This is a genomic window from bacterium (assembly GCA_035307765.1).
Classification (GTDB): domain Bacteria; phylum Sysuimicrobiota; class Sysuimicrobiia; order Sysuimicrobiales; family Segetimicrobiaceae; genus Segetimicrobium.
The window spans coordinates 115,343-173,013 of sequence record DATGHU010000006.1 but is presented as its reverse complement, the minus strand read 5'-3'; the positions used below and the strand labels follow the sequence as shown (position 1 = coordinate 173,013).

Here is a 57,671-nt window from a genome sequence, read left to right as displayed (position 1 = left end):
GACGTGGTCGAGATCGCGGAACAGTGCGCCCGCAAAGGGGTGCGGGCGCTGGTGGTGATCTCCGCCGGCTTCGCCGAACTCGGCGCGGAGGGGCGGGCGCGACAGGAAGAGCTCCTCCGCATCTGCCGGGCGTCCGGGATGCGCCTGATCGGCCCGAATTGCATGGGCATCACGAACACGGATCCCGCCGTGCGCCTAAACGCCACCTTCGCTCCCCACACCCCGCCGGCCGGGCGGGTGGGATTCTCATCCCAGAGCGGTGCCTTGGGGCTCGCGATCATCGACTACGCGAACTCTCTGGGGCTCGGGGTCTCGACCTTCGTCTCGGTCGGCAATAAAGCCGATATCTCCGGAAACGATCTGATCAACTATTGGGAGACGGACCCGCAGACCGATCTCATCCTGCTCTACCTGGAATCGTTCGGGAATCCGAGGAAGTTCTCGCGAATCGCCCGCCGGGTCGGGAGGGCCAAACCGATCGTCGTCGTCAAGAGCGGCCGCTCGCCGGCCGGCAGCCGGGCGACCTCCTCCCACACCGGGGCCCTGCTGGCCGCCTCCGACGTCACGGTGGACGCGCTGTTTCGTCAGGCCGGCGTGATCCGCACGGATACCCTTGAGGAATTGTTCGACGTGGCCTCGCTCCTCGCCCACCAGCCGCCGCCGAAAGGACGCCGGGTCGGCATCATCACCAACGGCGGCGGCCCGGGGATCCTCTGCGCGGATGCGTGCGAAGCGGAGGGGATGGAGATCCCCCTCCTCACCGACGGGACCCAGGCCCGCCTGCGCGCGGCGCTCGCCACGCAGGCCGCGGTTGGCAATCCGGTCGACATGATCGCCTCCGCGACCGCGGAACAGTACCGTCAGGCGATCCAGATCGCGGCAGAGGACCCGAATGTCGACGCGCTCATCGTCATCTTCGTCCCGCCTCTCGTGACGCGATCCGAGGACGTCGCCCGCGCGATCGTCGAGGGGGCCCGGGCTGTGGGCGGCGGCAAGCCCATCCTCACGGTCTTCATGTCGACGCGAGGGGTGCCCGAGGCCCTGAGGGCGGCAGACGTCCGGATCCCATCCTACGCGTTTCCCGAATCCGCGGCGATCGCCCTCGCCCGTGTGGCCCGACACGGCGAGTGGAGAACGCGGCCGCCGGAACCTCCACCCCGCTTCGAAGGGTTGAAGCGGACCGAAGCGTTCGCCATCGTGACCCGGGCGCTCGGCCGGGACGATCGATGGCTGACCCCCGAGGAGACACACGCCCTCCTCTCCTGCTACGGACTACCCGCGGCCGCCCAACGGGCGGTGCTGACGCCGGACGAGGTGGGTCGGGCGGCGGAGGACCTGGGGGGGGAGGTCGCCCTGAAGGCGATCCACCCCAACATCCTGCACAAGACCGATGCCGGAGCGGTCCAGTTGCATCTGCGCGGGGCGGAGGCGGCCCGGGCGGCGGCCAAGGAAATGGCGGACCGCCTCGCGGCCAGCGGGACCCCGCCGGCGGGATTCCTGGTCCAGGCGATGGCGCCCAAGGGCGTCGAGATGATCGTGGGGGTCGTGCACGACCCCCAGTTTGGCCCCATCGTCGCCTGCGGCGCCGGCGGCATCCTCGTGGAACTGCTCCGCGATGTCTCCATTCGGCTCACCCCCTTATCGGCGCCGGATGCGTCGGAGATGATCCGCGACCTGAGGACATACCCGCTGCTGACCGGCTTTCGCGGCCAGCCCAAGGCCAAGATCGCCGCGCTGGAGGACGCGCTGCTGCGGGTCGGCGTGATGGTCGAGGACCTTCCTCAGATCGCCGAACTCGACTGCAATCCCATCATCGTCCACCCGCTCGGCGCCGTCGTGGTCGACGCCCGGATACGCGTCGCGCCCGTTGAGCCGCCGTCGGTGCTGGCAAGACGTTGGGTGGAGGGATCATCCGTGCTCCCGCCGGGGGGGCCCCGGACGGATCAGCATGGATGAGCCCCACCGGCGATCCACGCCGGTGGGCGCGCGAAGGTGACGGCGCGCCCCGTCATCGAGCGTTCCGCGCGGAGGGAAGGAAACCCCATCGCGCCGAAAGTGGACACGGGCGGCGGCCAACATCACGCGGCAGCGGAGGCCGACGGCCGCCCGGCGATCGGCACGATCTCGACCGGAGGTGATCCATGGAGCGGAAGGCGATCTTTCCCCCCGGGCGGCCGGGTCCCAATCCCCCATTCTCTCCCGGGATTCGACTGGGCAACCTGCTCTTCACGGCGGGCCAAGTGGGGGCCGATGTGAACGGGAAGGTCCCCGCGGACATCGACGGGCAGACCCGCAACACGTTCGAGAACCTCAAAGCGGTTCTCGCCGCCGGTGGCTCGGGGCTCGACAAGGTGCTCAAGGCGACCGTCTACCTGACGGACATCAACGACTTCGCGGCGATGAACGCCGTGTACCGCTCGTACTTTACAGGAGACCTTCCCGCCCGCACCACCGTCGCGGTGGCCGCGCTGGCCAGGCCCGAACTGCACATCGAGATCGAGATGGTTGCGTACGTACCCGCCTGAGGCGGGACGGATCGGTCACGGGGAGGATCCGGAAGATGACCCGCCCGTGTCGGGGGCCCGTCCCTTTTCCATCAGTTGATATGAAATGCCGCCCGTGGTCTCTGCGATGGTCCACATGCTCAGGGTGTCGGCGCTACGCCGAGGCTCCGGCAAGGTCGTCCGCACGCCCAAGGGGCTGAGAGCGGCCAGCGCCGCGTGAAGCTTGTCCACCTCGACGGCGATGTGCTCGATGCGCGCCCGGGTGCCGGTCCCCAGCCGCTGGCGCCGGAGCTCTGGATCCCCGATCTCAAGCACTTCGATGGCAATGTCACCGCATGCGTAGAAGACGCCCCGAATCTTCCCGACGGGATTCTCTATCCTCCGGAGGACGGGAAGCCCGAAGATTTCCCCGAGCCAGTGGTGCGCTTCGGCGAGGCTCTCCACCACGACGCCGATGTGATCGATCTTTCGAAATTCCGCGCGATTGTCGTTTGGCATCATGGGGCTATCTTCTGTGGAGCCTCTCGATCGCCCTGCCCTTCCGGGATCTGCGGATGCTCGGTGGCAAATTCGAGGCCTGCGTTCTGGAGCGTGTGGCCGTGGCGTCCGACTCACCCTCGGGCACGCGCGGCCGGCGCCGTGAGCACGTTAGGCAAATTGAGGCATCACATGTTTTGCCAGGAGGTCGATCTGCCGGGGATCATCCGTCACCGGACCGAGCACGAGGTACTTGAGGCCGGCGGCCGCGAGATCGGCGATCCGGCCATTGATGTGGTCGAGGCTCCCGATCATGTAGCACTCCTGCAAATGCTCGTAGGACCGGTGTGTCCCCATGACCCGGAGAAACGCCCCCCGCGACTCCGCAAGCGCGCGGGCGTGATCGTTCGTCTCCACCAGGTGAATAAAGTTGCAGTGCCCGAACGTGATCCCCGCCGGGTCTTTTCCCGACGCTCGGGCGTGGGCTTGGATCTGCGTCCAATCGCGCTTCACCCACTCCTGAGTTCCGGAGCAGCGGGAGAACCAGTTGCCGTATTTCACGATTCGCGCGAGAACCGTCTTGGAAATGAACGGCACGTCGTGCTCGTGCGGGTCGGGGACTCGGGAACCTCCCGAAACCCAGATCTCGGGAAGCGCCGCCGGCCGGGGATCAATAGTCACGTCCTGAAACCGGTAGTACCGTCCCTGGAAACTGGCTTGGGGCTGGCTCAGGAGCAGGGTCACGGCCTCCAGGATCTCGTCCGTGCGGCGGCCCCGCTCCTCGATCCGAGACCCGGTGACTTCGAATTCTTGGGCGTGCCAGCCAGGGCCGATGCCGAAGACAAACCGCCCCCCGGACAGGTGGCAGAGGGTGGAGATCTCCTTGGCGAGGACGACGGGATGACGGATCGGGAGCACCAGAATGCCTGTCGCCAGTCGCACGTTCCGCGTCAGCGCTGCGGCGAAAGCCAGGGCGTTCAGGGGTTCGAGCCAGGCAACCCCATAGAGTCCCGGGGCGGCGAGGAGGTGATCAATGACCCAGATGTCCAGACCGTGCTCCTCGCACTTCGCGATGCTCTGCGTCAGGCGCCGAACGTGCTCAGGACGTGCATCCGCCCACGCGTACGTCGGAAGCCACATACCGAATCTGAGCCCGGGCATCTCCGTTTCCCTCCTTCAATCATGCGCCTCGAGCGTCCGTGGGTGTCGACGGTGCCTATTTTTTGAAGTATCGGAATTCCAACGTGACGCACCCCCGGGGCGTGCGGTACGGGCCGTGGCGCATCGCCGGGGGTCTGCACGCATACATGCCGGCCGCAAAGGTTTGGGCCTTGCCGAGGTCGATGAGCTCCCCCTCCAGAATCCACACCTCTTCCCAGAAGTCGTGCGCGAGAGTTCCCTTCGTCTCGACGCCGGGTTCAAACTTGAGCAGCCGAGTCACCTCTCCGGTGTCTCGGTCCTCGCTGAGAATCTTCTGGGTAATCCCGGGTCCCCCCGCCCCCGCGGTGGCCGATTCGGTCACCGGGAGCCAGGGTATGTGATCAGGCCTCACAAATTCCTGTTCGGCTTTCGGCATCATCGCCCTCCGTTCTGGGTATCTTCCTGGCCGGGCATGCGATAGTCCTCGGTGTGAATACCGGCGCCCGCACGCGGTATCCTGCTCGAACTGCGAGACGTCGAACACCGAACCCTACGGGCGCGACCCGGATGCCCCGCTCTTCCCCGGCAGGTGTCCTCCGTCCCGGCGGAACACGTTGAGATCGGCAGGTTCTCGCGAAAGCACATCCGCCCCCGGACAGGCAGGGCGGATGCGTTCTGGCTATACTGAGAGCGCAGGCCCGCGGTCGGCGAGACTTCCGTGATGAGCACCCGAGGAGGTCACCGTGAGCGTCAAGCTCGGTATGTTCACGATGCCATTCCATCACCCGAGTCGAGATTATGGCACCATTCTTGAGGAAGATCGCGAGGCCATAATCTGGGCCGACACACTTGATTTCGCGGAGGTCTTCGTCGGCGAGCATTTCACCTCGTGGAGCGAGCGGATCAGCTCGCCTCTGATGTTCCTGTCGACCTTGATCGACCGCACGCAGAAAATTTGCTTCGGCACGGGTGTCATCAATCTTCCGCAGACACATCCCCTCGTCGCCGCCGCACAGACCGCCATGTTCGATCACCTTTGCCGCGGGCGTTTCATCATGGGCATCGGTTCGGGGGGCTTGGGGAGCGACATGGAAGTGTTTGACCTCCCTCAGGCCGAAGCGCGCTCCCAGATGTTGCTCGAATCGATCGACATGGTGCAGAAGTTGTGGACCCAGGATCCCCCCTATGAAATCCCCGGGCGGTTCTGGCATCTCTCGCTCAAGGACAACATCTGGCCGGAATACAAAGTTGGATGGGGCCCGCGGCCGTACCAAGTTCCACACCCGCCGATCGCGCTGTCGCTCGTGACGCCCAACTCCCCCAGCGCCAAAATCGCCGGGGAGCGCGGGTGGATCCCGATCTCCGGCAACTTTTTCAATCAGCGGTATCTTCGAGGCCATTGGGAGCGATACGCAGAGGGCTGCGAGCAGGCGGGACGGCGCCCCGATCCGAGTGTCTGGCGGGTGGCTCGGTGCGTCCTCGTCACCGAGACGAACGCGCAGGCTGAGGACTATCTTGCCGACTCAACCAACGCACTGTCATACTACTACAGCTTCTTCAAGTACACTCTCAGTACCGTACGCAAGGCGCTGTTCATGATCAAGCCGACTCCCGATATGCCGGACGAAGAAGCGACAGTCGATGTGATCAAACACGCTCAAGTCATGGCGGGGACCCCCGACCGCGTGCTCGATCAATTGGTTGCGCTCCGCGATGACATCGGCCACTTCGGCACACTGCTGATCACCGGGCACGATTGGGATCAACCGATGCTTTGGCGGCGGTCGATGGAGCTTTTGGCAAAGGAAGTCATGCCGCGGTTCCAGGGACACGCGGATGCAACCCCACGGGCTTGACGCTGAGACGAGGGCTGCGCACAGATCTGGGCGAAATGATAGACCACCTCGAAAGGAGGCACGTCGTCCCCGGAACTGAGGCACGGCATCAGCGCACCGCGGGCAACGCACCCTGAGCCATGGAAATGGAAGACGTGCAGGCACGACCTCGCGATTGACCGTTTGCCAAACGTACCTGTCACGAGAGCCCGGAGTCCATGAAATCCCGGAGAATCCGGCAGGCCCGCGCCCAGGCGCCGGCCGTTGTTGGTCCGAGAGCTGTTTGAGCGCATGAATCGGCAGACGCGCGCGTCGGGAATCGAGGGTTGATCGAGAACCAATACAGGGAGGGATGGCGATGGTGAGCACGTGGCAGCAGGTCCAGGGAGAAGTGCGGCGAAGGCAGGCGCTGGCCGCCGTGGCGGCATCGCCGGAGAGTGTTCGGCACTTGGCCGGAGTGCACTTCGCCAGCCAGGTGATGATCCGGCGGCGGTTCGCCTTCGTCGTCATCCCGGCCACCGGAAACCCTGTGCTGCTCGTCCAGGCCGTCCTGGAAGAGACGGCGAGATCCAAAGGCGGCATTCCCGAGGTCGTCACCTACGTGACCGGGCCTGTGGAGGCTCTGGCCGGTCTGCTGAAACGCCGGGACATCCATCAGGGCACACTGCTCGTGGAGCTGGATTTTCTGCCCGCGGCCGATGCCCAACAACTCACGTCGCTGCTGCCCGAAGCGGGCGTTGAGGATGCCGGAGACCTCTTCCAGTCGAGCCGGCAGGTTCGGCTTCCCGCTGAAAGCCGACAGCACCGCCGGTACAGCCGGGCGGCCGAACGAGCCATTCAGATTGCGTTTTCGCTCGCGGCAGGGGGAAACGTCACCGAGCGGAGCGTGTACGGGCGCATGCAGGATGCCCTGTTGACCCTTGGCGAGGGGCTCATCCCGTTTCTCTCGCTTGCATCAGGACCGGAGCGCACGCTGGAAGTGCATGCGCACCCTACCGACCGCATGATCGGGCCGGGTGATTTGTTAAGGGTGGACATGGTCGGGTTCTTTTCCGGCGTGTACACCGACATGGCGCGGACGGTGGTGATCGGCGAAGCGACACCCGAGCAGCGGCAGCTCTATCGAAAGGTGCGCACGGTCCAAAAAGAGGTGATCGCATCCCTGCGCCCGGGCATGATCGCCGAAAAGGTGTACGAGCGGTTCCGGGAACTCGTGAAGTCGCACGGGCTCTCCTTCGCCTACCGCTACGTCGGGCACAGCACCGGCTACGGTGTCGTGGAGGATCCGGTGCTGACACCCGGGGTCACTGCTCCGCTGCTGCCCGGCATGGTCCTGTGCGTCGAGGTGATGGACCGGGTCCCGGGACTCGGCGCGATCCATTTGGAAGATATGCTGCTGCTCACGGAGCGTGGCCCCGAGGTATGGACCGACATCATGGCCGCGGACGAGCTGCCGGAAATGACATGACCCGCGCCGGCCGAGCGCGTGCCGGGCGCCTTGGTCCATCGGCGCCCGGAGAAAACGAGAGGAGTCCGGTCCGGTGGGACCCGGCGCAGGAGCTCAGGTCCCGAAGACAAACGCGATGCTGTCGCCGCTCACCGCCGTGCGGTTCCCTGTGACCGGATAGGTCACCACCCATCCATCAATCGGACTCAGGATCGCTTCCACCTCATCACCAAAAACGTCGTACAGCACGGCCACCGAGTCGTGGCGCTTGACCGCGGCGCCCAGCGGCTTGAGCGGGCGGACGAGGCCTCCCCGCTGGCAGGTGAGGTAGTGGCGATTGGTCAGCCGCCCGGGAATCACCTGCACCTCGGTCTGAGGCTCTCTCGGGCCGTCGATCATCTTGACGAACCTCATGACATTCAAGACCCCGGTCACCCCGGCGCGAACCGAAGGCTCCTCCCACACGTAGCCGCCGGACAGTTCGATCGTCAGCGCGGGCTTCCCGGCGGCCAGCGCGGCATCCTGCAACATCCCGCTGAGACCGGTCTGGCCGATCTGCCCAACGGCGATGGTGATGCCAAATGCCTCGGCGAGGTCCCATTGCGCGTCCCAGGCCGCTCCCGAGCCACCGGTGCGGACAATATTGAAACTCACCGCGCCGATCGCGTTGGAGTGGATGTCCAGCACCACATCCGCAGCGGCCACCCCGTTGGCGAAGAGATCGTGGGCAATTCGTTCCGTCAGCGTCCCGCTGGGATTGCCGGGGAACACCCGGTTGATGTTGACGCCGTCGTGGAAGGTGAACCGAGACGAGGTCATGTAGGCGACGGGATGCTGCACCGGTGCCGCCACGACCGTCCCCCGCAGTTTTTTGGGATCCAATCGCTCCCGGACGAGGCGCCGGATGACCTCACACCCTGGAATCTCATCGCCGTGCACCGTCGAGCCCACCCAAAGGACCGGCCCCGGCTCGGCGCCGTGGACGACCATCAAGGGAATGCGAACCCGCGAACCATCGCGCAGGTAGGCACTCTCGATGTACCCCCTTCCCATTGTCCCCCGCGGCACGTTGGCGGTCCCGATCTCGAAAGACTCGGCCATGATCTGCGCCTCCCGATGGAGCGATGTCTCCTTGCCGTTACCGTCTCTGAATCAGCTTCCGATAATCTTGGGTCTTGAGGAGTGAGACCGCGATGAGCACGAGCACCACCGTGAACCCAATCAGCACGGCAGAGATCGCCGCCAATGTTGGGTCCTGGTAGTTTTGCTCGTAGTTGAACATGGCGATCGGCAGGGTGTTATTCCGCGGGCGGGTGAGAAACAGGGAGACCTCGACCTGATCAAAGGACGTCACAAAGGCGAATAACGCGCTGACGATGAGGCCCGGGCGGATGGATGGAATCGTCACCTTGAAGAAGGTGAGCACTGGGTTGGCGCCGAGATCCATCGCGGCTTCTTCGTAGTCCCGCCCCGACGTCTGAAGGCTGGCGGCGACGATCGAGACGACAAACGGCAGTCCCAAAAGCGCGTGCCCCAGGATCAAGCCGGAGAGCGTCCCGTAGAGCCCGATCCGAATGTACAAGAGGAACAACGCCGCCCCGAACACGATCGCCGGCACGATCAGCGGGAGCAGCAGGAAGGACTGGGTGAGCTCCCGGGTAGTGAATCGGTACCGCACGAGCCCGTACGCGGCCAACGTCCCCAGGATCACGGATAAGACGACGGCGCCGAACGCCACCACCAGCGAATTGCTGAGCCCGCTCCTGAACTCGGGTACCTGGAACAGCGCATTCACGTACCAATGCAGGGTGACCCCCGTAAAGGGGAACATCCCATACGTCGAGGGGTTGACGGAGTCGATGATCACCAGGGCGAGTGGAGCGAGCATGTACACGCCCACCATGCCCAGGAAGCACCAGAGCCCCACCGTTAGGGCGTCGCGGCGGTCGGACATCAGCTCCGTCCTTCGGCGATCGCGACAGATTGTCGAAAGAGGAGGTTTGAGGCCAGGATAATCATCCAGACGAGCCCGATGAGGGCAATCGCCTCCACCGCGGCCAGCGGCCAGTTCAGATCCGAGATGTTCTCATAAATAAGGAGAGGAAGCACCTGGACACGGCCCCCGCCCAAGAGCTGGGGGGTGACATACGCATTCATCGCCAGGACAAACGTCAACTGGGCCCCCGCGTACAGCCCAGGAAACGAGAGCGGCCACGTGATTCGGAGAAAGGTCCGGACACGGTTGGCGCCCAGGTCCGCCGCTGCCTCCCGCAGGGCCGGATCCATCCGCAGCAAGACGCTGAGGATCGGGAACACGGTGAACGGCAGGAGAACGTGCACGAGCGCGATGGTCACCCCGGTAACGTTGAAAATCAACCGAACCGGGGCTGTCGCGAGATGCAGGCTCTGGAGCGCCCAGTTCACGAGGCCACCACGGGAGAGAATAATCAGCCAGCCATACGCGCGGACGATGCCGCTGGTCAAGAGCGGCGAGAAGATGAGGATGTAGGCGACGATGACCCACCCCGGGTTGCGGATCTTGGTGATGGCGTATGCCGTCGGATACCCGATCACCAGGCAGATGGCCGTGGTGATGACCGCAAGCCGAATCTCCTGCCAGACGACATTCGCGTAGAACGGATCCCCGAAGAACCGGCGATAGGCCTCAAAGGTGAGAATGGGTTGAACCTGGGTCCCCGTAAAGTGAAACGCGCTGTTGACCAGGAGGATCAGCAGGGCGGTAACCAGGAGCGCCAGAATAAAGACGACCGCCGGGCCGATCAGCCCGGGCACCACAAGCGCCTCCCCCCAGCGCCGCCGGGGACGCTCTCCCGGCCGCTCTGAAACGGCCCGGAGGTTCACGCCGTCAGCACCACACAATCATGCCGGCGCCAGGCGACGATGATCGATTCGCCCCGTTCCATGAGCCGGCGCCCGTCGGAGTGCACCTGGACCATCATGGGTTGGTCGAAGGGGGTCAGCAGCCGATATTCGATGAACGCGCCTTTGAAGGTGATATCTCGCACCCTTGCCGGATACCTGTTCTCGCACGCGTCGAGGTCAGACTGGGACTCGGCGGCGGCGACGACGCGCACCCGCTCCGGACGAACACAAACATATACGGTTGTTCCAGGCGCGGCGGCGGTGTTCGGGGGAGCCACGAAGGCTTGCCCGGACGCGGAGACCGTGGTGTGATCCTGAGCCCGCTCCTCCACCTGTCCCTCAAAGAGGTTGCTCTCGCCGAGGAACGTGGCGACGAACCGCGTCCGGGGCAGTTCGTAGACCTCCCGGCCCGTCCCGACCTGCTCGACGGTTCCGTCATGCATCACGGCGATCCGATCGGACATGGTCAGGGCCTCGGTCTGATCGTGGGTCACATAAATGAAGGTCGTGCCCACGCGGTGCTGGATCTCCTTGAGCTCGACCTGCATCTGCACTCGAAGGCGGAGGTCCAGCGCGCCAAGCGGTTCGTCAAGCAGGAGCACCGCAGGTTCGTTGACGAGGGCGCGGGCAATCGCCACGCGCTGCTTCTGGCCGCCGCTGAGCTGGTGGACCCGGCGTGTCCCGAAGCCTCCCAGGTCGACGAGGTCGAGGATCCGGTGCACTTTCTGCCGGATCGGTCCTCGGTCAAGCCTTTTCAGCCGCAGGCCGAACGCGATGTTGTCGTAGACGTCCAGGTGAGGAAACAACGCCAAGTGTTGAAAAATGAGGTTCGTGTCCCGGCGATAGGGGGGAATATCGTTCGCCCGGCGCTGCTTTAAAAAGATCTCCCCCGCGGTGGGTCTCTCGAACCCACTGATCATCCGCAGGATTGTGGTTTTGCCGCACCCGCTGGGGCCGAGGAGCGAGAAGAACTCGTTCTCCCGGATGTCGAGAGAAACATCTCGGACCGCCTCGACTCTGCCGTAGCGCTTGCTGATGTGCCGCAGCTCAACGGCGTGACCGAGCGACGGCTCCTCGCTCTCCCGTGCCCCCATGGCGGCCCCGACTATCCCGTCGGGCATCGTCTCACATCTTGGCCTTGACCTCGCGGTCCCAACGCTGCTTCCACGCGTTGTTTTGTTCATTCACCGTGGCCCAATCCGGCTGGATCGCGTGCTCGATCGCGCTCGGCTGGAACACGGCTTCGTGCTGAAGTTTCGACTCGAGGGTAACACCGGTGACCGCCGGCACCGTGGCGGTGAGGTTGCAGTAGCGCCCGATGACCGGTTTGGACAGGTACGTGTTGATCACTTCAGAAGCCGCGTCCACTTGATCCGGAGTGGACCCTTTGATGATGTTGAAGTAATAGGTGAACGCGATCATCCCCTCTTTCGGAACGGTATAGGCGAACGGCCCGTTGCCGCCCGGGGCTTCTTCGTTCCAGGTGATGGCGAAACTCGTGAAGTACGGGGCGATCAGGGCTTCCCCACGCGCCAACGCATCCTTGACCTGTTCGTTGGTCGTAAACATGGCCAGGAACTGGCCATCTCGGGCCGCTTTGCTGAATTTTTCGAATGTGTCGTCGATGCGCTTGGCGTCGCCGCCGTTCGCATGCGCCACACCGAGCAGCCCGTTGAAGCCCCAGGCGTAGTCGAAGAGCATGACCTTCCCCTTGAATCGAGGAGCAAAGATGTCATTCCAGCTCGTGGGTGGTTCTTTGACCAGCGTCTTGTTGTAGAGAATCCCGACCCCGCTGAGGCCCCACCCAACCCCCGTGTCCGCCTTCCGGCGATAGTTGGGGTAGACGCCCGCGATGTTGGGGATCTTCTTGGGATCGAGGCCGAGCCACACACCATCTCGTTCCCCTTTGGTCTGCGCATCCACGTTGAAAAACCCAAAGTTGATCAGGGGCTTGTTCGGATCGACCTGCCGCTGGGCGATGATTTTCGGGTAGGTAATGGCATTGGTGCCCTCGTACAGTTCGATGCTCACATTCGCATGGGCTTTTTCGTAGGAGGTCTTGACCTCTCGCGGAACGACCCCCTGTCCGCCGCCGATCCAGATGAACTCAGTCAATTGAACCTTTCGCCCGCCTGCCACCGGTGTCTGTGCGACGGCCGGGGACGCCGCGGACAGGATACCCCCTCCCAACGACGCCAGGCCGAGTGCCGTCCCCGTCCTCGCGGTCTTCCGCAACAACTCCCGCCGTGACAGTTTCTCGCCCACTGAGTCGCGCATCGGTTGCCTCCTCTCCTCAAGCGCTTGATCTGCCTGAACACACCCGGTCCACGCTGGCATCGTGCCACACCGTCCTCGAGCGGCATGCCTCCGAATCCAATCGCCTAGTAGGGTACCTCAACGTCGACGACCATCCCTTCCTCCACATCGATCGGCGGGGAAAATCCGAAGAGCCTCCCCTCCTGCTGCATCGCCGGCTGTCGGCCGCATCGCGATCGCTGGTTCGATGCGCGAAACCCCTCGACCGCGGTGGTGGTCTCGACGGCCCCCCTCCCACCCGTTCGGCTCCTTCCGGGTTCGATGCGTCGCCATCACACCCGCCCCGCCACCTCCACGGGCTCCGCCGGGGCCTCACCCGAGATGCACTCACTCGACCAACGCCATCTTCATCTGCCGCCGCGCCTAAGACCAGGTCAGGACCGGGGAACTGGTCAGCCGCTCGAACCCCGTGCCGGTGATCACGAGCGTATCCTCGACCACCGCGGTGCCCAAGCCGTCGACGACGACCATCGGTTCGTACGCCACGGTCATCCGCGGACGAAGTTCGGCGGTATTGCCGGCAAGGAGCCCGGGCACCTCGATCACGGACATCCCGATGCCGTGGCCGAATCCGCCCGCGCAGTAGTACCGTTCGTAGGGCGTTCCCCGAACGACCTTGAGCAGCGCCTGAGAGACGTCATCGATCGTCCGGCCCGGCCGCATCACCTGGAGCCCCGCGTGGTAGAGCTCGAGGCCGATCTGCAGGACGTCCCGCGCCGTGCCGGTCGCGGGTCCCACCACCGTGCACCGGCTGGTGTCCGACATGTAGCCGTCGCAGGCGGCCCCCAGATCGACGAACACCATCTCGCCGTCGATGAGCGCCCTCCGCCGGGGCCTCCCGTGCTTCAGTCCCGCCGCGACCCCGCCCACGACGCACGTGGCAAACGCCTCGCGGGCGCCCTGCGCGTGGAGGCGCTGGACCCCAGCCGCCGCCACCGCGGTCTCCTCCACCCCCGCCCGCAGCGTCTCGAAGATTGCGGCCATCCCGAGATCGGCGATGCTCCCCGCCTGCCGCATTTTCGCGATCTCCTCGTCGCTCTTCGCCAAGCGCACGGACGCCAGCAGCGGATCCGCCGGCCGCAGCCTCGGCAGCCGGGAGGCGAGCGCCGCGTATAGCGGGTACGGCAGGTGGGCGCTTCCCACCAGACCGACGTGGCGCGCATCGCGGGCGGCGTCGGCCGCGAGGGCGGCCACCTCGTCGACCGAGCCTCCGTAAACCGGGCCCAGGGCAACGCGGACGTCGGGGACCCGGCACGTCCAGATCATCGAATGCATCGGCTCCCCGTGGAGCACGGAATCGGTCGCCACCGTCATCCGTCCATCGGCCCGTAGGACGACGAACGCATTGCCGAAGGCCGGGACGTAATTCGTGAGATAGGTGACCGCAGAAGGGGCGGCCGCGCTCGCGTAGACGCAGAGTGCATCCAGCCCTTCGCGCTGCATCCCCGCGCAGAGCACCGCGACCCGGCGATCGTATTCCGCATCGCTGAACGCTGGGACGAGGTAGGGCTTCCGGGCCTCTAGATCATACGCCAGGCGGGGCATCGTGATCCCTCCGTTGCCGACGTGTGCGTCGAAGACATCGGACCCTCCCCGAAGCACGCCGTTCGACGGCCAACCCCGCCGTCAGACGATCGGCGGCGCGCTGCGGTGATGCTCGAAATCCTGAAGCGCCCGCCGCCGCATGCTCAGGACCCCCCCCGCGCCGGAACCGGGGTGAACAGCTCGTCGAGGGCGAGCGTGTGCTCCAAAAACCCCTGCTCGACCTGATACCGCATCAGCTGCTCGAGGGCCCGGCGGTTCGCCGCGTCGAGGTCGTAGGGGAAGGGATCGCCGAGCAGCGCCTCCTGTTCTTCGAGGGCGGCGCGCCCCCAGACCAGGCTCGTCGCGTGGGGTTGGCGGAAGTGCTGGGCGCCGAGCGCCTTCGCCCGCACAAACGCCTCGAACAACTCCTCCGGCAGCGACGGCCGCGCCGCGACCGCGTCGGCCTGGATCGCCACCGTGTGCATGATGGGGTAGACGCCGGTGCGCGCCCACAGATCGCGCTCCACGGGGGCGAACGCGGGAAAGAGGCGCGCCACGCGGCCCCCCTCGAACGCCTGCGGGACGTCGGGCGAGATCACCGCGTCCATCCCCCCCGCGGCCAGCGAGTCCCACAAGTCGGCGCCCGGCCGGTCCTCCACCCGAAGGGGCGAACCGTGCGGCATGATCTCGCGCCCGGCGCGCACCCAGGTGACGCTGCCCATCGGCAGGCCGAAGTGATGGTGCAGGTCCCCTCGGGCCTGCACCGACATCGTGAACTGGAGGCTGTAGACTCCCACCCGCCCCCCGACCAGCTGCGCCGGAGCGGTGATCCCCCGGCGTACGTAGACGCAGGAAGGGCTGAACAATCGCCGCGGGAAGACGGGGATCGCCGTGAGCGAGGCGCCCTGCGAGCGGGCCATAATGTAGGAGGCCATCGACAGTTCCGCGGCGTCGTAGGCGCGCTCGAGCAGCATCCGCTCGTGGCGGGGCCCCGACCCGATGACGATGGGACGGACATCGGGCACCGCGACGCGGCCGTCAATCAGACCGCGGGTCCGATCGTACTCCTCAAGCGCGAGTGTGATCGGCATGGTCCCGGAGGGCGGGCATCAGTCGGGTGAGCGCGGCCTCGAGCTGGCGCATCGGCTCGTAGGTGGCGAAGCGGATGATCGGCAGGGTGCACCCCGCATCGACGAACCGGCCGATCCGCTCGGTGACCTCATCGACCGTGCCGGTGACCAGGCGCCAATGCAGGTACTCATCGGGGAACCGGCCGCCGTGGTAGTGCTCGTAGAAGCGGCGCGCCTCCTCGAACGCGGCCGCCGGCCGGGGGTTCACGTTGACGTAGAAGTGGATCATCGAGGTGGTGGGACCGGGGGATCGTCCCATGTCCTGCGCGTACCCCCGGATGCGACTCCAGCGCGCCCCGAACTCCTCGGGGGTGCTCATCTCGACCTGCCACCCGTCCGCGCACCGCGCCACCCGCCTGAGCGCGCGCGTGATGATCGCCTCGTCGGCGTACGGCGGCTGCGGGTTGCTGGCGACGGCGATGGGACACGGGCGCTGGACCGGCGTCACGTTGAGGGCCACATCGCGAAACCGGTAGTGCCGTCCCTCGTGGGTGACCGGCTCCCCGGTCCACAGCCGCCGGAGGATCTCCATCCCCTCCACCAGCCGCCCCGCCCGCTCCTCCACCGTCACCTGCATCGCCGCGAACTCCACGTCCCACTTCGCCCCGCTCGGCGAGCGATGCCCGGACTTGGTGTTGGGGCCGCCCCCCATGCACGCGACGAGGTAGGCCCGGCCCCCGCTGATCTGATCGAGCGCCGCCCATTGGTTGGCCAGGACGATGGGGTGGCGGAAGATGAAACTGGCGAGGCAGGACGTGCCCAGCAGCACCCGCCGGGTTCGCCCGGCGGCCGCGGCGAGGAGGACGATCGCATCCAGCCGGGGTTTCGCCACGAGGCTGTCCCCCGTAAAGACGGCGTCGAACACCGCGGACCGATCGGCGATCTCCGCCATCGCCAGGAGGTCGGCTGGGCTTCCGGCGTCCAGCACCACGCCACGATTCGGCAGGCTCAGCCCCCAGCGGACCCCGGACGCCATCTTACGCCCTCGCCGCCCGGGCGCGCCGGCGCCGCGCCCGGCGCTTCCCGGCCGCCTTCGGCGCCGCCGTCCGCTGGACGAAGCTCGTGATCCCCAAATGGTTGAGCAGCGGCCAGTTCGCCACGAACAGCAGCCGCGCCGGCCGCTTCGGATCGTCGTTGACGTGCCGGTGCTCCACGAACGGCGGCACGTACAACCCATCCCCCGTGCGCCACGCCACCGTCCGGCCGTCGTGCACGTCGTGCCCGCGCCCGTCGAGGACGTACGCGACGGCCTCGAAGTTGTGATGGTGGGTGCCCGTGGCCGCACCCGGTGGGATCTCCCGGATGAACATGGCCAGGTTCCGCGACGCAAACCCGGTGACCGAGTCCACGATGTACGCGCTCCGGCCGTGCAGGTTGTCCTCCCAGCGCAGGCTTCGTGGGTGGATCACCCGCTTGCGCGCGCGCCGCCGGACCTCCGCGGCCGCCCGCACGTAGTGGATGTCCTGCACGAACGCGTCGAGTGCGCCCGACGTCCGACGTTTCGCCATCGATCTCCCCCGCGGAATGGCGTGTCTCCCCCGCCCCGGTCAGGCGGTGCGGCGGCGCAGTTTGGGATCCGCCCACTCGGCGATCGCCTCGCCGAGCAGGTTGAACGACAGCACGGTCACCGACAGCACGGCGGCGGGGACGACGACCAGGTACGGATGACTCTGCAGCGACTGGAAGCTCTCGCTGATCATCAGCCCCCAGCTCGGCCGGGGCGGCTGCACCCCGATCCCGATGAAGCTCAGCGTCGCCTCGGTGAGGACGATCGCGCTGACGTCCAGCGTGGCGCGGGCCGCCAGCAGATGCACCACGTTGGGCACCAGATGCCTGACCAGCATCCGCGCCGGCGGCGCACCGAGCGCCCGGGCGGCCTCGATGTAATCACGTTCCCGCAGCGCGACGACCTCGCTTCGAATCGTCCGCGCCATCCCCGGCCACGCCGTCATGGTCAGCGCCAGCACGATGTTGACGAGACTCGGACCGAAGATGCCGGTGACGAGGACGGCCAGCAGCAGGGAAGGAAAGGCGATCAGCAGGTCGACGATCCGCATCATCGCGGCGTCGAGGCGCCCGCCGTAGAAACCCGCCACGGTGCCCCAGGTGACGCCGAGCACGGACTCGGCGGCGACGGCGGCACACCCGACGGCGAGCGAGACCCGGCCCCCGTAGAGGATGCGCGTCAGCAGATCCCGCCCGTACTGATCGGTCCCCAGCACCCACCGTCCGGCCCCCGGCCCGCTGAACGTGTGGTCCAGGTCCTGGTGATCGTACGCGTACCCCGTCAGGCGCGCGCCTCCCACCGTCGCCAGGACGAGCAGCAGCAGAAACGCCGCGGCGCACCCCGCGGGCCAGTCGCGGCTGAGCGCCCGCAGGATGCCGGACCGCCGTGGGGCGCGGGACGGGACGACCGGGACGTCAATACCGAACGCGTGGGTTGAGGGCGGCATAGGAGAGATCGACGGCCAGGTTGATCACGACGAACAGCGTGGTGTAGACCAGGACGGCCGTCTGGATGACGGCGTAGTCCCGCTGCAGGATGGCGTCGACGGCGACGCGCGCCATGCCCGGGATGTTGAACACCACCTCCACCACGAACGCCCCGGTGATCGCGTACCCGAACGCCATGCCCACCGTCGTCACGATCGGGATCGCGGCGTTCCGGAGGACGTGCCGCAGCAGCACGGCCCCCGTCCGCAGGCCTTTGCTCCTGGCGGTTCGGACGTAGTCCTCGGTCATCACCTGGCGCACGCTGACCCGGCTGATGCGCGTGATGTACGCGAGCGGCGGGATGGCGAGGACGACCACGGGAAGCACGTAGGCCTGCGGGGTACCCCACCCCGCGACGGGGAGGAGCCGCCAGCGTAGCGCGAAGAGGAGGACCAGGAGCGCGGCGGTCACAAAACTCGGCACCGACAGCCCGGCGATCACCCCCACCTGGATCAGGCGGTCGAGCGGCGACCGCGGAAACACGGCCGCGGAGACGCCGAGCGTCACGCCGAGGAGGGTGGCGAGCAGCACGGCGAGCGCCGCGAGGCGGACGCTGGTCGGAAGCGTCTGACGCACGATGTCGCGCACGTGGCGCGCGGGGTTGACGTACGAAACGCCGAAGTCAAAGGCGGCCGCGCGGACGACGTACGCGGCGAACTGCGCGGCGAGCGGCCGGTCCAGGCCGAGATCGTGGCGCATCTGGGCGGCGGTCGCCGGGGTGTAGTGGTCCCCCAACAGCACCTGCACGGGGTCGCCCGGCGCGTAGTGGCCGGCGAGGAAGATCAGCAGGGCGGCGCCGAGCAGCAGCGGCACCGTGAGCGCGATCCGGGTGGTGAGGAAGCCGATCACGGCCGTCCGCCCCCGCCGGCACGGCGGGGGGTGCCCCGGGCAGCCCGGACGCACCCCCCCCCGCGACGCACGTGAGCCCTCACGCCTCGGCCGGCTACTTCTGAATGCTGATGGAGTTGAACCGCAGCCAGCCGGACAACGCGGGGGTGGTCTCTAGCCCGCGCACGTAGGGCTTCTTGAGGACGGCGAACTGCGTGAACACGATCGGGATCATCGCGCCGTCTTCGACGGCCAGCGCCTCCGCCTTGTGGTAGAGGACGGTCCGCGCACTCTCGGTGGGGGCGGCGTTCGCTTCGTCGACGAGCCGGTCGAACTCCGGGCTCGCATAGCTCACGCGGTCGAGCGGCGACTTGCTGTACAGCAGCAGGTCCAGGTAGTCGCTGTAGTCCAGGTAGTCGGCGGCCCACCCGGTCATGAACGACGCAAACGTCGTCCGGCGGTTCATGCCCTGCTGAAAGCTGGCGAACTCCGTCTTCTGCAGCTGCACGTCGACGCCCAGGTTGTCTTTGAGCATCGCCGCGGCCGCCTCCGCCGCCATCTGGTAGTCCGGCGCGATCGGGTTCATGGCGATGGTGAGGGGAGGCAGTTTCCCGGCGAACCCCGCCTCGGCCAACAGCTTCTTGGCCGCCGCGGGATCGTAGGCCAGCCCTTTGTACCCGCTGTTGAATCCCGGGATGCCGGGGGGGACGATGGACGCGGCCGGCTGATAAAAGCCGAAGAAGACGGTTTTGGCGATCCTCGCCTTGTCCACCGCGAGCGCGAAGGCCCGCCGCACGCGGACGTCCTTGAACGGCTCGTACACGCGCGGGTTCGGCCCGAACCAGATGATCTGGGCGCGCGGGAAGACGAGCAGTTCCTTGCCCAGGACCGGATCGCTCTTAATCCGCTGGAAGTCGCCGAGCGGGACCGGCACGAGATCGAGCTGACCGGCCTGGTACTCCGACAGCCGGGTCGTCGCCTGCGTCACGACCGGCATCTCGATCCGCGTGACCTTGGGCGCGCCCAGGAAGTAGTTCGGGTCGCTCGCCAGGGTCACGTGATCGTTGTGCACCCATTCCTTCATGGTGTACGGTCCCGACCCGGCGTCCCGGGTCTCGTACCAGCCCTTGCCGCCCTGCCCGACGACGTCCTTGTCGAGCACGACCGCCGCGTAGTAGGCCAGCCGGCTGAGGAAGCCGCCGCGCGCCTTGGGGTTGAGGACGAACTGCAGGGTCAGCGGGTCGATCACCCGGATCCCGGCGAGATCGGGCGCGCCCTTCTGCTGCGCGTCGAAGCCTTCGATCCCCGGCAGCACGACGTCGGCCACCTCGGTGGCCACCTTGGGATCGCCCATGCGCTCGAACGACCATTTCCAGTCGGCGGCGGTCACCTTGCGGCCGCCGTGGAAGCGGACGTTCTCGTTGAGGTGGAACGTGTATACCAGGCCGTTGGGGGAGGTGGCCCAGCTGCGCGCCCCCTCGGGAACGATCTTGCCGCTGCTGTCGAACCCGACCAGGGTGGTGTACATCAAGAACGTGAGGTCGCCGGAGGAGAAGTCGGTCGCGAAATACGGGTCAATCGTCGGCGGCTCTCCCCCCAACGGCACCCGGAACACCCCCGCCTGCTGTCCGATTGCCGGGATCCCCATGTCGATGAGCGCCGCGGTCAGCACCACGGCCACGATCACACCGATCCACCTTCGTGCCACGCGCATCCCTCCTCCCAAAAGTGACGGACCAGATCGCACGCGCCGGTTCACCTGTGACTCGGTGCCCCCACTGGGCGCTCGTGCTCGCCCTGGCGCACCGCCTTCAGGTATTCGAGCACGTCCGCGGTGGGGACGACATCGCCGTACTTCATGTGGATATCGAAGAGGGTGACTTTGTGCGAGGTCAGCCCGCGGTCGCAGACACACTCTTCGGGAACGATCGCCCGGAAGCTGTAGTTGAACGCATCCAGCACCGTATCGCGCACGCACCCGCTGGTGACGGTTCCGGTGACGATCACCGTGTCCACGCGGTGATAGATCAGGTAGCTCGCCAGGTCGGTGCCCCAGAACGCGCTCGGGGCGGATTTCACCAGCACGGACTCCGACTCCAGCGGGCGCAGCTCGGACACGATCTCGTAGGCGGCCGGATCGCTCATGATCGGCTGCCGGTTGGCCGTGACCTTCCACCGACCGCGCTCGGCCGGGATCGTGCGCCGGCGCGCCTTTGAAAAGAAGACCGGGCATCCGGCGGTCCGGGCCGCCGCGAGCACCGTCTGAATGGCCCGGACGGTCGCGGGCGCCCCCGGACTGCTGTACGGATAGGCGGGATCGACAAACGCGGTGTACATATCCACGACGAGCAGGGCGGGACGCCGGCCGAAGCCGACCCGTCCCCCCCACCCCCCGCGCTCGTAGAGCGCCTGCTCCTCCTGCGGAATCACATCGTCCCAAACGGCCATCACATCGCCTCCTTAGCGCCACCGTCGGTCGCGGTAGGGACCAACTGGGCCAGCGGATGCTCCACGTTGAGGCTCCGCGCCAGCTCGATCAGCTCGCACCACAGGCCGGACGGCACGTGCAGGCCCCGCGCCGTGCTCCGCTGCTTTCGTGCCGCGCTGCCCTCCCCGGGGAGCCGGATCTCATCGACCCCGGCGCGCGGCGGGACCCCCTTGATCTCCGCCACCAGGCCGGCGAGGCCGCGGTCGTAGGCCTCCCGCGGCAGGAACGCCTCGACCCGGATCGCGCCGACGAAGTTCGCCGAGGACTCGGGCGGCCACACCCCGCCCAGCACGCCGCAGAGGATCTCGACCGCGACGGCGAGCGCGTATCCCTTGTGCCCGCCCAGCGGGGCGAGCGTGCCGTGGGGAGGCAGCGCCTGATGCGGGTCGCGTGTCGGCGCGCCTGCGGCGTCGAACGCCCAGCCCTCCGGCAGCAGCTGGCGCATTTTCTGCGCGAGCAGCACGTTCCCCCGGGCGCCTTGGGTCGTCGAGATGTCCACGACGATCGGGGGGCCGTCCCCGCGGGGAAAGCCGATCGCGATCGGGTTCGTGCCGAAGATCGGCGCGGTACCGCCCCACGGCGCGACCCAGGACGATTGGGGATTGCCCGCGCAGGCGATGAGCCCGATCATTCCCCGCGCGGCCGCCGTCTCGACGTACCGCCCCAGCCGGCCGATGTGGTTCGTGTTGCGCACCGTCGCAAAGCACACCCCGGTCTGCGTCGCCCGTTCCACGCAGCGCCCCAGGGCGTCCCCCGCGGCGACGTGTCCCCATCCGTTGTGCGCATCCAGCACGAGCGCGGCCCCGCCGTCGTGCACAACGGTGACCCGGGTGGGAGACGCGATCTCGCCGGTGCGCGCCCACTTCACGTACGGAGGCACCCGCACCAACCCCTGCGACCGACTTTCGCGCTCCTCGGCGTCCACGACGTGGGCGGCGACAAGGGCCGCCTCCTCCGGGACCACCCCGGCCGCGGTGAGCATCGCGCCGACCAGATCGGTCAACGCCGGCGCGGCGATCGGGCCGATCTCGGGCATCACCACCCCGCCTACCACCATCGGATCGGGCACCGGTTCAGGCGCTCGACCCCGGAGGCGGTGACCCACCACACGTCCTCCCAGCACGCGGTCCCGAACCCCGTCCGGACCAGCATCGGCTCAAAGGCGAACACCATGTTCTGCTCAAGCCGCGCCGGATTGCCGGGGGCGAACGCGGGGAGGTCCTGCGTCGCGGCGCCGACCCCGTGACCGCGAAAGTACAGGTAGTCGGCATACCCTTCCCGGCGGGCGCGGGCGAGGGCCAGTTCGGCCAGGTCCCCGATCACGGCGCCCGGGCGTGCCGCGCCCATGACCTCCTCGACGATGGCGATCTGCGTCTCCATGAAGCGCAGCTGTTCGGCCGAGGGCGTGCCGCAGACGCGATGCCGGGAGGTATCGCTGTGGTATCCCATGTACCGGCCCCCGACGTCGACGTAGACCATGTCCCCCTCCCGCACCTGGTAGGCGGTGGGGGCCATGTGCTTAAATCCCGCCCGCGCCCCGGCGCAGAGGCCGATCGCGAACGCGGGGTGTTCGGCGCCGGCCCGGAACATCGCGCGGTACGCCTCCCCGGCCAGCTCGAACTCGGTGATCCCCGGCCGCACCGACTCCATCACCGCCCGCGCCGCTTCATCGGCCAAGTGACAGGCGCGTCGCATCACCTCGACTTCACGAGGGCTCTTGATGGCGCGCAGCTCGCGCAGCAGCGGGCCGGCCTGCGCCACGCGGGCCTGGGGAAAGGTGTCGCGGAGAAACCCGGCGACCCGGTCGCCGTCCCCTTCGCCCACGACGCCGAGGCTGGCCCGATCGCAGCCCCGCTCGATGATGAGGTCCTCCAAGTGGTCGAAGACCGTGGCCGGGCTCGCCCCCCCCGTGACCGTGCGGGGCGCCGCCGCACACCGCACGTCATCGATCCAGCAGTCTTGAATGCCGGAGTGCATCGGCTCCCCGTGCATGACGGCGTTGGTGGTGAAGCCGGGCGCCCCCTGCTGCGGCACGACCAGCAGGCTGTCCCCACCGTAGAAGTCTTCAAAGTTCGCCAGGTAGCGGATGTTGGTGCCGTCGGCGCGGTTTCCGAGGACAACCAGGCACTGGAACCCCTCCCGGGCCATCAAGCGCCCCAGCCTCTGCAGGCGCTCATGGTACTCCTCGACCGGAAACGGCAGGTTCATCCAGGGGAGGCGGTCCGCGTACGTGTACGGGACGCGGCCCCACCCGTACGGCATCGCCGCCCGGCCTTTGGCGCTCACGGTGCGCACCCCCCGTCTTTGAGGCCCGTTCCGGTCAGCGCCACCACCGTGGTTTCTTCGGGGGCAACGATCCCTTCGCGCAGCAGCCGCTCGGCCGCCGCCGCGCCGACCGCGGCGGTCGGCTCCACGAACAACCCCTGGTTGGCCAGGTCGAACCAGCCGCGGTAGATCTCCTCCTCGGTCACCGTGACGATCGCCCCCCCCGTCTCACGCACCGCCAGGAGGATCTGGCGATCCCGCGGCGGGTGCTGGATCCGGATCCCTTCGGCCATGCTGGCGCGCAGCGGATAGTCGACACCGTCCACGCTTTCCAGCCCGGCGCGGAATGCGTGGTAGAGGGGGGCACAGTGTTTCGCCTGCACGCCGATGAGGCGCGGCAGGCGATCGATCAGCCCGGCCCGGCGCAGCGCCTGGAATCCCAGATAGGCGCCGAAGAGGAGCGTCCCCGCGCCGACGGGGACGACCACGGCGTCGGGGACCCGCATCCCCATCTGCTCCCAGATCTCCAGGCTGACCGTCTGCGTGCCGGCGAGGAAGTAGGGCGACAAGAGGTGACTCGCGTAGACGGCGCCTTCCGACGCCGACTCGGCCGCCCGGGACACATCCGCACGCGTCCCTTCGACGAGGACGAGACACGCGCCGTAACTGCGGATCTGACGGACCTTCGCCGGCGAGGTTGATGCCGGGATGTAAATGTCGCAGGTGATCCCCGCGGCCGAACAGTAGGCGGCGATGGAAGCCCCGGCGTTCCCCGAGGAGTCTTCGACCACCCGGCGGGCTCCCAGTGCGTTGAGGACGCTCACCAGCACCGTCGAGCCGCGGTCCTTGAAGGAACCGGTGGGGGAGAGGAATTCCAGCTTGTACTTCAGCCCCCGACTCCGCCTCGCGTCGATGAGCGGCGTCCCACCTTCTCCGAGTGAGACGAGGCGTCCCTCCGTGATATCGGGAAGGATCGCGCGATACCGCCACACTCCTGCCGGCCGTTGGGCGATCGCGTCGACGGTAAGCGTGGGCGTCCCCGTCAGATCCAGTGGGCCGCCACAGGTGCAGCGCCACACGTCGAGCGACGACGCGAAGGACCGGCCGCACCGGCTGCACCGGAGATCCGGCAGCCCAACGCTCACAGCGGTTCGCGGCTCCTGCCTCGCCATGCCTGATGCGTCGGACATTCCTGGAGCGCGCTCCGGTGATTCTCAATTTGCAATGGAATTGTCAATAAGATAATGCGGGGCCGGAAGATCGGATCCCTGCTCAGCGTGCGGGGCGCCGCAGTTTGCGGTACAGGGTGGCCAGGCTGATGCCGAGCGCGCGTGCGGCGCGCCGCTTTCCTTCTCCCGACGTTCCGTATCGAGCCAGGGCCTCCCGAATGAGCTGCCCGTCCGCATCGGCGAGGGTCGGCATTTCTGGGCGGATCGGTGATCGCGCCGCGGCGGGTTCTCGGAGGACGATCAGCGTGCCGATCGTGTGCGCGCCGCGGCGGAGGGGACGGATCGTCTGGAAGAACCGAAACCGGTGCCCGTTGCGCTGGAAGACGACTTCCCGGGCGTGTTCGGCGTCCTCAGGCTCGCCGAGCTGCGCGCCCGGAGGGTACCAGTGAGCCAGCAGCTGCCCGGTGAGGTCCATATCCGCGCGCAGCATCTCCAGCGCGGCGCGGTTGCAGTAGAGCACCACCCCTCCCCGATCCACGCCGAGCACCCCGTTGGGAAGCGAGTCCAGCACCGCCTCCGCCGGCGCCGCCGGGGCCGGTACCGCGGGCGCGGCCGCCTGCCGCCCGGCGGCGCTTCCCAATAGATCGGCGAACGTAAGGAGCAAATCCGTGACCTGCTGGGCGTGCCCGCGCAGGCTCGCTCCCTGCCCGGCCATGGTAGGAACCAGGCCCATCACTCCCACCACATCGCCCGCCACCATCACAGGGCAGGCGACCAGCGGACCCGGCCGTTCCGGGACCGCGGGTTCTGCCCAGGCGGGCAACCCGGTGCGGAGACAGCGGATGTAGAGATCCGCATGCAGGCGCACCCCAAGGTGTGCCTGCGTGGGCCCGGTTCCCGCAACCAGCAGCAGGTCCCGGTCGACGACCTCCACGGCGGCATGCAGCGCTGAGTCCAGCAGGTCGGCCACCCGCCGAGCGGCCTCCGGAACGTCGGCAAGCGAGAGCGTCACCTACGCGCTGCCCGGCCCGAACTTCGGCACGCAAGATTCCGTGCGGGGACCGGGGAAAAATCCGGTCGCACGCGCCGACCACCGGCCCTTGCCACAGGATGCCGTTCCATGGCGATGGGCTTCGCGCGGATCCGGCCGGCTTCCTCGTCCGCGGGATGCTCGGTCACCCCGGCGCGTCCGGAATCGCCGCCCCGTCCACCGGCGATCTCGGGCCCCGGGGCGCGGACCCGGAATGAAGCCGACCCGCGGGCTCCCCCGTCGCCGTGCGTTTCCGCTGCCGCGGTCGCGCGCATCAGGAACTTTGCGCGGGTCGCCCGGCTCTCCGCGCCAGCGGATGGGTGAAGCGGGCGCGGACGATGAGCGGCACCCCGATCGCGCCCGGCACCACCCAGTACGCAATGGAGGGAAGATCCTTCCACAGCGGGAGGTTCGGGCCGTTGTCCACGTAGAACGCGGTCACAAGGATGACATAGGAGAGACCCATCCCGCCGATGTGCAACCTTGCCCAGTTGCGCCACCGCCGCCGCATGGCCGTCCGGCCCACAGATGCAGCGGCGAACGACAGCGCCCCAAGCACGAAGAGGGGGGAGTCCTCGGCCCAACGCATCGCCGACAGCGCTGCCGCGGATGCGCAGGCCACCGACAGCAGCCAGTAGTACACCGTCCCGAAGAGGGGGTGCCGGCCAGGGCCCTTCCTGCTCAGCATGGCCACCGGGCCGGCCGCGACACAGCCGAGCGCAACGAGCACATGCACGGCGACGATCGCGAGGAAGATCGGCGCGTCGGAGTGGATGACCAAACCGCAACCGTGACGGCGTGATCACTCATGGGCGTGACCGCATCCGGGCGCGATGCGGACGTCAGGCCGTTCGAAGGGGAGATGATGATCATGCCCACGGAAACCGGACCCAGCGCAGGCGAGACGACCGTGCTCGAACGCCTGAACGCGGAATACATCCGATCCTTCATGGAAGCGGACGTGGCCTGGTACCGGGAGCATCTCGCCGATGACTTTGTCTGCATCGAATGGAACGGCGACGTCCTGGGCAAGGAAGAATTCCTCCGTGCGGCTTCCCGCGGCCCCGACGTTGTCGACTATACGCTCGAGGACGTGCGCGTGCAAATCTATGGAGGCGTGGCCCTCATCCAGGCGACCGGGCGGTTCACGCGGCGGGACGGTGTATCCGGAAGGAGCCGGTACACGGACATCTACGCACGCGTGGGTGAGGGGTGGAGGGTCGTTTCCGCTCAAATCACCCGGGCCCGCGCCTGAGACCGTGCCGTTGGGCGGCGGACGGGAACGCGCCCGCCGCCCGAAATAGGGCGCAGCTGCCTCCATACACTCTCATCGGTGAGCGCATCCGCCATGTGGATCCTTCCTCATGACGGGTGAGGCTTCCGTTATCCGCGGACACCGCCACCCCGGTCAGAACCCGGCGGCAAAGCACCGAGCGACGCTTTTGGGTCAATGCCCGCGGAGGAGGATCACGGCGCTCGGCACGACGAGCAGCGCGGTCACGACCACCACCAGGACGAACGAGGGGACGTGCGCGGCAACCGTGCGGCGGTCGAGCGCCTCGAGCACCATCAGCCGCAGCCCGTTCAGCGCGTGGTAGATGACCGCCGTCACCAGAGCGACCTCCATGGGGATCAGATACGGCAGGGCGTAACCGGCGACGGTGCGCTCATAGAGGCCGGGCGCGAGCGGGACGAGGGCAACGTCCAGAACGTGGACGAGGAGGAATCCCAAAACGCCGAGCCCGGCGACCCGACTCAACCCAAACGCCCACTGCCCGGGGTAGTTCCATCGGCCGATCGGGGTGCGTCGGAGAAGACGTGCCGCAAGCGCCGCCGCCGTGCCGGCCAGCGCGAGGTAGGTCAGCGTGGCCAACGCGACGAGACCGGCGATCAGGGCCGTGGGGATCCAGACGGCTCCCGAGAGCGGTCCGGGGCCGCTCTGTGGGGCGCGCGGCCCCACGGCGACGGCGGCCGTGCCCAACCCCGAAAACAGGAGGATCCCCGCGGCGAAGGCCCCGTCCACCGCCGCTCGGGCGGGGGGGCGCCGGATGCGCTCCCGGAACACCCCGTGCGCCCCCGCCATGCCGTGCGTGAGCGCCAGCATCAGCAGGATCCAGTCGAATTCCCGCCAGCCGGCCACGGTCCAGCGCCGGCCGACGAACGCCGCACCCGTCGCGGACGGGACGTGCTGATAGTGCATGATAAAGAGATGCCCCAGGACGAAAGCGATCATCAGGAGGCCGCTGGCCCGCAGGTAGAACCACGTGAACGCCTGAAAGCTGCGCCCGCGGCGGCTAGCGATGGGGGGCGCCCTTTCGAAGCAGGTGGATGGAGAGGAGCGGGTTGACCCCGACCGGGCACGCGGTGATGCAGCTCCCGACGTCGTGACAGGCGAACACGCCGTCGTCCCCCGAGACGAGGGCCAGCCGGTCATCGCTGGAGGGCTCGCGGACATCGGCCTTGAGCACGTACGCCCGGTTCAGCGCGGCCGGGCCGAGGTAGCCTGGGTTGAGCGCGACCACCGGGCAGGCCGAATAGCACGCGCCGCATGAGATGCACCCAACCTGCTGGTCCACGACGTCGCGCACGCCGGAATCCGGCCGGACCACGACCGGCTCCGCGATGCGCCCCGTCATCGAGGGGTCCTCGCCGATGTAGAATGGATCGACGGACCGATACTTGGTGAAGAACGGAGCCATGTCCACCACGAGATCCTTGATCACCGGCAGCGAACGCAGCGGCTCGACGTAGACCGGACCGGAGATGCGCTCCAGCCGGAGGCGGCAGGCGAGGGCCTCGCGGCCGTTCACCACCATCGCGCACGACCCGCACATCCCCGCCCGGCACGAGTACCGGAACCCAAGGGTCCCGTCCATGCGCTCCAGGATCCAAAACAGTCCGTCCAGGACGCTCATCTTCGGCCGCACGTCCACGGTGTGCGCCTGCCAGGACGGCCGCGCGTCAGCCTCGGGATCGAAGCGCTTGACGTGGAAGATCACAGCCGCACAGTGCCCTGGCGCGCGTCGAGGTCGCGAGGCCGCAGCCGGGTCAGGCGCACCGGCTCCGTCCATGGCGGGCGCCCGACGGCCTGGTGGATGTTGACCAACCACTCCGCGTCGTCGCGTTCGGGGAAGTCGCTGCGGGCGTGAGACCCTCGGCTCTCCCGGCGGTAGAGGGCTGCGGTGGCGGTGAGGCGAGCGGCGGTGAGCAGGTTCCGCACGTCGAGCGCCTGCTGCCAGGCGAGGTTCCAGCGCCGCGCATTCGGCACCGACGCTCGGGCGGCGCGCTCCTCGAGTTCGCCGATCGCCGCCAGCGCGGCCGTCAGTCCCCGCTCGTCCCGGACGAGTCCGGCGTGTTCCCACATCACCTCAAGGAGGCAGTCCCGGATTTTGAACGCATTCTCGCCGTGCCCGTGTTCGAGGGGCGCGCGCGCGACCATCTCCCCCCGCGCCACCTCGGATTCGTCCGGTTCCACGAGCGTCGACTCCGCGCACACCTGGGCCGCCGTCCGGCCGGCCCGCGACCCAAAGACGCACGATTCCGCCACGCCGTTCCCGCCCAAGCGGTTCGCCCCGTGCACGCCCCCGGCGTCCTCGCCCGCGACGAGCAGCCCCGCCACCGCGGTGCGGCAGTCCACGTCGATCGAGACGCCGCCCATATGAAAGTGGGCCGTGGGGGTCACCTCCACCGGTCCGGTGGTGAGATCGTACCCGACCTCCGCGCAGCGCTGAACCATCCCGGGAAAGGTTCGGGCGACGTACTCAGCGCCAAGATGCGAGGCGTCGAGCCACACCCCGCCCGCCGCCGTGCCGCGCCCGGCCATGATCTCAAGATAGCTCGCCCGGGCCACGAGATCCCGGGTGGCGCGCTCCATTCGGACGGGGTCATACCGCGCCATGAAGCGCTCGCCCTGGGCGTTGACCATGTAGGCGCCGGCGCCGCGGAGGCCCTCTTCCAGCACCATGCCGGACAGCCGCGAGGCCCCGGCGAGGAGCCCGGTGGGGTGGAACTGCATCATCTCCATGTCGATCAGGTCGCACCCGGCGCGGTACGCCATCGCGTAGCCGTCCCCCGTCTTCTCCAGCGAGGGAGCGGAGTACGTGTACATCCGCGGGCCGCCGCCGGTCGCCAGGACGACGACCCGGGCCCGCCCGAGAACGAAGTCGCCGTCCCGCTGCCGCAGCAGGAGCGCGCCCGCGATGCGCGCCCCCGAACGGTCGTGGATCAGCTCGAGCGCGCGCGTCTCGTCGAGGATCCGGATGTTCCGGGCGAGCAGCTGATCGTGGAGGCGGCTGACGATCTCGATGCCGGTGAGGTCGCCCCGGTGCACGGTGCGGTCGAACGATTGGCCGGCAAACGCCTTCTGATGGATCCGGCCGTCCTCCCCACGGTCGAAGAAGCACCCGACTTTCGTCTCCAGCTTGCGGATGACGTCGGGCGCCTCGGAGACGAGGGTCCAGGCCAGGTCCTGATTGTTCAAAAACTGCCCGCCCGCCAGCGTGTCGCGAAAGTGCAGTTCCGGGGAGTCGCGAGGATCCAGCGCGGCGTTGAACCCTCCCTGCACCAGCCGCGTGCACCCGCTCTTGCCGATCAGGCCCTTGGCGGCCACGACGATGTCAAGGCGCGGGTCGGTGTCGTACGCGTGCAGCGCGGCCATTAGGCCCGCGCCGCCGCTGCCGAGGATCAAGACGTCGCAGGCGAACTCGCTCCGGTCACGGGCCATCGGAGAGCCCCAGCTTCGCGAACACATCGGCGAGCCGCTGCTGCGCCCGCTGCGCCACGTCGCGATACATGCTGGCGCCTGTCGCATCCATCGCCACGATCAGCGGCCCGAAGGCTCGGACGCGGAACTGCCAGAGGCACTCGGGCATCAGGTCTTCCCAATAGACGTGCTCGATCGCCTCGACCTGCTCGGTCTCCACCGACGCCGCGCCGCCGACGATGGCGAGATACGCTCCGCCGTACCGCGTCAGCGCGGCGCTGCTCAGGTCGGAGAGGCCGCCCTTGCCGATGATCGCCCGGACGCCGTAGTCCCGCAGCACGCCTTCGGTGAAGCGGTCCATGCGCATGCTGGTCGTGGTTCCGACCGTCGTGGGCTCGTAACCGCTCGGGGCGGCCGCGGACGGCCGAACGTTGGGCGCCACGTGCAATAGGACGCCGCCCCGCAGGTCCGCGGGCGGGGGCTGGCCCTGATCGAAGATGCGGATCAGGGTCGCGTCGCGGATCCCCCAGACGATGCCGTCGAGCACCACGGTGTCGCCGACCCGGAGAGCCCGCACCGCGTCTTCGCTGGTCGGAGTCTGAAGCCGGTGCTCCATCTCAGTACCCAATCTCCACGCGGCCGTCGCGGAACAGCCGGGCCCGGCGGCGTTCGCCCCGCCAGCACTGCATGTTCACCGCCACCGGGTTGAGGGTGATGTGCGTCCACGCGGTCTCGATGTGCAGGTCGAGCGCCGTGGTGTCCCCTCCCAGCCCCATCGGGCCGATCCCCGTGCTGTTGATGGCCTCGAGCAGTTCGAGCTCCAGCGCCGCGACTTGCGGGTCCGGATGCCGCTGGCCAACCGGCCGCAGCGTCGCCTTCTTCGCCAGTGTGACGCACAGGTCGGAGGATCCGCCGATCCCCACCCCGACGATCGTCGGCGGGCAGGGTCGGCCCCCGGCGCCGACGCAGGTCTCGAGGACAAACTTCTTCACCCCGGCGATCCCGTCGGCCGGCAGCAGCATCTTCAAGAAGGACATGCTCTCCGAGCCGGACCCCTTCGGCATCATCATGATTTCGATGTGGTCGGTTTCGCCGGAGAACTCCACGTGTACGACCGGCACCAGCTCCCCGCTGCTGGTTTGGCGGTTCTCGCGCCGGACCGGCGAGACGATGCTGGAGCGCAGGGGCGTCTCGGTCGTCGCCCGCTCCACGCCGCGGCGCAGCGCGTCGATCATGCGGGCGCCGTCGATGAGGAACCCGCGCCCGATGGTGATCCAGAAGATCGGAATGCCGGTGTCCTGACACACCAACGTCTGCTTGCGGTCCGAGATGTCGATCGCCTTGAGCATGGTGGCGAGGATCCCGCGCGCCACCGGGTTCGATTCGCGCGCCTGGGCGTCCCGCAGGCCCTGCCGGATATCGGGCGGGATGTCGATCTGCGCATCCAGGTACAGCTGCCGTCCCAGATCCTCGAACAGCGAGTCGAGTTGGGGAATGGTCTCTTCCGTCATGCTCCGCCCCCCGGGCGCTTCATTTTGCCGTCTTCATGCCCCAGCGGACCACAGTCCGCTGTTCGATCACCCCGAAGACAAGATCCACGGCGATCCCGAGGATCGAGATAACGATCAGGCCAGCAAAGATGTCCGGCACGAGTAGGTAGTACCGGGCGTTGTTGATGTACCAGCCGAGGCCGCCGGTTGAGCCGGCGACGCCGAAGACGAGCTCCGCGGCGACGACGGTCCGCCAACCGAACGCCCACGCCGCCTTCAGGCCGGCCAGGATGAACGGCAGCGCCGCCGGCAGCAGCACCCCCACGACCATGCGGAGGTGGGACAGGCCCAGATTGCGGGCCACCATCTGCGTGGTCGGGCTGATCGAGCGGAATCCGGCGTCCGTGTTGATCGCCACCGGCCAGACGGTGGCGAGCGCGACGACGAGCACGATGGACTTCGGCGTGATCCCGAACCAGATCATCGCCAGCGGCAGGATGGCGATGGAGGGCAAGGGGTTCATGACGGCGATCAGCACCGACAGTACGTCGTAACCGACCGCCGAGAACACGGCGACCGAGGCCAGCCCAAACCCGGCGAGGCCCCCGATCGCGATGCCGACGATCAGGTTACCGAGCGTGGCCGCGGTGGCATCGGGGATCTTGCGGTTCAGGACGTCGGCCAGGAGCGCCCGGCCGACGTCAACCGGCGACGAGACCAGCAGCGGGGAAACGTGGGCGCCCCAAACGTACAGCTGCCACCCGACCAAGAGCAGGCCGATGATCACCGCGTACCGGACCAGCGCCGGCGCACGCCTCCACTCGAAGGCTCCGCGCGCCCCCGCCCACTCGGACTGCGCCCTCACGGGGTCTCCCGCCCCACCCTCGCGGACACCCGGGGCGCGGCCCCCTCCGGCGCGATCAGCAGCGTGCGAAGGTGATCCGAAATCTCCCGGAACGCCTCGCTGCCCCACTCTTCTGCGGCCCCGGTATCCACGATCTCGCGCACCCGCCCGCTGTGCTCGGACATCACCAGCACGCGGTGCCCCAGGAAGACCGCCTCGGAGATGGAGTGGGTCACCAGAATGATCGTCACCCCGGTCCGCCGCCAGATCTCGTTGAGCTCCACCTGGAGGTGGCTTCGGGTGATTTCATCGAGGGCGCCGAACGGCTCGTCCATCAACAGGATCTGGGGCTCCAGGGCAAGCGCGCGGGCGATCGCGGCGCGCTGCTTCATCCCACCGGAGAGCTGGTGCGGGTACCGGTCCGCGGCGTGGGCGATGCCGACCAACTCGAGCATCTGCCGGGTGCGTTCGCGGCCCTCCGCCCCCCGCACGCCCTTCGCCGCGGCGAGCGCATAGGTGACGTTGCCGAGGACCGTGTGCCACGCAAAGAGCTGCTCGAAATCCTGGAAGACCACCGCCCGATCCGGACCGGGGGCGGCGATCGGAACGCCGTTCACCAGAATGCTGCCGTCCGCCGGCCGGATGAACCCCGCGATCGCCTTCAAGAGCGTGGTTTTGCCGCACCCCGAGGGACCGATGATCACGAACTTCTCGCCGCGATGCACCGTAAAGCTCGCTCGATCGACCGCGCAGAACGTTCCGTACTTGAGCGTCACGTCGCGCGCCGTCACCAGCGGCACCGACGACCTGTCCGGCATTCGCTCTCTCCACCGCCCCGAGGCTAGCTGCCGAGGCAGTGGAGCGGCGCGAGCTCAATCTCGCACATCGAGGTCGGCACCTTCGACAGCAGCCCGATTTCGTGCATGAACTGAGCGTACTTCAAGAATCCGTGAGGGGCCGTAGTGTAGGCGACGCCCTGGTGCGTGATCCATGCGAGGAACTGCGCGGCCGTCGGCTTTCCGCCGGCGTCCTGCGAGAGGATCGCCGCGGCCTCATCCGGGTGCGCGTTGACGAATGCGGTCGCCGCAGACAGGTCGCGGTACATCGCCTCCCCCAGCATCGGGTAGGTGCGATAGAGGGCGTCCGTCGTGAACACGCTGTTGAACGTGCTGGGGCCAAACAGATCGTAGCTCTGCAGAATGATGTGCCCGCCCGCCGCCACCTCGTCGAACTCGAACGGCGGCGAGGCGAGGTGCGCCGCAAGCTGCCCGTGCAGCAGCGCCTGCTCTCCCACCGGATGCTCGATTGCGACGATTGCGTTGTCGAAGGCGTGGGGATTGCCGAGCTCCATTTGGGCACCCCTGCGGAGCACGATCGCCTGAATCGAGTCCGGACCGGGCATGCCGATTTTCATCGCGGGGGTGATATCCCTGAGGGTCTTGACGTGCGGATCCATCGTCACGAGCCAGAGGTTCATCTCGTTCATCGCCGCAATCAGTCGGAGGCCGGCGCCCCGGTCCCACCCGATCAGAAACGGTCCGACGCCCCCGGAGCCGAACTGAATTTGTCCCGCGATCAGGCCATCGCGGATCGCCGCGCCGTTGGCCAGCAGCTTCCATTCAAACGACGTCCCGGTGAACTGCTTCTCAAGGGTGCGCTGCGCCTTGATGATCAGCAGGGTGGCGTAGCCAATCCCGGGCTGGTAGGCGATCGTCACCGTCGGCGGAGCGGCACCCGCCGCCCACGCGTGTCCGGACCCGATCAGCCAGCCGGCCAGGAGAACCGAAAGGGCGAGGAGCATTGCACGGCGATGCAACATCGGTTTCTCCTCCCGCTCGCGAAAGGCGGAATCTGGCGCCCCCCGGGGGCGCACCCGCGTCCCGGGACTTACCGAAGACGCCTGGTTGGCCTTCCGCATTTCTTCCACCGCCTCCTTCCAGGGCAAAGGAGGAATAATCGGCCGGGCGAACGTGATCTCCGGGGCTTCGCTTGCGGGGTGACGATGAGCGCACGGTCCCGATCAATGAAGCGGGTGCGGGGGTTAGCAATGGGCAAGGTGGCTGTGATGGGCATCGGTGACTTGGGCGGCACCGTCCTCCGAAACCTGGCTCAAGCGCGTGAAGTCACGCGCCTTTACGCCCTGGACGTGGACGAGACCAGGCTAACCGCGGAGGCGGCCGATGCCGCGGCGGTATCATCATACGGCGACGACAGCACCCCCATCGACCCCATCGCGGTGGATATGCGTAATTCAGATGCCCTGGCGACCGTGCTGGCGCGAATCGAACCCGATGTGATCGTCAACACGGCGACGCTGCAATCGTGGTGGGTGATTACGCAGCTGCCGCAGCCGCTGTGGCGACGGCTTGAGGAACAAGCGCGTTTCGGGCCATGGTTGCCGATGCACCTGACCCTGGCCCTCAAACTCATGCAGGCCCTGGAGATGTCCGGACTGGCCCCCGCTGTCGTCAACGTGGCCTTCCCCGACGCGGTCAATCCTGTGCTGGCAGGGCTGGGCCTGACCCCTACCTGCGGGGCAGGCAATTCTGATCTTCTCCGAGCGGGGATCCGCTGGGCGGCGGCCCGGCGACTGCACGTGCCGGTGCGGGACGTCGCGGTGTACCTGCTGGCACATCATTTCCACGTGGTGTACTTTTGGATGGAGCTGGAGCAGAAGGAATCGCTGGCGGACCACCCCTACTGGCTGCGGGTAATGGTCGGCGGCGCGGATGTGACGGGTGAGTTGGGGGCCGAGTCCTTACTGACCGAGGCGGGACGGGCACTGCCGCGCGGTCGAGCGATCATGGCACGCACGGCGGCCTCGGCGGTGGAAAAGGTGCGACACCTGCTCAGGGACAGTGGCGGCCTGAGCCACGCGCCCGGGCCGGCGGGGTTGGCGGGAGGGTACGATGTCCGCCTCGCCCGGTCCGGCGCCAGGGTGGTCCTTCCCCCTGGCGTTTCGGTCCAGCAGGCGCGCGCCATGATGGAACGGACACAGCGGGGGGACGGCATCGAATCAATTCGGGCCGACGGGAGCGTGGTGTTCACGAGAACGGCCTACGAGGCGATGCGCGATGTGCTCGGATATGATTGTTCAGTGCTCCGCCCGGACGAAAGTGAGGCGCGCGCCGACGAACTCCGTGCACGCCTCGGGACATTGGCAGCACACAAGGCCTGACGGAGTAAGCGAGGCCGGGCACCGTGCCAGATCCTACGAGGTCCTTCAGTAGGAGATTAGTGCAGCGCGAGGGGGATCGGTGAAGATATTCCACCAAGGTCACCCACCGCGCTGGAGGTGCTCCACGGCACGCGGCCAGGGGGGACCTCGGGCCACCTTCCCCGGCGGCTGGGTGATCACCGTGGAGCGCCGACGGGTGAAGCGCTCCCGTCTCATCTATTTCCAATTCAAACGATGGCGCTACGTTCGGGGCGCCGTTAGGCAAACAGCGGAAGCATCTCGAGCCGCGCGGTCGCCTCGCGCAGTGCCGCCTCGTCCGGAGCCGACGTGAACCGACTGGCGGCGTCGAGCACTTTCGGCAGAAGCGCGGTGTCGCCGACGGTGTTCAGGAAAATGCCAGGACGCGACAATACCCAGTGCACGGCCAAATCAATGTCGCGCTGCTCCTCGAGTGGCTGGTACCAGGTGGCCCGCGTGTGCTCGCGACCCCACCAAGGACGACGTGCGATCGCCTTGATCGTCTGCACCGCCACCTTCCGCCCACGGCACGTGGCCACGACGCGCTCGAACATCGCGGCGTAATGAGGGTCCTGCATCATCGCGTAGGTGTACGGCAACAACACCGAGTCGAAATCGAAGCGCTCGAGACTGCGGAGATGCGTCGCAGCGATTTGCGTGCCGTGCCCGGTGACCCCGATGTACCGCACCAAGCCCTGTTCGCGCGCCTCGACGCAGGCGTCGAGGGCACCGCGCGGGCTGAGCGCGGTGTCCCACTCGACCGGGTCGGCGAGGTTATGAAGCTGGATGAGATCGACCCGCTCCACACCCAGGCGCTCGAGCGAAAGGTGGATCTGGCGCTTCGCCTCATCGTACGTGCGCTCTCTCGTCTTCGTGGCGAGGAAGAATCGATCGCGGTGCATTTTCAGCCAGGGGGCGAGCCGCAGCTCAGCGTCGCCGTAACTCGCGGCGACGTCGATGTGATTGACCCCATGGCGGAGGAGCAGGTCGAGCGTTTTGTCGGCTTCGTCTTGGGTAACCCGCGCCAGCGCCGCCGCACCGAAGATCGTCCGCGTGCTCTTGTGCCCGGTCCGCCCGAAGGCAAGCGTTGCGATCATGGTCCGCCTCCTCGGAAAACTGGCCGCCTCGCTTCGGGCGACCTTCGGCGGGAGGTGCGATCGATCCTGTGCCCCGTGCCCGCCGACGCCCCAGATGCCCGGTGCTTGACGTTCACCGTGACTCCTCCGGCGGTGGGGCGACCGCGCGCGGGCGAATGACGACTCCACGGAGCTGGGAGAATCTGATATATTCATCGATGTTTCACCACACATTCACGAAATCTTCGACGGCCCCAGCTAGGCTGAAGGTGAAGCCGAAGCACATCACATCTTGAAGGGAGGAAGACGATGCGAATCCAACGGCTCGTTGTGAGGATGAAACCCATTGTGAGCATGTTCGCCGCGGCCCTGGTTGGCCTGGCGTTCCAGATCGTACCCGCGCAGGCCGCGGTGCCCACCCGGCCCGCACTCTACGCCACTTCTCAACCGACGGCCTCCGCTGACCGGTTTCAGTTCAACCGCTACGACGCGAATGGCCGGGATGGACGCTCGATGGCACCATGCACCACTCGCTTCCCCCAACGAGGATGGGGAAACAACCAAAGCCGGCAGGATTTCTCGTGCTCGACAACTCGGCAGTTTGACCATTTCAACCGAGATCGCGGGTGGCCGTCGCAATCGTGGGGGTCAGGACAAGGGTACGGGCACGACACGCCATAGGGATCGCCGCGCTCGACTCTCCGGCCGTCGGGATCTCGAACTGATCCCGACGGCCGTTCCACATTTCGCGCAAGGACCTCGAAGCGCCATGGATGGCGGCGCGCGAGCAACCAGGCGGACTCCCGCTTCGATTCGCTCCTGACTCCGGCTCAGAAGCCGTACAGCTGGGCGGGATTCTCGACTAGGATCTTGCGCAGCTGCGCAGGGTCAGGCACCCACCGCCTCAGGCGGTTCAGGGCACGCCCGTCGTCTTCAGGCCGGAACGGCTCAATCCGCCCGGGATCCCGCTTCTCCCCGCTGATCCCGCCGGGATGCGGCCAATCGGTCCCCCAGAGGATGCGGTCCGGGTTCGCATCGATCAACGCTCGCGCCATCACCGCCGCATCGTCGTAGTCGTCCTGGGTGGAGATCCGGTACGCGGCGGACAGCTTGACATAGATCCTGCCGCCCCGGAGGAGGGAGAGGAGGGTGTCGAATCCGGGCTGGGCGGGGCCGGATGCCGCCTGGGCCAGCCCGAAATGGTCGACGACCACTCGGGTCGGCAGCGACAGGATCGTGTCGTGCAGGGCGGCGATGACCGAGAGGGTGGCATAGATCTGGACGTGCCAGCCCATGGCGGCCACGCGCGACGCCGCCCCGAGCATGAGATCGCGCGCAGCGGCAGGATCACGCTGCCCGTGCGATTCGAGGTTCACGCGGACCCCGCGCACGCCGGCCTCCTGCATCGCTTCGAGCGCAGCCTCCGCCGTCGCGCTGCTGACGCCCGCGACGCCCCGCGCGCGTGGGTGCAGCCGGCGGAGGGCATCGAGCAGGCAGGAATTGTCCACCCCGTACGGGCTCGCCTGGGTGATGACGACGCGGTCGAGGTAGAGGACGCGCTGCAGCGACCGGAGGTCGTCCACCGACGCCACACCGGGCGTATAGACCCGGCCGGCGGAGAACGGGAATTGATCCGGCGGAGCGAAAACGTGGACATGGCAATCGCAGGCGTTGCGCGGCACGTCGAACGTCGGGGGGGTCTGCGCTACGCCGAGCACCGTGTCGCGCGCCGCGGTCATGCCGTCCGTCCCTCAGCGCGTGGGCGCCGGCGGCCAGAAGACAATATCTTCGTCCGGCACCGCCGCGCCGCTGAGCACTGCCGTTACGTTGCGGTAGGCGTGCTCGATCACCCGCGGAAAATTGTCGGCGACGACCCCGGCCATGTGGGGGGTCACCAGCACGTTCTCCAGCCGCAGGAGGGGCGACGTCGGAGGCAGGGGCTCTTCCGCCGTCACATCGAGTCCCGCGCCGAGCACGATCCCCCGCCGGACAGCGTCGATCAGCGCGTGCTCGTCAACCAGGGCCCCGCGGGCGGTGTTGATGAAGATGGCGCCGGGCTTCATCTTTGCAAATCGGTCGGCGTCGAACATGCCGCGGGTCTCGGGGGTGCTGGGCAGATGGAGGGAAACGATGTCGCTGGTGGCCACCAACTCGTCCAGCGGCAGATACGAGACTCCGAGGTCCCGCTCGATCTCCGAGGGCAGCCGGCGGATATCGTAGTAGACCACTCGGACGCCGAACGGGGCGAGCCGCCTGGCAACGGCGCGGCCGATGTGACCGGCCCCGACGAGGCCGGCCGTCCGGCCCGTCAGCTGAAAGGTGCTGACCCGCAGCGCCTCCTTTTGAAAGCGCCCCGCCCGCAGTTCCTCCGCCGCCCACCGCAGCCGCCGGACGACCGCCAGGATCAGGAGCACCGTCATCTCGGCGACGGCGTCAGCGTTGATGCCCGCCGCGCACAGCACGGGGATTCCCCGGCGCTGGGCCGCCGCGACGTCGATCTTGTCGACACCGACGCCGAGTTTCTGAATCACCCGGCAGCGCGAGGCGGTCTCGATCACCGCGGCTTCGACCGCCGTCCACCCCGCCAGGATCACGTCCGCACTGCGCGCGATCTCCACCCGACACCCGACGTCTCCGCGGTCCGCGTGCACCACCTCGAAGCGGTCCGCGAACCGCGCGTTCACGACCTCCCGCGAACGAGCGGGCAGGACATCTACCGCGGCCACCACCGCCCTCCCGGTCACGGTCGCGCCGCGCGGCTTGGCCTAAGGCACTGGACGCCGGCAGCGGTTACCTGCACCGCACCGAATCCGTCCCGCCCGGCGGGCAGTTTCGTCGGCCGTCCAAGGCCCATTGGAACTCCCGCGCTTCAGCTTGGGAGGGATCGCGCTCAGCTACCGGGGCACCCTCACCGTTGGCGGCGTGGGAGTTGGCCGGGTGCTCGTCCGCCCACCGCAGCGGGCGGACTGTTAGGCCGGTGGCCCCCCGGATCTGCAGCCGATGAGGACCGGCAGGGAGCGCCCGGCCGCAGATGCACGCATGAGCGACGCTGTCGACCCTCGGGTGTGGCACCAACCGTCCTCCGCACTCCCGGAATGAACGAGAGCAGACACGACGACCTCGGCGCCGGCGAACCACCCCAGGCCATCGATGAACCTGGCGCCGCATCGAGTCTGGCTCATATGCGTGTTCGCGCAGCGCCGGGCGCCATCCTGGTCCGGCAGACAGATGCGAGTGTACATTAGCGATTGCTTTTGATCGGCTCCGCACCGCGTGGAGGAGTCGACCTCACGCCGCGCGCGGAGGAGATCGCCGCCGCCCCGCCGCATCTGCGTATGCACGCGGATCTGCGGAGGACAGGGGAGGCTCGTCTGTGGCGGAGATGACCGGGGGCCAGGCAGTCGTCGCACTCCTGAAAGCCGAACAGGTGCGGCACATCTTTGGCATCGTCGGCTCAACCTTCCTCGACGTCCTGGACGCCCTCTACGACGACAAAAGCGTCGGGTACGTGAACGTACGCCACGAGCAGGGCGCGGCGTTCATGGCCGACGGCCTGGCGCGGGTCGCGGGGACTCCCGCGGCGTGCCTGGTGACCGCCGGACCGGGGGCCATCAACCTGCTCACGGGGATCGCCGGGGCGTACGCGGCCCACTCCCCGGTCGTCGCCATCGCCGGCGGGCCACGCCTGGGAGACTACTATAAGGATGCCTTCCAGGAGTTCGACCTGGTCAGCATGTTCAAGCCGGTGACGAAGCTGTCGATCCAGGTCAACAAGGCGGACCGCATCCCGGAGATCCTCCATTTCGCTCTGCGCAGCGCCATGACCGGTCGCAAGGGGCCGGTGTTCGTCGACATCCCCCGGGACGTTCTGAATGATCAGGTTGTCCGGACGGAGGTGGGGCCCGCGGCGAGTTACCGACCGTCGCACCCCCAACCGCCGCATCCGGACGCCGTCAGGGAAGCAGCCCGCCACCTGCGGCAAGCCGAGCGCCCGCTCCTGCTCGTGGGCGGCGGCGTCACGTGGGCGAAGGCCAACGACCTGGTGGCACAGTTGAGCACAAGGCACGCGGTGCCGGCCGTCACCGCCTACGGGCGCAACGACGCCGTTCCGAACGCGCTCCCGCTGTACGTCGGGCCGCTCGGCCGAGCCGGCGCCCCCGAAGCGGCCGCGGCCTGCCGCCGGGCCGACCTGCTGCTGGCGATCGGGACGCGCCTGGGACAGTTCACCACCTACTACGACGACCGCTATATCAAGTCGGGGGCGCGGATCGTTCAGATCGACGTCGACGGCCGCGACATCGGGCGGACCTACCCCGTCATCTTGGGCATCCAGGCCGACGCGAAAGAAGCCGCCTCTTCCCTGCTCTCCGTCCTTTCAGAGGAGCCGGTGTACCGGACGCGAGAGGCGTGGCAGCGGGAAACCCAGGAACTCCGCGCCAAGCGCCAAGCACGGCTGGCGGCGGAAGCCGATTTCCACTCGCGGCCGGTCAAGCCCCAGCGCGTCTACGCCGAACTGCGGCGCGTCCTCCCCCCCGAGGCGATCATCGCGCTGGATGCTGGAGCGGCGCCGGCGTACGGCTATGACCGTCTGCAATTCTCCCACCCCCGCACCCTGCTCACACCCCTCGACTTGGGAGGGCTGGGGTTTGCCTTTCCGGCCGCCCTCGGGGCAAAGCTGGCTCGGCCCGGATCGCCGGTATTGGCGATCCACGGGGACGGCGGCTTTCTCATGAACGCGCAGGAACTAGAGACGGCGGTGCGGCATGGGATCGCCGTCGTCACCCTGGTGATGAACAACAACTGCTGGGGCTCGGAGAAGGCCTACCAGAAGCAATTCTACTCGGAACGCTATATCGCCACCGACATCGGCAACCCTCGGTTCGACAGGTATGCGGAACTCTTCGGCGCCCGGGGGTACTACGCGGAGCACCCCGACCAGATCGGAGATGCCGTGACCGCCGCGCTGGGGTGCGGCGGGCCGGCGGTGATCGAAATCCCGATCGATCCCAACGAATTTCCCCTGCCCGCCACGATGACCCGCCGGGGCGAGTGAGTGGAAACGGATCAGCGCACCGCCGCGGAGGGTTCGCCTAGTGTGTGCAGTCGGTAAAGTCCCGTCCCCCGAACGGTATGAAGAACCACTGGACCGCTTATCTCATTCGGCGCCTGCCGCCTTTGCTAACCGAGCAGCCCGGAACGGTCGGAGGCGCTTGTCCACCTCGCACTTCACCACCTCCTGAGCGATGAAACGACCCAACAGGGGTCCCAACGTGACACCGCTGTGCGTGCAGACGACATACAAGCCTTCGACCCCGGGGACCGGGCCCACCGCGGGGTAGCCGTCCGCAGGAATGGGACGAACGCCAATCCGCGCCGCCTCCAACCCCGTCCCGGCAAGCCGGGGCAGTACCCGAGTCGCCCGTTCAAGGACCTGCGCACAAACCTCCGGCAACGGGACAACAGGCGTCTCCGGCCCCACGGTCCGGTCGAACTCCCCGGCACGCATCATGACCCGCCCTCCCCCGTCGGCCCGCAGGTTCACTTCGTGCGTGTGCAGGATGGCACGGACCCCAACCGCGGAAGGATGCGAGATTGCGAGCAGGCCGCTCGTCGGCGCGAGCGGCAGCCCGACACCCGCAAGAGCGACGAACTGATCCGTCCACCGGCCGACGCAGCTCACAACCAGGTCCGCGTCGAGGCGCTCACCCTCAGCCGTGACGACCCCACGAACACGGCTGCGGTCGAGGGTCAGCGCAGTCACCCGGCAGCCGTTCCGGACCGTCGCCCCGGCCTCCGCCGCCGCCCGCGCCAGCGCGCCAACCAGCACCGGAACATCGACGTAGCCTTCCGATGGATAGAACGCGAACTGAGTAACGTCCGTCGGCGCCCGCAACTCCGGCTCGAGTCTCCGCAGTTCGGAGACGGGTAACCACTCCACCGGGTACCCCCACCCTCGAAGCCGCTCCACCTTGGCGCTCAGTGCCGCGGCCATCGACCCATCGGGCGCCCACTCGATGTTGCCGTCGAGATGCAGCCACGCCGCCGTCTCGAACTCCTGGCGCAGCTGGGAATGCTCCGTCATTCCGGCGACATTCAGCTCGTGGTACTCGAAGGGGGACTTGTCGTTGGAATTGAGCCATGCAAAAGTCGCCGCCGAGGTCCCGCCGCCCAGGCGGCCCGCTTCGAGGAGCGCGACCTCGGCGCCGGCCTCGGCCAGCCGAAACGCCGCTGACGCGCCGACGATCCCCCCCCCGACGACGATGACCCGCATCACGTGCACCCTTCCGCGCCGGCCGAGCGCCTGACCGTCCCGTCCTCGCAGACAAGCGTACCGTTCACGAAGACGAGATCTACCTGGTCGAGACGACCCCGACAGACGACGAGATCGGCGATCTTGCCGGGGGCGATCTCGCCCCGGTCGGCGGCGAGCCCAGGGTACGCCGCCGTCACATTCTTCGTGACGAGCGTGACCGCCTTCGGCAGCGCAAGCACGCCGTCCGCGACCGCGTGAGCCATGCCCACGTACGGGTTGTCCCAGCGCCCGGCGGCATAGTCGGTCGCGACGAGGTCCACCAGATCGTGCCTCAACAACGCATACATGTTGTCGGGCCGCTCCACGAGCTTCCGGGCACCGAAAGCGTCGAGGGTACACACCTCGATCCACGCGCCCTTCTTTTTCACTCGCCTCGCGCACGCGAGCGACTCTTCGACCGTGAAGGTCGAATGGTTGGTGTGCCCCGAGACAAGGAACGATCCGGCCGCATCTGCGGCGTCATCGATCGCGGCCTCCGAAGGCGCGGAGGTGTGCACCACAACGGGGACGCGGTGGCGTGCCGCTAAGAGGCCCGCCTCGCGTAACCCGTCGAGCGCAACCTGAAACGAGGGCAGCACCGTGCTGTGGATAATCTCCCGCGCGCGCTCGGGCGTCATCCGGCCCGCGAGGCCAACCTGCGCGAGCACAGCTTCCACGCGCGCGCGGTCGTATGCCTCCACCTGACCCCGTCGGCCCAGCACCGCGTACTTGATCCCCGCAGCCTGGTGAGGCGTGAGGCGAACGCCGGTCTCCCGTTCCACGGCCATGGGGATGTACATGTAGTCTTGGCCCCCCCCTGCGAGCGTGTGGCCGCCGCCCACTTCCCCGATCGCGACCGCGCCGTGCGCCAGCATCGTCTCCACGCTCATGGCCAAGTGTGCGGGGGCCAGGCCTTTTCCATCGGCCTCGTTCGCGGCTTGAAACGACAACGGGAAGTGAATCGTCGCGGAGCGCAGGTTGATCGGATGGGCGCGAACGCTCCGATCGACCTCTTCGGGAAGGTTGAAGCCGTCGAGGTTCAAGAGCGTCGTCGTGCCGCCGAGCAGATGGTAGTCCAGATTGGCGAGGACGCGCTCGAACGGCAGGGGCGGCGCCCCGCTCGCAAAGAGGGGACACGCAACGCTCCCGTGCGCGTGGGAGTTGATGGCGCCCGGCACGATCAGGCGCCCGCCGAGATCCATGACGGTGTCCCCGCCGCCGGTCCGGGAGTGCGAACCGCTGCGGACTTCAACGATCCGCGCGCCCTCGACCACGACCGCCCCGTCGGAAATCACCGTCGCGCCGTCGCCGGTCACGACAGTGGCGTTCCGCAGTACCAGCATGCCGTGTCCTCCGCGTTCAGAAACGTGCAGGAGATCGGCGCGGCGCCCGCCTGAGAACGGGCGCTACGACGGCCGGTGGAACGAGATCGGCAGGAATCCGACCGGAGTACCGGCTGACTCGTCGGGGGAGGCCGGTTGCACCCCGGCGAGCTCGGTGCGGGTCGTACTGACGGCTTGGCCGATCGCGGCGAGGTCTTCATCGGTGAGCGCCAGACCGAGTCGTTCGGCTTCTGCCCGAAGCCATGCGCGCTCCACGCCCATGCTACACAACCTCCCGCATGGCCGGACGCCGAGTGTGCCATGGCGTCGCCTGTTCGTACGCATGTGCGATCCTGAACAACGTCGCTTCGTCGAAGGGCCGACCTGCCAACTGAAGACCCACCGGCAGCCCGGCGGCGGTTGTGCCGCACGGGAGCGTCAGCGCCGGGTGACCTGAGAAATTGAAGTGCCGGGTCAACCAGCCCGTGTCGGGCGGACCCGCCTCGGCCAGTTGCGCTTCCACGGTAAACGCCGGGAGCGGCACGGTGGGTGTCACGAGGGCATCGACATGACGCAGCACCGCTTCAAGTTCGCGCCGCCATAGCGTCCGGACCTGCACCGCGGCGTCGTAGTCCGCCGTGGTATAGAAGGCGCCGGAGGCGATGCGCCGGCGCGTGCGTAGCCCGTAGGCCGAAGCCGCCCGCCGCAGCCGGCTGGCGTGCTCCGCGAACGCCTCGACCATGGTGAGCACGGCTTGCGCCGGGGCAACATCCCGCGCGCGGGGCAGGTCCACCGGTTCAAGTGATGCCCCGAGCGTCTCGAACTGCCCCAGCGCCGTCCGAACCCGCTCGTCGACCTCGGGGTCCAGTCCCTCGAAGAAATGCTGCTGCGGTATGCCGAGCCTCAGGCCCCTGACCCCCGACGTGAGGCCCTCGCCGTAATCCGGCACGGACACGTTCGCGCTCGTCGGGTCGAGCGGGTCATGCCCCGCCATCACCCCGAGGAGCATCGCACAGTCTGCGACCGTTCGCGCCATCGGCCCGGCGGTATCCATGCTCCAACTGAGCGGGATCACCCCGTACCGGCTCACGCGGCCATAGGTGGGTTTGACACCGACGATCCCGCAAAAGCTCGCCGGCACGCGAATCGACCCGCCCGTATCCGACCCGGTCGCCGCCACCGCCAGTCCGGCCGCCAACGCGCTGGCCGAACCTCCGCTCGACCCGCCCGCGTATCGGGAAAGATCCCAGGGATTGCGGTGGGGCCCGAACACGTCGAGTGCCCCGCAGGCGAACTCGGTCGTGTTCGTCTTCCCCAGCAGGATCATGCCGGCCTCGGACAGGCGGCGTACGTGTGTCGCGTCGTGGTCCGGCACGAACTCAAGGAGCGTGCGCGAGTGGGCGGTGGTCCGCACCCCCTTGGTCGCGCTGATGTCCTTGTGGGCCACCGGGAGCCCGTGCAGCGGCCCCCGGCGGCGCCCGTGCACGATGTCGTCCTCGGCCGCCCGCGCCGCGACCAGGGCGGAGTCTCCGCAGATAGTAATGTAACTTCGCAGGTCCTCGTTGTACCGCTCGATCCGGGGGAGCAGCGCGCTGACGATCTCCACCGGCGAGACCTCGTGCTTCTCCACGAGGCGGGAGAGCGCCGTCAGGGGCAGGAATGCCAGGTCGGCATCACGGGGCGGCATAGAATTCGGCGACCTCATTCATGACGTCCTCCACCCCGTCGCCCATGTCGGGATGGGAGGGCAATGTGAGGATCTCCTCGACCAGTCGATCGGTGACCGGTCGCGGGCCGGGATCCTCTCCCGTCCGCGACACATACGCGGGCGTCCGGTACACGAGGGAGCGATAGTGGATGCCCGCCTCGATCCCCCGCTCCCCCAAGAACCTCCTGAGCGCGTCACGATTGGGCGCCCGCACGACGTAGTGCAGCCAGGCATGCTCCCCCCACGGCATCACCGCGAACGGGCGCACGGGGACCCCTCGCCGGCCGAGTCCCTCGGTGTACCGCCGGGCATTATCCGCACGCATGCGATTGTTGGCTCGGAGGCGACCCAGGGAGACGCGGCCCACCGCCGCGAGGCTCTCGCTCAATGTGTGGTTGAAACCTACGGCGTGGACGGCCGTTCGGTAGGCATCCCCGCGATCCCAACCGTGGCGGTGCAGCCGCACCATCCGACGATACACTTCTTGGTCCCCCGTGAACACCATCCCGCCTTGGCCGGCGACCGTCACGCCCTTGCGGGCAAAACTCGCGGCCGCAGCGTCGCCGATCGAGCCCAGCATGCGTCCCTTGTACGTTCCCCCAAGCGCGTGCGCCACGTCCTCGATCACGTAGATCCGCTCCCGTCGAGCCAAGTTCAAGAGCGGATCCATGTCTACGGGATGACCGTATGTGTGCACGACGACGATCGCCCTCGTGCGCCGACTCAGCAGCGGCCCCACGGTCGAGGCATCGAGGTTGGCCGTATCCTCGCGGACATCGCAGTACACCGGTCGCGCTCCGACCTGGATGGTGCACTCCGCGGGGGCAAGGTAGGCGTTGGCGGGGACGATCACCTCATGGCCTGGGCCGAGGCCAAGGGCGAGCATCGCCAGGTACAGCGCCGCCGTTCCGGACCCAACCCCGAGCGCATGCGCAACACCAAGGTATGAGGCCGCTTCACGCTCGAACGCCTCGACCTCGGGTCCATCATAGTAGATTGGCCCGGGGGTCGGCCGGAGCATGGCCTCCCGCATCTCCTCGTCGAAGGGAGTCCAGACGGTTCGATACCGGACCGAGCCAATCGGTGCCCTCACATTTGCCTCCATTGAATGTCATCACGCTAATGTTTCCAACAGCGACGTGCTCTTCGGAAACGTTTTGATGTATGCCGGACGCATGCAACACGCGTGTTGTGAGAAGCGGCGACACATCGACCCTAAGGCGTCGAGCAGATTCTGGGCTGGTTTCGACGGCATAACGAACAATCCTGTCGCTTTTTGCGTAGGTGTGGTCGTTTCTCAGAATACCATTCGGCTCTTCACCCGGAGGAGGAGTTTTTTTGCATCCGCCAGTATAGTATCAAGACTTTCCTTGGCACGCAGGCGCCCGGAAACCTTTCGCACGGCGCCCGACGGGCGATACGACCGCGCGCAGCCACAAACAGGCTTACGCACGCAGCTGACGTAGGAGGGGGCGCGACATGACGGAGGACGCAAGAAACTCGGGGAGAACTCGCGTGACTCGTAGGGATCTCATGAGGATGGTTGGAGGAGGGGCGGGCTATTGGCTGACCCGCGGCACGCTGGGGATCTCCTTGGCCAGCGCGGCCCCAAGCGACACTCTCGTGACCGGCTTCAGCTTCGATATCAAAACCCTTGACCCCGGTCGCCAGCTGGAGAACGGAAGCAGTCACATCGGCCACGCCACCTACGACTCCCTCGTCACCTTCGACGGTGCGGACCTCACGACACCCAAGCCATCGCTGGCGACCGGCTGGAAGGTCTCGCCCGACGGAAAGACATTAACCTTTACGCTGCGCAGGAACGTCCGGTTCGCCACCGGGAATCCGCTGACCAGCGCGGACGTCAAGTGGTCATTCGACCGCGTTCGATACATCAAGGGCAACGGGGCGTTCTTGCTCAACGGGGTCCAGGACGTGCTCGCGCCCGATCCCTACTCTGTGGTGATTCAGCTCGACGCCCCCCACCCGGCGATCCTCCCCATTCTCTCCAGTCCGGTGCTTGGCGTCCTCGACAGCAAAGTCGTGACGCAGAATGGTGGGGATGCCAGCCCGGATGCGAAGGAGAAGGATAAGGCGGAAGCCTACCTCAACGATCACTCGGCGGGATCCGGTCCGTACATTTTGGAGAGCCAAACGCGGGACCAGGAGATCGTCCTGGTCAAGAACCCGACCCATTGGCGCGGCGCCCCATCGATTTCCCGGGTGGTCGTGCGCAACATCAAGGAGCCGGCGACCGAGGAACTCATGCTCAAGCGAGGCGATCTCGAAATCGCCTGGGGCATCGGTCCCGACGAAGCGCGGTCGCTCCGGCAAACCCCCGGCGTCACCGTCAAGACCGCGCCGGCGCTCAACCTGCTGTATGTCATTATGAACAATAATCCGCAAGTGGGGGGGCCGTTCAGCAATCCGAAGGTCCAGCAGGCCGTCCGTTATGCGCTCGACTACAACGGGATTCTCGCCCTGGCCGGCCCGGGCTCCGTCCGGCTGGCCGGCGTGATCCCCACCACCCTCCCGGGCGCGCTCCCATCGAGCGAGGCCGTGAAGACCGACCTGGACCGGGCGAAGCAGCTCCTAAAGGATGCGAACCCTGGCGACCTAAAGGGGCAGCTGTCATTCTCGACCGGCAACGTGTTTTATGGGGTCCAGTTCGGCATCGTCGCGGAAAAAGTCCAGGCCGATCTGGCGAAAGTAGGCATCCAGATCACCCTCGATGGTCTGCCGAGCAGCATCGCGCTCCAGAAGTACCGCGATGCGAAAGATCAGCTGGGTATCTGGGCCTGGGCGGCCGATTACCCCGACGTCAGCGACTACCTGGTCTTCGTCCCCGGCCGGACGGTGGGCAAGCGTGCCGGCTGGCCGGCCGACGCCAGTCCTGACACGCAGGCGTTGGCGGACCTGGCGACAAAGGCGGAGACCGAGATCGACAACGCCAAGCGGGTCTCCTTGTACCAGCAGGTCAACCGGAAGATTGCGGAGATCGGCCCATTCGCACCAATGTTCCAGCCGGTGGCCCCCTACGCCTTTCGGTCGACCCTCCGCGGCGTCGTGCTGGCCAGTACCTGGTTCATTGACTACACAACCGTGAAGAAGGGGTAGCCGACGATACGCCCACGAGGACGGACGCGCTGGCCGCCTGATGGCCGCTCCGTCCCGGGCTGACCGTGCATCTCCAGACCTATATCCTCAGGCGCGTCCTGCTCCTGATCCCCATGCTTGCGGGGATCACGGTGGTCAGTTTCGTGCTCTCGCATGCGGTGCCGGCGGACCCGGTCACGGCCAACGTCGGCGAGCAGGCCGCCGCGGATCCCGCCGTGGTCGCCGCGTTTCGGCACCGCTGGGGCCTCGACAAACCGTTATACCAACAGTACCTCATCTACCTCTGGAACCTGACCCACGGCGACATGGGGACGTCGATCTCCACCAAGCAACCCGTGCTGCTCGATCTCCGCCAACACCTCCCCGCCACGATCGAGCTGGCCATCCCGGCGATGGCGGTGGGGATCGCCGTCGGAGTCCCCCTCGGCATTGTGTCGGCGGTCAACCGCGCGAAGGCCATCGACGAGGTTGCGCGCGTCGTATCCATGGCGGGGGTCTCGCTGCCGGTCTTTTGGCTCGGGTTGATGGCGATGCTCGTGTTCTACGCGCAACTTGGGATCGCCCCTTCGCCCGGCCGCCTTACCGCGTCGATCGTGCCGCCCCGGTTCATGACCGGATTCCTGCTCGTGGACGCGCTCGTCGCGCGCCGCTTCGACGTCATCGGGGATTGGTCGGGCCATCTCGTCTTGCCGGCCATCGTGCTGTCGCTGTACGGATTGAGCAGGATCACGCGCGTGATGCGCGGGAGCATGCTGGAGACGTTGGACGAGGACTTCATCAGAACCGCACGGGCCAAAGGCCTGCGGAGGTGGCACGTCATCTTCCGGCACGCCGCCCGGAACGGGCTCATCCCGGTCGTCACGATCATCGGGTTGAGCTTCGGCGATCTCCTGTCCGGCGCCGTCGTTACCGAGACGGTGTTCGCCTGGCCCGGGCTCGGTCTCTACGCATTCAGCAGCGCGACCTCGCTCGACTTCCCGGCCATTATGGGCGTCGGGATTACGGTCGCGACGGTCTACATCTTCGTCAACCTGCTCGTCGACATCGCGTACGCGCTCTTCGATCCGCGGGTCCGGGTCGGATAGGCATGGGCGCCACGGTTGGAGGGGTTTCCTCCCCCCTCCGCGGCAGGACGCCCCGCTTCCCACGGGTGCTGCCGCGCGGGTTCACGCGGTCTCCGGTCGCCGTCTGCGGTCTCGCCCTGATCGCGGCGTGGGTGCTGGTCGCCGTGAGCGCGCCGCACCTCGCACCGTCCCTGCCGCTGGCGCAGGACATCGCCGCGCGGCTCTCTCCGCCCTCGCCTGCCCATTGGCTTGGCACGGACCAGTTGGGGCGGGACATCCTCACCCGCGTGTGTTACGGTGCGCGCCTCTCGATTCCCGTGGGCATCGCCGCCGTCGTGCTGGCGATGCTGCTCGGCGTGGTCATCGGCAGCACCGCCGGATTCCTGGGCGGCGCGGTCGACGAGACAATCATGCGGGTCACGGACCTGATGCTCGCCTTTCCTACGGTGATCCTGGCGATGGTGATCACCGCGGCCCTCGGCGCGGGCATCCGAAACGCCATCATCGCCATCATGATCGCCTGGTGGCCCACCTATGCGCGTTACATGCGCGGGCTCGTGCTCGCGCTGCGAGAGCGGGAGTACGTGCAGGCCGCGCACGCGCTCGGCGCCTCACGGATCCGGGTCTTGGTTCGCCACCTGCTGCCGGGAACGATCTCTCCGATCGTCATCCTCAGCACCCTGGACATCGGCCGGGCCATCCTCACGTTCGCGACGCTCAGCTTCCTCGGGCTCGGCCCGCCGCCCGAAATCCCCGAGTGGGGCTCGATGGTGGCGGCGGGCAGGAACTACCTCGATCAGTGGTGGATCAGCACCTTCCCGGGGCTGGCGATCTTTACCTTCGTGCTACCGATCAACATCGTCGGCGACCGCCTGCGCGACTTCCTCGATCCAAGGTTCCGGAACCGATAGCTGCCGGGAGCTCAGTCATTCACCGTACGCAGCGCCGCCAGCACCGCCGAGGCCACCTCGTCGACCTGATCCGTGTGCAACCCCGGGTACATCGGTAGGCCCAACACCCGGTCAGCCAAGCGCTCGGCGACCGGGAAGCTCCCCGGACCCAAACCGAGGTGCCGGTAGACGGGCTGCAGGTACACGGGAGGAACATAGCGGAGCGCGGTGGCGATCCCGGCTTCGCGCAGGGCGCGGCGTACCTCAGCGCGGTGCGGCAGCTGCACGACATAATCCCGCCAGGCGTGCGTGCAGCCGGGCCGCACCACGGGCGCCGTCACTCGGGTCCCGGCGAAGTGGCGGGCGTAGCGGTCGGCGAGGTCTTGCCGCCGGGCCTGCCACTCGCGCAGGTGGTGGAGCTTCTCCCGAATGATCGCGGCCTGCATGTTGTTGAGTTGGAGATAGTACCCTTCCACCAGGTTCTGCTGACCGTGCACCTCCTCGCGCGCACTCGGCGTCATCTCGTTCATCGCCGGGTATTGCCCCACCGCTCGCAAGAGCCGAATACGCCGGGCCAACTCCGGGTCGTGGGTGACGACCATGCCTCCGGTGCCCGCCCCGCTGATGACCTTTCGGATCCCAAAGCTGAAGCAACCCGCCTTCCCGATGAGGCCGGTCGCCTGCCCATGGTACGACGCACCGATGGAGAGGCAGGCATCCTCGATAACGAGGAGGCGGTGACGTCGCGCGATCTCCACGACCGGCCCCATCTCCGCGGGATGGCCGTACAGGTGCACGGGGAGAATCGCTTTCGTTCGGGGACTGATCCGGTTCTCGACCAGCGCGGGGTCGAGGTTCATCGTGTCCGGCTCGACGTCGCAGAAGACAAATCGGGCGCCGGTATGGCTAATGGACGCCGTGGTGGCCAGATCCGAGTTGGGCGCCGTGATGACTTCGTCCCCCGACCCCACCCCGAGCGCGAGCAGCGTCAGGAAGAGCGCGGCGGTTCCGGACTGCACCGCGACGGCATGACCGCCTCCCAAGAACGCGCTGACATCCTGCTCCAGTCCCGCCGCCTGCGTCACGGCAAAGTCCTCATCGATCAGGACTCGCCGCACGATGCCCTCGAGCGTCGGGAGGAGTTGTCGGTGCTGCCAGGTTTCGTCGAGGTTGGGGATTCGCATCGAGCCCGGTTAGTGTTCCAGGACCGCGATCACGTCCACCTCGACACGGAGCTCGGGGCTGCCGAGGCCGGCCACGATAAGCCCCGTGTGCGGCGGGCGGTAGTCGCCGAAATGCTCGAAACGCACGGCGCTCACGCCCGCCGAGTCCGCACGGTCGACGAGGTACGTGGTGACTTTGACGACGTCGGTCCAGTCGGCTCCCGCGGCGGCGAGGATTCGGCCGATGTTCTTGTAGATCTGTTTGGCTTGTGCCACCGCATCATTGGGGCCGACGGGGTTGCCCGTTTCGTCGCGGCCCACCTGGCCCGCGAGGTACAGCGTGTTCCCCGCGCGGACCGCCGGGACGTAGCTCGGAGTTCTGTACACGCCGTTCGGTTGAACGATCTGGTGCCGGGATCGCGGTTCGCTCAATGTCTCCCCTCCCCCCTCTATCGGGTGATTGCTTCCGGCATGGCGCGTCACCCCCCGCGCAGCCGCGGATCGAAGGCGTCTCGTGCAGCATCGCCGGCAAGGTTGAACGCAGCAACCGACAACAAAATCGCCAGCCCGGGAAAGACCACGACCCGCCAGTAGTTCCGCATGTACCCACGGCCATCCGCGACCATCCGTCCCCAGTCCGGAGATCCCGGCTGCGCGCCGAACCCGATAAAACTCAACGCCGCGGTCGTAAGGATTATCGCCCCAAGGTCGCGCGTCGCCTGCGCATCGCCCCAACGAGGCGCGCCATCTCATCGAACCCCAGTCCGACCACACCCGGCGGCAGCTGGGTCGGCTTCCGTGAGGAGCCAGGCGAGCGGTAGAATTCGGCAATCTTCGCCGTGATCGTCTGCGCTTGGACGCCGGACACCCGAGAGCGAAAAAGAGCGTCGAGGTCCGAGTTCACGTTACGGCGCCGACATCGGGCGCATCGTCAACGTCCACCCGCCGTCGATGAGAAAGTCTTGCCCGGTCACATAGGACGACGCGTCCGAGGCCAAAAAGACGCACAATCCAACAAGATCTTCTGGGCCGGAAATGCGACCGAGCGGGATGAGATCCGTCGTGATCCGAAACCGGGGCGACGAGGGGTCGGGCGGTCGGTCCGGCGGTGCGACCGATCCCGGAGAGAGCGCGTTCACCGTGATGCCCTCGGCCGCCCATTCCACCGCCAGGCCTCGGGTCAGCGCGATGACCGCGCCTTTGGATGCGCTGTAGGAGGTCCGCTTCACCACGCCCTTGCGGGCGGAGATGGAACCGATGTTCACGATGCGCCCCTTACCCTGGGCGCGCATCACGGGGTAGACAGCCTGACAGGCGTGCAGGACTCCCCGCACGTTGATGCCCATGATCCAGTCGAAATCGTCGGCCGTGTGCTCAGCGGCCGTCTTGTCGACGCGCACCGCACCGTTATTCACGAGGACATCGATTCGGCCCCAGCGGGTAACCGCAAAATCCGCCATGCGCTGGCACGCGTCCCGGTCGCTCACATCGGTCGGAATCGCCTCCACATCCCAGCCCTCATTCCGCAGGAGCGCGGCGGCCGCTTCCCCGCTTTCCGCGCCGCGGTTCGCGATGAGGACGCTTGCGCCGGCGCCGGCCAAGCCCCGACTCAATCCCAACCCGATGTTCCGGTTGCCGCCGGTGACGATGGCGACGCGCCCTTCGAGCGAGAACAGGTTGAGCGTGGGTAAGTGCACCGGGCGATCCTGTGGAATCGACGTCACCTCATACCAGCCGGGCGACCCATGCCAGCGGATCGGTATTCCGTTTCAAGTCCGCGCAATCCTTCCCCATAAAACGGAACGATCGTGCCCATCGCCGCAGGGATTCGGCGTCTGTGGAAGAATTTGGTGAAAATCTCGTGCGTGTGGAGGTGGCAACGGTCATGCAATCGCAGGGTGATGGTGCGGGCCGGGTTCGGCGGCGGGACCTCCTTCGGATGGCGGCGGCCGCAACCGGGGTCGCGGGGATCGGCGCGTGGATACATCCGAGCCGGGTACGTGCCGCGGCATCGTCGCCATCCAGTCTCATCGTCGGCTCGAACTTCGATATCAAAACGCTCGACCCTGGGCGGGAACTCGAGGAAGGCACCAACAACATCGCCCACGTGACCTACGATCAATTGGTCACGTTCCAGGGTGAAGACCTCAAGACCCCCCGCCCGTCGCTGGCCACCGGGTGGACAATCTCTGACGATGGCCGGGCCTACACATTTAGGCTCCGGCCGGGGGTCCGCTTCGCGAGCGGGAATTCGCTCACCTCGGCCGATGTGAAGTGGTCGCTTGACCGGCTCATGAACATCAAGGGCAACGCGGCGTTCTTCCTGGACGGTGTCGAGGAGATTCAGGCGCGGGATCCCTTGACGACGGTGATCCGCCTCCGCGATCCCCGTCCCGGGATCCTGGCGATTCTCTCCAGCCCGGTGTGCAGCGTCGTGGACAGCAGGCTGGTGATGGAGCACGGGGGCGAGGCGGGGCCCGACGCAAAGGAAACCGACAAGGCCGAATCCTTTCTCAACAGCCAATCGGCGGGAAGCGGATCGTTCATCCTGACGAGCTACACGCCGAATCAGGATATCGTGCTGACGAGGAACCCCAACCACTGGCGCGGAGCCCCGCCACTCGGCCGGGTCATCATTCGAAACATCAAGGAGCCGGCGACGCAGGATCTCGAGCTGCGCAGGGGCGACCTGGACATCGCCCTCGCCATCGGCCCGGACCAAATCCGCACCCTCGCGCATGCTCCCGGCGTCACGGTGAAGACGAGTCTGGCCTCAAACCTCCTGTACGTCATGATGAACAACAACCCCCAGATCGGGGGGCCGTTCAGCAACCCGAAAGTGCAACAGGCCGTGCGCTACGCGCTGGACTACCAGGGGCTGCTCGCGCTTGCCGGGCCGGGAGCCATCCGGCTCGCCGGCACGATACCCACGAACTTCCCGGGGGCCCTCCCCTCTTCCGAGGCGGTACCGACGGACCGCGCCCGCGCCCGGGAGCTGCTGAAAGAAGCCAACCTGGGCCCGCTGAGCGGTGTGCTGACGTACTCGAGCGACCTCGTCTTTTACGGCGTGCAAAACAGCGTCATCGCCGAGAAGGTGCAGCAGGACCTCGCTGCCGTCGGCATCCGCATCTCGCTCAACGGCCTGCCGACCGCCCTCGCCCTTCAGCAGTACCGCGACGGCAAGAACCAGCTCGGCATCTGGGCGTGGGCGGCGGTCTTCCCCGACGTGAGCTACTACCTGGGGTTCGTCCCCGGGCGGACCGTCGCGGTGCGCGCGGGCTGGCCGGCGGACGCTACACCGGAGACGCGACAGCTGGCCGACCTTGGACGCGAGGCCGAGCGCGAGGTCAACGACGCCAAACGCGCGGCGCTTTATCTGAAGCTCAACCGGACGATCGCCCAGATCGGGCCGTGGGCACCGATGTTTCAGCCGGTGGTCCCGTACGCGTTCCGGTCGAACGTGCGGGGCGTCACGTTTGCCAGTTCCTGGGAGGTCGACTACTACGCGGTGGGCAAGGGGTAGGATCGCGGCCGGTCACGCGGAAGGCCGCTCGCGGAAGAACGCAACGACCGAGTCCGCCACGCGTTCCAGCATCGCGGGCGTCATGTGGAGGCCCACGGGAAGGGAGAGGTTCTCGGCGCACAGCCGCTCGGCGATCGGGAACTGCCCTCTCGACGTGCCGAAGCGCTCGCGGACCGGCGCGAGGAGATGCAGAGGGGCCGGGTAATGAATGCTTGCCTCGATGTCGCGGCTCCGCAAGAACTTCCACAACGCGTCCCGCTGCCGGGTCAGCACCACGAAATGGAGATACGACGGGCTCGCCCACGGACGCTCCGGCGGCAGGTCGAGCGGGAGATCCGCATCCCGGAAGCGTGCGGCGTAGTGGGCCGCCGCCCGGCGCCGGTGGGCGAGGAACTCGTCGAGCATCCGTAGTTGGACGCGTCCGAGTGCGGCGCAGACCTCCGTGAGGTGCATGTTGTACCCGATGCGCCGCTGCTCGTACCAGGACGCATCGGTCCGGCGGATGAAACTCACCTCCTCTTTGCGGTTCCGCCCCTGGTCGCGCAGGCTGGAGACGTCCTCGGCCAACTGTCGATCGTCCGTCACCCCCACGCCGCCCGGGCCGAAGACCGTGATCATCTTGCCGGAAAAGCTCATGAAGGCGAGCGCGCCGAAGCTGCCAACCGGGCGGCCGCGGTACGTCGCCCCGAGCGCATGCGCCGCGTCTTCCAGCACCGTCACCCCGCGCGCGCTCGCCGCGGCGCTGATCGCATCCATATCGCAGGGGAAGCCGTACATGTGCACCGGCACCATCACCCGCGTGCGGGGGGTGATCGCCGCCGCCGCGGCGGCGGCGGAGATATTCCGCGTTTCGTGATCGGCCTCCACGAACACCGGGACGGCGCCGATCTTGACCACCGGCGCCAGCACGCCGACGTAGGCGTTCGCGGCCATGATCACCTCGTCGCCCGGCTTGACGGAGAGGGCATCGAGCGCCATGAGCAAGATCGAGGTGCCCGAGTTCGCGGCGACCCCGTAGCGACGGCCGCAACGCTGGGCGAGCTCCACCTCAAACCGCTGCGTGTCCTCTCCCCCGTACGACCTGCCCGATTCGAGGACCTCGACGGCCTTCTGTCGCATCTCATCGGTGAGGTGCATCGATCGGTACGGGATCCGCATCACTGCACCTCGCGGCCGGCGCGTGGCCTGCCCACCCCTGCATCACCTCGCGCACGATAAAAATCCGAAATCTGCTCCACCACGTACTCGACCGCCCGTTCGTCGACGGTCGGATTGCACGGGAGCGACAGGCACTCCGCGGCCTGGGCCTCGGCGATCGGGAACGCACCCGGCCGGTACGGCAGTCGGGCGCGAAACGCCGCGTGCAGGTAACTGGGCGGCCAGTAGTGGACGCCGGTTTCCACGCCGCGATCGGCGAGGTGCGCTCGCAGCGCGTCGCGGTCCGGGGTGCGGACGACAAAGTGCAGATAAACGTGGCGGGTGTCCGGCAGCTCGGTCTGCGTTCGAACCGGCACGCCCGCCTCGGCGAGGCGGCGGCGATAGGCTTCGGCGTTGCGCCTCCGCCGCTCGTTCCACCCCGCGAGGCAATCGAGCTGGCACGATGCCACCGCGGCCACCATTTCCGTCAGCCTGAGGTTGTACCCCAGCGCGAGCGACTCGTACGTCCCCTTCCGGCCGTGATACCGGCGCAGGCCCATGTCGTCGGCGATTCCCGCCTCCCGCGTCGTGACCGCCCCGCCGACGCCGCAGGCCGAG

At 67.5% G+C, this 57,671-nt stretch carries 53 protein-coding genes and 1 pseudogene (2 of these 54 running past the window's edge); 11 read left to right on the top strand and 43 right to left on the bottom strand.

All coding sequences use genetic code 11. The features are described from left to right. A protein-coding gene (locus VKV57_02155) for a GNAT family N-acetyltransferase (protein HLW58708.1) crosses the window boundary here: on the top strand, positions 1-1,956 show its 3' portion. Its footprint begins 816 nt before the window's first position; only the last 1,956 of its 2,772 coding nucleotides appear in the window; the start codon falls outside the window, past its left edge; its stop codon occupies positions 1,954-1,956. 185 nt (positions 1,957-2,141) lie between these two features. Further along, positions 2,142-2,525 (top strand): RidA family protein, encoded by a 384-nt coding sequence (locus tag VKV57_02150; GenBank protein ID HLW58707.1) that lies wholly within the window; start codon positions 2,142-2,144, stop codon positions 2,523-2,525. Positions 2,526-2,540: 15 nt separating this feature from the next. On the opposite strand, the gene VKV57_02145 is transcribed toward VKV57_02150, so the two are convergent. The 3 genes from VKV57_02145 to VKV57_02135 form a co-directional block, all read right to left on the bottom strand. Next, positions 2,541-3,005, bottom strand: coding sequence for a VOC family protein (locus tag VKV57_02145; protein ID HLW58706.1), 465 nt, complete (start codon positions 3,003-3,005; stop codon positions 2,541-2,543). 147 nt (positions 3,006-3,152) lie between these two features. Beyond that, a complete protein-coding gene (locus tag VKV57_02140; protein ID HLW58705.1) occupies positions 3,153-4,142 on the bottom strand; it encodes an LLM class flavin-dependent oxidoreductase in 990 nt (329 codons plus the stop codon). A 55-nt stretch (positions 4,143-4,197) separates the two neighbouring features. Further along, positions 4,198-4,560, bottom strand: a complete 363-nt coding sequence (locus VKV57_02135) for a cupin domain-containing protein (protein ID HLW58704.1) — start codon at positions 4,558-4,560, stop codon at positions 4,198-4,200. Between the two features lie 304 nt (positions 4,561-4,864). On the opposite strand from VKV57_02135, the gene VKV57_02130 reads away from it, so the two are divergent. Both VKV57_02130 and VKV57_02125 read left to right on the top strand, forming a co-directional pair. Continuing rightward, positions 4,865-5,977: an LLM class flavin-dependent oxidoreductase gene (locus tag VKV57_02130; GenBank protein HLW58703.1), complete on the top strand. Its 1,113-nt coding sequence runs from the start codon at positions 4,865-4,867 to the stop codon at positions 5,975-5,977. Positions 5,978-6,314: 337 nt separating this feature from the next. Then, the gene (locus VKV57_02125) at positions 6,315-7,424 is read left to right on the top strand and encodes a Xaa-Pro peptidase family protein (protein HLW58702.1); all 1,110 of its coding nucleotides are present in this window, start codon (positions 6,315-6,317) and stop codon (positions 7,422-7,424) included. A 93-nt stretch (positions 7,425-7,517) separates the two neighbouring features. On the opposite strand, the gene VKV57_02120 is transcribed toward VKV57_02125, so the two are convergent. From VKV57_02120 to VKV57_02035, 18 genes are all read right to left on the bottom strand, one after another. Next, positions 7,518-8,504: a succinylglutamate desuccinylase/aspartoacylase family protein gene (locus VKV57_02120; protein ID HLW58701.1), complete on the bottom strand. Its 987-nt coding sequence runs from the start codon at positions 8,502-8,504 to the stop codon at positions 7,518-7,520. A 37-nt stretch (positions 8,505-8,541) separates the two neighbouring features. Next, positions 8,542-9,357, bottom strand: coding sequence for an ABC transporter permease (locus VKV57_02115; GenBank protein ID HLW58700.1), 816 nt, complete (start codon positions 9,355-9,357; stop codon positions 8,542-8,544). After that, positions 9,357-10,265 (bottom strand): ABC transporter permease, encoded by a 909-nt coding sequence (locus tag VKV57_02110; protein ID HLW58699.1) that lies wholly within the window; start codon positions 10,263-10,265, stop codon positions 9,357-9,359. Before VKV57_02110 ends, VKV57_02115 begins: the two co-directional genes overlap by 1 nt. Continuing rightward, positions 10,262-11,407 carry an ABC transporter ATP-binding protein gene (locus VKV57_02105; GenBank protein ID HLW58698.1) on the bottom strand — a complete coding sequence of 382 codons (1,146 nt, stop codon included), beginning with the start codon at positions 11,405-11,407 and terminating at the stop codon, positions 10,262-10,264. Before VKV57_02105 ends, VKV57_02110 begins: the two co-directional genes overlap by 4 nt. Before the next feature lie 4 nt (positions 11,408-11,411). Further along, positions 11,412-12,563: an extracellular solute-binding protein gene (locus VKV57_02100; GenBank protein ID HLW58697.1), complete on the bottom strand. Its 1,152-nt coding sequence runs from the start codon at positions 12,561-12,563 to the stop codon at positions 11,412-11,414. Positions 12,564-12,965: 402 nt separating this feature from the next. Next, positions 12,966-14,147, bottom strand: a complete 1,182-nt coding sequence (locus VKV57_02095; GenBank protein HLW58696.1) for a Xaa-Pro peptidase family protein — start codon at positions 14,145-14,147, stop codon at positions 12,966-12,968. A 143-nt stretch (positions 14,148-14,290) separates the two neighbouring features. After that, on the bottom strand, positions 14,291-15,217 hold the full coding sequence (locus tag VKV57_02090) for a hypothetical protein (protein HLW58695.1): 927 nt from the start codon (positions 15,215-15,217) through the stop codon (positions 14,291-14,293). Beyond that, positions 15,195-16,232, bottom strand: coding sequence for an LLM class flavin-dependent oxidoreductase (locus tag VKV57_02085; GenBank protein ID HLW58694.1), 1,038 nt, complete (start codon positions 16,230-16,232; stop codon positions 15,195-15,197). Before VKV57_02085 ends, VKV57_02090 begins: the two co-directional genes overlap by 23 nt. 1 nt (position 16,233) lies before the next feature. Further along, complete coding sequence (locus tag VKV57_02080; protein ID HLW58693.1) at positions 16,234-16,764, bottom strand: cupin domain-containing protein; 531 nt, start codon at positions 16,762-16,764, stop codon at positions 16,234-16,236. Positions 16,765-16,803: 39 nt separating this feature from the next. Then, positions 16,804-17,709 carry an ABC transporter permease gene (locus VKV57_02075; protein HLW58692.1) on the bottom strand — a complete coding sequence of 302 codons (906 nt, stop codon included), beginning with the start codon at positions 17,707-17,709 and terminating at the stop codon, positions 16,804-16,806. After that, positions 17,678-18,598, bottom strand: a complete 921-nt coding sequence (locus VKV57_02070; GenBank protein ID HLW58691.1) for an ABC transporter permease — start codon at positions 18,596-18,598, stop codon at positions 17,678-17,680. Before VKV57_02070 ends, VKV57_02075 begins: the two co-directional genes overlap by 32 nt. Positions 18,599-18,692: 94 nt before the next feature. Then, positions 18,693-20,285 (bottom strand): peptide ABC transporter substrate-binding protein, encoded by a 1,593-nt coding sequence (locus VKV57_02065; GenBank protein ID HLW58690.1) that lies wholly within the window; start codon positions 20,283-20,285, stop codon positions 18,693-18,695. Positions 20,286-20,332: 47 nt separating this feature from the next. Next, positions 20,333-21,025 (bottom strand): isochorismatase family protein, encoded by a 693-nt coding sequence (locus tag VKV57_02060; GenBank protein ID HLW58689.1) that lies wholly within the window; start codon positions 21,023-21,025, stop codon positions 20,333-20,335. After that, entirely contained in the window at positions 21,025-22,101 is a 1,077-nt protein-coding gene (locus VKV57_02055) for an Ldh family oxidoreductase (GenBank protein ID HLW58688.1), read from the bottom strand. The genes VKV57_02060 and VKV57_02055 overlap by 1 nt, the downstream gene beginning before the upstream one ends. Before the next feature lie 11 nt (positions 22,102-22,112). Further along, positions 22,113-23,351, bottom strand: coding sequence for a Xaa-Pro peptidase family protein (locus tag VKV57_02050; protein HLW58687.1), 1,239 nt, complete (start codon positions 23,349-23,351; stop codon positions 22,113-22,115). After that, the gene (locus VKV57_02045) at positions 23,348-24,475 is read right to left on the bottom strand and encodes a threonine synthase (protein ID HLW58686.1); all 1,128 of its coding nucleotides are present in this window, start codon (positions 24,473-24,475) and stop codon (positions 23,348-23,350) included. Before VKV57_02045 ends, VKV57_02050 begins: the two co-directional genes overlap by 4 nt. Before the next feature lie 127 nt (positions 24,476-24,602). After that, positions 24,603-25,511 (bottom strand): PAS domain-containing protein, encoded by a 909-nt coding sequence (locus VKV57_02040; protein HLW58685.1) that lies wholly within the window; start codon positions 25,509-25,511, stop codon positions 24,603-24,605. 292 nt (positions 25,512-25,803) lie between these two features. Next, on the bottom strand, positions 25,804-26,310 hold the full coding sequence (locus VKV57_02035; protein HLW58684.1) for a DUF2306 domain-containing protein: 507 nt from the start codon (positions 26,308-26,310) through the stop codon (positions 25,804-25,806). 90 nt (positions 26,311-26,400) lie between these two features. Between VKV57_02035 and VKV57_02030 the strand changes: the two genes are divergently transcribed. Next, complete coding sequence (locus VKV57_02030; GenBank protein ID HLW58683.1) at positions 26,401-26,784, top strand: nuclear transport factor 2 family protein; 384 nt, start codon at positions 26,401-26,403, stop codon at positions 26,782-26,784. Between the two features lie 192 nt (positions 26,785-26,976). On the opposite strand, the gene VKV57_02025 is transcribed toward VKV57_02030, so the two are convergent. From VKV57_02025 to VKV57_01990, 8 genes are all read right to left on the bottom strand, one after another. Further along, positions 26,977-27,762 carry a hypothetical protein gene (locus VKV57_02025; GenBank protein ID HLW58682.1) on the bottom strand — a complete coding sequence of 262 codons (786 nt, stop codon included), beginning with the start codon at positions 27,760-27,762 and terminating at the stop codon, positions 26,977-26,979. A 61-nt stretch (positions 27,763-27,823) separates the two neighbouring features. Beyond that, positions 27,824-28,528 carry a 2Fe-2S iron-sulfur cluster-binding protein gene (locus VKV57_02020; protein ID HLW58681.1) on the bottom strand — a complete coding sequence of 235 codons (705 nt, stop codon included), beginning with the start codon at positions 28,526-28,528 and terminating at the stop codon, positions 27,824-27,826. Beyond that, positions 28,525-30,252 (bottom strand): FAD-binding protein, encoded by a 1,728-nt coding sequence (locus VKV57_02015; GenBank protein ID HLW58680.1) that lies wholly within the window; start codon positions 30,250-30,252, stop codon positions 28,525-28,527. The genes VKV57_02020 and VKV57_02015 overlap by 4 nt, the downstream gene beginning before the upstream one ends. After that, positions 30,242-30,847, bottom strand: a complete 606-nt coding sequence (locus VKV57_02010; protein ID HLW58679.1) for a FumA C-terminus/TtdB family hydratase beta subunit — start codon at positions 30,845-30,847, stop codon at positions 30,242-30,244. The genes VKV57_02015 and VKV57_02010 overlap by 11 nt, the downstream gene beginning before the upstream one ends. A gap of 1 nt (position 30,848) precedes the next feature. Continuing rightward, complete coding sequence (locus tag VKV57_02005) at positions 30,849-31,742, bottom strand: fumarate hydratase (protein ID HLW58678.1); 894 nt, start codon at positions 31,740-31,742, stop codon at positions 30,849-30,851. A 19-nt stretch (positions 31,743-31,761) separates the two neighbouring features. Then, a complete protein-coding gene (locus VKV57_02000; protein HLW58677.1) occupies positions 31,762-32,586 on the bottom strand; it encodes an ABC transporter permease in 825 nt (274 codons plus the stop codon). Next, a complete protein-coding gene (locus VKV57_01995; GenBank protein ID HLW58676.1) occupies positions 32,583-33,383 on the bottom strand; it encodes an ABC transporter ATP-binding protein in 801 nt (266 codons plus the stop codon). The genes VKV57_02000 and VKV57_01995 overlap by 4 nt, the downstream gene beginning before the upstream one ends. A 23-nt stretch (positions 33,384-33,406) precedes the next feature. Beyond that, a complete protein-coding gene (locus VKV57_01990; GenBank protein HLW58675.1) occupies positions 33,407-34,384 on the bottom strand; it encodes an ABC transporter substrate-binding protein in 978 nt (325 codons plus the stop codon). Between the two features lie 246 nt (positions 34,385-34,630). On the opposite strand from VKV57_01990, the gene VKV57_01985 reads away from it, so the two are divergent. After that, positions 34,631-35,743, top strand: a complete 1,113-nt coding sequence (locus tag VKV57_01985) for a hypothetical protein (GenBank protein ID HLW58674.1) — start codon at positions 34,631-34,633, stop codon at positions 35,741-35,743. Between the two features lie 257 nt (positions 35,744-36,000). On the opposite strand, the gene VKV57_01980 is transcribed toward VKV57_01985, so the two are convergent. The 3 genes from VKV57_01980 to VKV57_01970 all read right to left on the bottom strand — a co-directional run bounded on the left by VKV57_01980 (position 36,001) and on the right by VKV57_01970 (position 39,563). Next, complete coding sequence (locus VKV57_01980; protein ID HLW58673.1) at positions 36,001-36,858, bottom strand: aldo/keto reductase; 858 nt, start codon at positions 36,856-36,858, stop codon at positions 36,001-36,003. An 809-nt stretch (positions 36,859-37,667) separates the two neighbouring features. Further along, on the bottom strand, positions 37,668-38,576 hold the full coding sequence (locus VKV57_01975; GenBank protein HLW58672.1) for an amidohydrolase family protein: 909 nt from the start codon (positions 38,574-38,576) through the stop codon (positions 37,668-37,670). Positions 38,577-38,588: 12 nt separating this feature from the next. Then, a complete protein-coding gene (locus tag VKV57_01970; GenBank protein HLW58671.1) occupies positions 38,589-39,563 on the bottom strand; it encodes a 2-hydroxyacid dehydrogenase in 975 nt (324 codons plus the stop codon). 656 nt (positions 39,564-40,219) lie between these two features. On the opposite strand from VKV57_01970, the gene VKV57_01965 reads away from it, so the two are divergent. Beyond that, a complete protein-coding gene (locus VKV57_01965; protein HLW58670.1) occupies positions 40,220-41,890 on the top strand; it encodes a thiamine pyrophosphate-binding protein in 1,671 nt (556 codons plus the stop codon). 102 nt (positions 41,891-41,992) lie between these two features. Here the strand turns inward: VKV57_01965 and VKV57_01960 are convergent, their stop codons facing one another. The 5 genes from VKV57_01960 to VKV57_01940 form a co-directional block, all read right to left on the bottom strand. Next, positions 41,993-43,108: an FAD-binding oxidoreductase gene (locus VKV57_01960; GenBank protein HLW58669.1), complete on the bottom strand. Its 1,116-nt coding sequence runs from the start codon at positions 43,106-43,108 to the stop codon at positions 41,993-41,995. After that, complete coding sequence (locus tag VKV57_01955) at positions 43,108-44,472, bottom strand: amidohydrolase family protein (GenBank protein HLW58668.1); 1,365 nt, start codon at positions 44,470-44,472, stop codon at positions 43,108-43,110. The genes VKV57_01960 and VKV57_01955 overlap by 1 nt, the downstream gene beginning before the upstream one ends. Before the next feature lie 63 nt (positions 44,473-44,535). After that, the gene (locus VKV57_01950; protein ID HLW58667.1) at positions 44,536-44,733 is read right to left on the bottom strand and encodes a hypothetical protein; all 198 of its coding nucleotides are present in this window, start codon (positions 44,731-44,733) and stop codon (positions 44,536-44,538) included. 1 nt (position 44,734) lies between these two features. Further along, positions 44,735-46,138 carry an amidase gene (locus VKV57_01945; protein ID HLW58666.1) on the bottom strand — a complete coding sequence of 468 codons (1,404 nt, stop codon included), beginning with the start codon at positions 46,136-46,138 and terminating at the stop codon, positions 44,735-44,737. Continuing rightward, positions 46,125-47,252: an aminotransferase class I/II-fold pyridoxal phosphate-dependent enzyme gene (locus tag VKV57_01940; protein ID HLW58665.1), complete on the bottom strand. Its 1,128-nt coding sequence runs from the start codon at positions 47,250-47,252 to the stop codon at positions 46,125-46,127. Before VKV57_01940 ends, VKV57_01945 begins: the two co-directional genes overlap by 14 nt. A gap of 446 nt (positions 47,253-47,698) precedes the next feature. Between VKV57_01940 and VKV57_01935 the strand changes: the two genes are divergently transcribed. From VKV57_01935 to VKV57_01925, 3 genes are all read left to right on the top strand, one after another. Beyond that, the gene (locus VKV57_01935; protein HLW58664.1) at positions 47,699-49,276 is read left to right on the top strand and encodes an ABC transporter substrate-binding protein; all 1,578 of its coding nucleotides are present in this window, start codon (positions 47,699-47,701) and stop codon (positions 49,274-49,276) included. A gap of 65 nt (positions 49,277-49,341) precedes the next feature. After that, complete coding sequence (locus VKV57_01930) at positions 49,342-50,361, top strand: ABC transporter permease (protein HLW58663.1); 1,020 nt, start codon at positions 49,342-49,344, stop codon at positions 50,359-50,361. A gap of 2 nt (positions 50,362-50,363) precedes the next feature. After that, positions 50,364-51,251, top strand: coding sequence for an ABC transporter permease (locus VKV57_01925; protein ID HLW58662.1), 888 nt, complete (start codon positions 50,364-50,366; stop codon positions 51,249-51,251). Positions 51,252-51,262: 11 nt separating this feature from the next. Here VKV57_01925 and VKV57_01920 read toward each other — a convergent pair whose 3' ends face one another. The 4 genes and pseudogenes from VKV57_01920 to VKV57_01905 form a co-directional block, all read right to left on the bottom strand. Then, positions 51,263-52,414: a DegT/DnrJ/EryC1/StrS family aminotransferase gene (locus VKV57_01920; protein ID HLW58661.1), complete on the bottom strand. Its 1,152-nt coding sequence runs from the start codon at positions 52,412-52,414 to the stop codon at positions 51,263-51,265. Positions 52,415-52,423: 9 nt separating this feature from the next. After that, the gene (locus VKV57_01915) at positions 52,424-52,825 is read right to left on the bottom strand and encodes a RidA family protein (GenBank protein ID HLW58660.1); all 402 of its coding nucleotides are present in this window, start codon (positions 52,823-52,825) and stop codon (positions 52,424-52,426) included. A gap of 47 nt (positions 52,826-52,872) precedes the next feature. Beyond that, positions 52,873-53,097: pseudogene (locus tag VKV57_01910) on the bottom strand (ABC transporter permease subunit). A 201-nt stretch (positions 53,098-53,298) separates the two neighbouring features. Next, entirely contained in the window at positions 53,299-54,090 is a 792-nt protein-coding gene (locus VKV57_01905) for an SDR family oxidoreductase (protein ID HLW58659.1), read from the bottom strand. Positions 54,091-54,266: 176 nt separating this feature from the next. Here VKV57_01905 and VKV57_01900 point away from each other — a divergent pair, with 176 nt between their 5' ends. Beyond that, on the top strand, positions 54,267-55,916 hold the full coding sequence (locus VKV57_01900) for an ABC transporter substrate-binding protein (GenBank protein ID HLW58658.1): 1,650 nt from the start codon (positions 54,267-54,269) through the stop codon (positions 55,914-55,916). Between the two features lie 12 nt (positions 55,917-55,928). Here VKV57_01900 and VKV57_01895 read toward each other — a convergent pair whose 3' ends face one another. Then, on the bottom strand, positions 55,929-57,074 hold the full coding sequence (locus VKV57_01895; GenBank protein ID HLW58657.1) for a DegT/DnrJ/EryC1/StrS family aminotransferase: 1,146 nt from the start codon (positions 57,072-57,074) through the stop codon (positions 55,929-55,931). Then, a protein-coding gene (locus VKV57_01890; protein HLW58656.1) for a DegT/DnrJ/EryC1/StrS family aminotransferase crosses the window boundary here: on the bottom strand, positions 57,074-57,671 show its 3' portion. 548 nt of this gene lie beyond the right edge of the window; 598 of the gene's 1,146 nt are visible here — the last part of the coding sequence; its start codon lies beyond the right edge, outside the window; the stop codon is at positions 57,074-57,076. The genes VKV57_01895 and VKV57_01890 overlap by 1 nt, the downstream gene beginning before the upstream one ends.

Excerpts from the sequence above, each read along its gene's own strand:
- VKV57_02075 (HLW58692.1), bottom strand. The coding sequence starts at position 17,709 with ATGCCGCCCTCAACCCACGCGTTCGGTATTGACGTCCCGGTCGTCCCG.
- VKV57_02100 (HLW58697.1), bottom strand. The coding sequence starts at position 12,563 with ATGCGCGACTCAGTGGGCGAGAAACTGTCACGGCGGGAGTTGTTGCGG.
- VKV57_02105 (HLW58698.1), bottom strand. The coding sequence starts at position 11,407 with ATGCCCGACGGGATAGTCGGGGCCGCCATGGGGGCACGGGAGAGCGAG.
- VKV57_02010 (HLW58679.1), bottom strand. The coding sequence starts at position 30,847 with ATGGAGCACCGGCTTCAGACTCCGACCAGCGAAGACGCGGTGCGGGCT.
- VKV57_01980 (HLW58673.1), bottom strand. The coding sequence starts at position 36,858 with ATGATCGCAACGCTTGCCTTCGGGCGGACCGGGCACAAGAGCACGCGG.
- VKV57_02055 (HLW58688.1), bottom strand. The coding sequence starts at position 22,101 with ATGCCCGAGATCGGCCCGATCGCCGCGCCGGCGTTGACCGATCTGGTC.
- VKV57_01965 (HLW58670.1), top strand. The coding sequence starts at position 40,220 with ATGACCGGGGGCCAGGCAGTCGTCGCACTCCTGAAAGCCGAACAGGTG.
- VKV57_01945 (HLW58666.1), bottom strand. The coding sequence starts at position 46,138 with ATGCCGCCCCGTGATGCCGACCTGGCATTCCTGCCCCTGACGGCGCTC.
- VKV57_02150 (HLW58707.1), top strand. The coding sequence starts at position 2,142 with ATGGAGCGGAAGGCGATCTTTCCCCCCGGGCGGCCGGGTCCCAATCCC.
- VKV57_02120 (HLW58701.1), bottom strand. The coding sequence starts at position 8,504 with ATGGCCGAGTCTTTCGAGATCGGGACCGCCAACGTGCCGCGGGGGACA.
- VKV57_02005 (HLW58678.1), bottom strand. The coding sequence starts at position 31,742 with ATGACGGAAGAGACCATTCCCCAACTCGACTCGCTGTTCGAGGATCTG.
- VKV57_02125 (HLW58702.1), top strand. The coding sequence starts at position 6,315 with ATGGTGAGCACGTGGCAGCAGGTCCAGGGAGAAGTGCGGCGAAGGCAG.
- VKV57_02060 (HLW58689.1), bottom strand. The coding sequence starts at position 21,025 with ATGGCCGTTTGGGACGATGTGATTCCGCAGGAGGAGCAGGCGCTCTAC.
- VKV57_02090 (HLW58695.1), bottom strand. The coding sequence starts at position 15,217 with ATGCCGATCACACTCGCGCTTGAGGAGTACGATCGGACCCGCGGTCTG.
- VKV57_02140 (HLW58705.1), bottom strand. The coding sequence starts at position 4,142 with ATGCCCGGGCTCAGATTCGGTATGTGGCTTCCGACGTACGCGTGGGCG.
- VKV57_01920 (HLW58661.1), bottom strand. The coding sequence starts at position 52,414 with ATGCGAATCCCCAACCTCGACGAAACCTGGCAGCACCGACAACTCCTC.
- VKV57_02015 (HLW58680.1), bottom strand. The coding sequence starts at position 30,252 with ATGGCCCGTGACCGGAGCGAGTTCGCCTGCGACGTCTTGATCCTCGGC.
- VKV57_01925 (HLW58662.1), top strand. The coding sequence starts at position 50,364 with ATGGGCGCCACGGTTGGAGGGGTTTCCTCCCCCCTCCGCGGCAGGACG.
- VKV57_01950 (HLW58667.1), bottom strand. The coding sequence starts at position 44,733 with ATGGGCGTGGAGCGCGCATGGCTTCGGGCAGAAGCCGAACGACTCGGT.
- VKV57_02135 (HLW58704.1), bottom strand. The coding sequence starts at position 4,560 with ATGATGCCGAAAGCCGAACAGGAATTTGTGAGGCCTGATCACATACCC.
- VKV57_01995 (HLW58676.1), bottom strand. The coding sequence starts at position 33,383 with ATGCCGGACAGGTCGTCGGTGCCGCTGGTGACGGCGCGCGACGTGACG.
- VKV57_02080 (HLW58693.1), bottom strand. The coding sequence starts at position 16,764 with ATGGCGAAACGTCGGACGTCGGGCGCACTCGACGCGTTCGTGCAGGAC.
- VKV57_01985 (HLW58674.1), top strand. The coding sequence starts at position 34,631 with ATGGGCATCGGTGACTTGGGCGGCACCGTCCTCCGAAACCTGGCTCAA.
- VKV57_02095 (HLW58696.1), bottom strand. The coding sequence starts at position 14,147 with ATGCCCCGCCTGGCGTATGATCTAGAGGCCCGGAAGCCCTACCTCGTC.
- VKV57_01960 (HLW58669.1), bottom strand. The coding sequence starts at position 43,108 with ATGCGGGTCATCGTCGTCGGGGGGGGGATCGTCGGCGCGTCAGCGGCG.
- VKV57_01955 (HLW58668.1), bottom strand. The coding sequence starts at position 44,472 with ATGCTGGTACTGCGGAACGCCACTGTCGTGACCGGCGACGGCGCGACG.
- VKV57_02115 (HLW58700.1), bottom strand. The coding sequence starts at position 9,357 with ATGTCCGACCGCCGCGACGCCCTAACGGTGGGGCTCTGGTGCTTCCTG.
- VKV57_01975 (HLW58672.1), bottom strand. The coding sequence starts at position 38,576 with ATGACCGCGGCGCGCGACACGGTGCTCGGCGTAGCGCAGACCCCCCCG.
- VKV57_01935 (HLW58664.1), top strand. The coding sequence starts at position 47,699 with ATGGTTGGAGGAGGGGCGGGCTATTGGCTGACCCGCGGCACGCTGGGG.
- VKV57_02025 (HLW58682.1), bottom strand. The coding sequence starts at position 27,762 with ATGATCGCTTTCGTCCTGGGGCATCTCTTTATCATGCACTATCAGCAC.
- VKV57_01895 (HLW58657.1), bottom strand. The coding sequence starts at position 57,074 with ATGCGGATCCCGTACCGATCGATGCACCTCACCGATGAGATGCGACAG.
- VKV57_02145 (HLW58706.1), bottom strand. The coding sequence starts at position 3,005 with ATGATGCCAAACGACAATCGCGCGGAATTTCGAAAGATCGATCACATC.
- VKV57_02030 (HLW58683.1), top strand. The coding sequence starts at position 26,401 with ATGCCCACGGAAACCGGACCCAGCGCAGGCGAGACGACCGTGCTCGAA.
- VKV57_02085 (HLW58694.1), bottom strand. The coding sequence starts at position 16,232 with ATGGCGTCCGGGGTCCGCTGGGGGCTGAGCCTGCCGAATCGTGGCGTG.
- VKV57_01990 (HLW58675.1), bottom strand. The coding sequence starts at position 34,384 with ATGTTGCATCGCCGTGCAATGCTCCTCGCCCTTTCGGTTCTCCTGGCC.